Origin of the sequence: Sphingopyxis sp. TUF1, from assembly GCF_036687315.1 — a bacterium.
GTDB lineage: Bacteria > Pseudomonadota > Alphaproteobacteria > Sphingomonadales > Sphingomonadaceae > Sphingopyxis > Sphingopyxis kveilinensis.
In genome coordinates, this window is record NZ_CP144683.1 from 3,181,347 (window position 1) to 3,239,017 (window position 57,671).

General features: G+C 65.4%; 49 protein-coding genes (2 of these 49 cut by a window edge). 25 read left to right on the forward strand and 24 right to left on the reverse strand.

What is annotated here, in order from left to right:
- Both gyrA and VSX77_RS14965 read right to left on the reverse strand, forming a co-directional pair.
- A protein-coding gene (gene gyrA / locus VSX77_RS14960; RefSeq protein WP_422397234.1) for a DNA gyrase subunit A crosses the window boundary here: on the reverse strand, positions 1-315 show its beginning. The gene continues 2,418 nt to the left of window position 1, outside the view; the window shows 315 of its 2,733 coding nt (coding positions 1-315); it begins with the start codon at positions 313-315; its stop codon lies beyond the left edge, outside the window.
- An 82-nt stretch (positions 316-397) separates the two neighbouring features.
- Complete coding sequence (locus VSX77_RS14965) at positions 398-1,105, reverse strand: SDR family NAD(P)-dependent oxidoreductase (RefSeq protein ID WP_338425401.1); 708 nt, start codon at positions 1,103-1,105, stop codon at positions 398-400.
- Positions 1,106-1,215: 110 nt separating this feature from the next.
- Between VSX77_RS14965 and VSX77_RS14970 the strand changes: the two genes are divergently transcribed.
- Genes VSX77_RS14970 through VSX77_RS14980 form a run of 3 tightly spaced genes read left to right on the forward strand, consistent with a single transcriptional unit; the run spans position 1,216 to position 4,764 of the window.
- Positions 1,216-2,427, forward strand: coding sequence for a hypothetical protein (locus VSX77_RS14970; protein ID WP_338425402.1), 1,212 nt, complete (start codon positions 1,216-1,218; stop codon positions 2,425-2,427).
- A 58-nt stretch (positions 2,428-2,485) separates the two neighbouring features.
- A complete protein-coding gene (locus VSX77_RS14975) occupies positions 2,486-3,397 on the forward strand; it encodes a hypothetical protein (protein WP_338425403.1) in 912 nt (303 codons plus the stop codon).
- A complete protein-coding gene (locus tag VSX77_RS14980) occupies positions 3,394-4,764 on the forward strand; it encodes a sensor histidine kinase (RefSeq protein ID WP_338425404.1) in 1,371 nt (456 codons plus the stop codon). Before VSX77_RS14975 ends, VSX77_RS14980 begins: the two co-directional genes overlap by 4 nt.
- Before the next feature lie 154 nt (positions 4,765-4,918).
- On the opposite strand, the gene VSX77_RS14985 is transcribed toward VSX77_RS14980, so the two are convergent.
- The 4 genes from VSX77_RS14985 to tpiA form a co-directional block, all read right to left on the reverse strand.
- Positions 4,919-5,602, reverse strand: a complete 684-nt coding sequence (locus VSX77_RS14985) for a Crp/Fnr family transcriptional regulator (RefSeq protein ID WP_338425405.1) — start codon at positions 5,600-5,602, stop codon at positions 4,919-4,921.
- A 21-nt stretch (positions 5,603-5,623) separates the two neighbouring features.
- Positions 5,624-7,255, reverse strand: a complete 1,632-nt coding sequence (locus tag VSX77_RS14990; protein WP_338425407.1) for a CTP synthase — start codon at positions 7,253-7,255, stop codon at positions 5,624-5,626.
- Between the two features lie 109 nt (positions 7,256-7,364).
- Positions 7,365-7,829 (reverse strand): preprotein translocase subunit SecG, encoded by a 465-nt coding sequence (gene secG, locus VSX77_RS14995; protein WP_338425408.1) that lies wholly within the window; start codon positions 7,827-7,829, stop codon positions 7,365-7,367.
- A 165-nt stretch (positions 7,830-7,994) separates the two neighbouring features.
- Positions 7,995-8,741, reverse strand: coding sequence for a triose-phosphate isomerase (gene tpiA, locus VSX77_RS15000; protein ID WP_338425409.1), 747 nt, complete (start codon positions 8,739-8,741; stop codon positions 7,995-7,997).
- Positions 8,742-8,922: 181 nt separating this feature from the next.
- On the opposite strand from tpiA, the gene VSX77_RS15005 reads away from it, so the two are divergent.
- The 7 genes from VSX77_RS15005 (at position 8,923) to VSX77_RS15035 (ending at position 20,851) form a co-directional block, all read left to right on the forward strand.
- On the forward strand, positions 8,923-10,869 hold the full coding sequence (locus VSX77_RS15005; protein WP_338425410.1) for a SurA N-terminal domain-containing protein: 1,947 nt from the start codon (positions 8,923-8,925) through the stop codon (positions 10,867-10,869).
- 2 nt (positions 10,870-10,871) lie between these two features.
- Complete coding sequence (gene trpE / locus VSX77_RS15010) at positions 10,872-12,389, forward strand: anthranilate synthase component I (RefSeq protein WP_338425411.1); 1,518 nt, start codon at positions 10,872-10,874, stop codon at positions 12,387-12,389.
- A 550-nt stretch (positions 12,390-12,939) separates the two neighbouring features.
- A complete protein-coding gene (locus tag VSX77_RS15015; RefSeq protein WP_338425412.1) occupies positions 12,940-14,190 on the forward strand; it encodes a lipoprotein-releasing ABC transporter permease subunit in 1,251 nt (416 codons plus the stop codon).
- Entirely contained in the window at positions 14,183-14,872 is a 690-nt protein-coding gene (locus VSX77_RS15020) for an ABC transporter ATP-binding protein (protein WP_338425413.1), read from the forward strand. The genes VSX77_RS15015 and VSX77_RS15020 overlap by 8 nt, the downstream gene beginning before the upstream one ends.
- 109 nt (positions 14,873-14,981) lie before the next feature.
- Positions 14,982-15,458, forward strand: coding sequence for a glutathione peroxidase (locus VSX77_RS15025; RefSeq protein WP_338425414.1), 477 nt, complete (start codon positions 14,982-14,984; stop codon positions 15,456-15,458).
- A 221-nt stretch (positions 15,459-15,679) separates the two neighbouring features.
- Entirely contained in the window at positions 15,680-19,168 is a 3,489-nt protein-coding gene (gene dnaE, locus VSX77_RS15030; RefSeq protein ID WP_338425415.1) for a DNA polymerase III subunit alpha, read from the forward strand.
- A gap of 78 nt (positions 19,169-19,246) precedes the next feature.
- Complete coding sequence (locus tag VSX77_RS15035) at positions 19,247-20,851, forward strand: long-chain fatty acid--CoA ligase (RefSeq protein WP_338425416.1); 1,605 nt, start codon at positions 19,247-19,249, stop codon at positions 20,849-20,851.
- On the opposite strand, the gene VSX77_RS15040 is transcribed toward VSX77_RS15035, so the two are convergent.
- The 4 genes from VSX77_RS15040 to VSX77_RS15055 all read right to left on the reverse strand — a co-directional run bounded on the left by VSX77_RS15040 (position 20,848) and on the right by VSX77_RS15055 (position 25,190).
- Positions 20,848-21,936: a PA0069 family radical SAM protein gene (locus tag VSX77_RS15040; protein WP_422397235.1), complete on the reverse strand. Its 1,089-nt coding sequence runs from the start codon at positions 21,934-21,936 to the stop codon at positions 20,848-20,850. The two genes, VSX77_RS15035 and VSX77_RS15040, sit on opposite strands and share 4 nt — an antisense overlap.
- Before the next feature lie 145 nt (positions 21,937-22,081).
- Positions 22,082-22,606 carry a molybdenum cofactor biosynthesis protein B gene (gene moaB / locus VSX77_RS15045; protein WP_338425417.1) on the reverse strand — a complete coding sequence of 175 codons (525 nt, stop codon included), beginning with the start codon at positions 22,604-22,606 and terminating at the stop codon, positions 22,082-22,084.
- On the reverse strand, positions 22,596-24,353 hold the full coding sequence (locus tag VSX77_RS15050) for a lytic transglycosylase domain-containing protein (protein WP_338425418.1): 1,758 nt from the start codon (positions 24,351-24,353) through the stop codon (positions 22,596-22,598). The genes moaB and VSX77_RS15050 overlap by 11 nt, the downstream gene beginning before the upstream one ends.
- Positions 24,354-24,365: 12 nt before the next feature.
- Complete coding sequence (locus tag VSX77_RS15055) at positions 24,366-25,190, reverse strand: uracil-DNA glycosylase family protein (RefSeq protein WP_338425419.1); 825 nt, start codon at positions 25,188-25,190, stop codon at positions 24,366-24,368.
- Positions 25,191-25,272: 82 nt separating this feature from the next.
- Between VSX77_RS15055 and VSX77_RS15060 the strand changes: the two genes are divergently transcribed.
- The 8 genes from VSX77_RS15060 to VSX77_RS15095 all read left to right on the forward strand — a co-directional run bounded on the left by VSX77_RS15060 (position 25,273) and on the right by VSX77_RS15095 (position 35,130).
- Complete coding sequence (locus VSX77_RS15060; protein ID WP_338425420.1) at positions 25,273-26,928, forward strand: electron transfer flavoprotein-ubiquinone oxidoreductase; 1,656 nt, start codon at positions 25,273-25,275, stop codon at positions 26,926-26,928.
- A 13-nt stretch (positions 26,929-26,941) separates the two neighbouring features.
- A complete protein-coding gene (locus VSX77_RS15065; protein ID WP_338425421.1) occupies positions 26,942-28,576 on the forward strand; it encodes a hypothetical protein in 1,635 nt (544 codons plus the stop codon).
- Positions 28,576-29,415: a 4-(cytidine 5'-diphospho)-2-C-methyl-D-erythritol kinase gene (locus VSX77_RS15070; RefSeq protein WP_338427288.1), complete on the forward strand. Its 840-nt coding sequence runs from the start codon at positions 28,576-28,578 to the stop codon at positions 29,413-29,415. The genes VSX77_RS15065 and VSX77_RS15070 overlap by 1 nt, the downstream gene beginning before the upstream one ends.
- The gene (locus tag VSX77_RS15075; RefSeq protein WP_338425422.1) at positions 29,412-30,143 is read left to right on the forward strand and encodes an N-formylglutamate amidohydrolase; all 732 of its coding nucleotides are present in this window, start codon (positions 29,412-29,414) and stop codon (positions 30,141-30,143) included. Before VSX77_RS15070 ends, VSX77_RS15075 begins: the two co-directional genes overlap by 4 nt.
- Before the next feature lie 59 nt (positions 30,144-30,202).
- Positions 30,203-32,062 carry a dihydroxy-acid dehydratase gene (ilvD, locus tag VSX77_RS15080; protein WP_338425423.1) on the forward strand — a complete coding sequence of 620 codons (1,860 nt, stop codon included), beginning with the start codon at positions 30,203-30,205 and terminating at the stop codon, positions 32,060-32,062.
- Positions 32,059-32,424 carry a hypothetical protein gene (locus VSX77_RS15085; protein ID WP_338425424.1) on the forward strand — a complete coding sequence of 122 codons (366 nt, stop codon included), beginning with the start codon at positions 32,059-32,061 and terminating at the stop codon, positions 32,422-32,424. The genes ilvD and VSX77_RS15085 overlap by 4 nt, the downstream gene beginning before the upstream one ends.
- Positions 32,425-32,535: 111 nt before the next feature.
- Positions 32,536-33,924 (forward strand): NAD(P)H-hydrate dehydratase, encoded by a 1,389-nt coding sequence (locus VSX77_RS15090; protein WP_338425425.1) that lies wholly within the window; start codon positions 32,536-32,538, stop codon positions 33,922-33,924.
- Positions 33,925-33,930: 6 nt separating this feature from the next.
- A complete protein-coding gene (locus tag VSX77_RS15095) occupies positions 33,931-35,130 on the forward strand; it encodes a class I SAM-dependent RNA methyltransferase (protein WP_338425426.1) in 1,200 nt (399 codons plus the stop codon).
- Here VSX77_RS15095 and VSX77_RS15100 read toward each other — a convergent pair whose 3' ends face one another.
- The 4 genes from VSX77_RS15100 to VSX77_RS15115 form a co-directional block, all read right to left on the reverse strand.
- On the reverse strand, positions 35,131-35,565 hold the full coding sequence (locus VSX77_RS15100) for an MAPEG family protein (protein ID WP_338425427.1): 435 nt from the start codon (positions 35,563-35,565) through the stop codon (positions 35,131-35,133).
- A gap of 10 nt (positions 35,566-35,575) precedes the next feature.
- Positions 35,576-36,007: an MAPEG family protein gene (locus VSX77_RS15105; RefSeq protein WP_338425428.1), complete on the reverse strand. Its 432-nt coding sequence runs from the start codon at positions 36,005-36,007 to the stop codon at positions 35,576-35,578.
- A 112-nt stretch (positions 36,008-36,119) separates the two neighbouring features.
- Positions 36,120-37,445 carry an MFS transporter gene (locus VSX77_RS15110; RefSeq protein ID WP_338425429.1) on the reverse strand — a complete coding sequence of 442 codons (1,326 nt, stop codon included), beginning with the start codon at positions 37,443-37,445 and terminating at the stop codon, positions 36,120-36,122.
- Between the two features lie 88 nt (positions 37,446-37,533).
- Positions 37,534-38,727, reverse strand: coding sequence for a type III PLP-dependent enzyme (locus VSX77_RS15115; protein WP_338425430.1), 1,194 nt, complete (start codon positions 38,725-38,727; stop codon positions 37,534-37,536).
- A 242-nt stretch (positions 38,728-38,969) separates the two neighbouring features.
- Here VSX77_RS15115 and VSX77_RS15120 point away from each other — a divergent pair, with 242 nt between their 5' ends.
- On the forward strand, positions 38,970-40,622 hold the full coding sequence (locus VSX77_RS15120) for an FAD-dependent oxidoreductase (RefSeq protein ID WP_338425431.1): 1,653 nt from the start codon (positions 38,970-38,972) through the stop codon (positions 40,620-40,622).
- A 139-nt stretch (positions 40,623-40,761) separates the two neighbouring features.
- Here the strand turns inward: VSX77_RS15120 and VSX77_RS15125 are convergent, their stop codons facing one another.
- The 4 genes from VSX77_RS15125 to VSX77_RS15140 form a co-directional block, all read right to left on the reverse strand.
- A complete protein-coding gene (locus VSX77_RS15125; RefSeq protein ID WP_338425432.1) occupies positions 40,762-41,934 on the reverse strand; it encodes a carboxynorspermidine decarboxylase in 1,173 nt (390 codons plus the stop codon).
- 18 nt (positions 41,935-41,952) lie between these two features.
- Positions 41,953-42,303, reverse strand: a complete 351-nt coding sequence (locus VSX77_RS15130; RefSeq protein WP_338425433.1) for a DMT family protein — start codon at positions 42,301-42,303, stop codon at positions 41,953-41,955.
- Entirely contained in the window at positions 42,300-43,394 is a 1,095-nt protein-coding gene (locus VSX77_RS15135) for an alpha/beta fold hydrolase (protein WP_338425434.1), read from the reverse strand. Before VSX77_RS15135 ends, VSX77_RS15130 begins: the two co-directional genes overlap by 4 nt.
- Positions 43,395-43,527: 133 nt before the next feature.
- Complete coding sequence (locus VSX77_RS15140; RefSeq protein ID WP_338425435.1) at positions 43,528-44,736, reverse strand: saccharopine dehydrogenase family protein; 1,209 nt, start codon at positions 44,734-44,736, stop codon at positions 43,528-43,530.
- 64 nt (positions 44,737-44,800) lie between these two features.
- On the opposite strand from VSX77_RS15140, the gene VSX77_RS15145 reads away from it, so the two are divergent.
- Both VSX77_RS15145 and VSX77_RS15150 read left to right on the forward strand, forming a co-directional pair.
- Positions 44,801-45,790 carry a threonine ammonia-lyase gene (locus tag VSX77_RS15145; protein WP_338425436.1) on the forward strand — a complete coding sequence of 330 codons (990 nt, stop codon included), beginning with the start codon at positions 44,801-44,803 and terminating at the stop codon, positions 45,788-45,790.
- A gap of 46 nt (positions 45,791-45,836) precedes the next feature.
- Positions 45,837-46,271 carry a hypothetical protein gene (locus VSX77_RS15150; RefSeq protein WP_338425437.1) on the forward strand — a complete coding sequence of 145 codons (435 nt, stop codon included), beginning with the start codon at positions 45,837-45,839 and terminating at the stop codon, positions 46,269-46,271.
- 100 nt (positions 46,272-46,371) lie between these two features.
- On the opposite strand, the gene VSX77_RS15155 is transcribed toward VSX77_RS15150, so the two are convergent.
- The 4 genes from VSX77_RS15155 to murI form a co-directional block, all read right to left on the reverse strand.
- Positions 46,372-47,031 (reverse strand): cytochrome b, encoded by a 660-nt coding sequence (locus VSX77_RS15155; RefSeq protein ID WP_338425438.1) that lies wholly within the window; start codon positions 47,029-47,031, stop codon positions 46,372-46,374.
- 86 nt (positions 47,032-47,117) lie between these two features.
- Entirely contained in the window at positions 47,118-47,807 is a 690-nt protein-coding gene (locus VSX77_RS15160; protein ID WP_338425439.1) for a nitroreductase, read from the reverse strand.
- The gene (gene hemA, locus VSX77_RS15165; protein ID WP_338425440.1) at positions 47,804-49,024 is read right to left on the reverse strand and encodes a 5-aminolevulinate synthase; all 1,221 of its coding nucleotides are present in this window, start codon (positions 49,022-49,024) and stop codon (positions 47,804-47,806) included. The genes VSX77_RS15160 and hemA overlap by 4 nt, the downstream gene beginning before the upstream one ends.
- Before the next feature lie 136 nt (positions 49,025-49,160).
- Positions 49,161-49,967 (reverse strand): glutamate racemase, encoded by an 807-nt coding sequence (gene murI / locus VSX77_RS15170; protein WP_338425441.1) that lies wholly within the window; start codon positions 49,965-49,967, stop codon positions 49,161-49,163.
- A gap of 222 nt (positions 49,968-50,189) precedes the next feature.
- On the opposite strand from murI, the gene plsY reads away from it, so the two are divergent.
- From plsY to topA, 4 genes are all read left to right on the forward strand, one after another.
- Positions 50,190-50,792, forward strand: a complete 603-nt coding sequence (gene plsY / locus VSX77_RS15175; protein WP_338425442.1) for a glycerol-3-phosphate 1-O-acyltransferase PlsY — start codon at positions 50,190-50,192, stop codon at positions 50,790-50,792.
- Positions 50,789-51,871 carry a DNA-processing protein DprA gene (dprA, locus tag VSX77_RS15180; protein ID WP_338425443.1) on the forward strand — a complete coding sequence of 361 codons (1,083 nt, stop codon included), beginning with the start codon at positions 50,789-50,791 and terminating at the stop codon, positions 51,869-51,871. The genes plsY and dprA overlap by 4 nt, the downstream gene beginning before the upstream one ends.
- A gap of 115 nt (positions 51,872-51,986) precedes the next feature.
- Positions 51,987-53,525, forward strand: a complete 1,539-nt coding sequence (locus VSX77_RS15185) for a vWA domain-containing protein (protein WP_338425444.1) — start codon at positions 51,987-51,989, stop codon at positions 53,523-53,525.
- A gap of 84 nt (positions 53,526-53,609) precedes the next feature.
- Positions 53,610-56,162, forward strand: coding sequence for a type I DNA topoisomerase (gene topA, locus VSX77_RS15190; RefSeq protein ID WP_338425445.1), 2,553 nt, complete (start codon positions 53,610-53,612; stop codon positions 56,160-56,162).
- 475 nt (positions 56,163-56,637) lie between these two features.
- Here topA and era read toward each other — a convergent pair whose 3' ends face one another.
- Both era and rnc read right to left on the reverse strand, forming a co-directional pair.
- On the reverse strand, positions 56,638-57,531 hold the full coding sequence (gene era, locus VSX77_RS15195; protein WP_338425446.1) for a GTPase Era: 894 nt from the start codon (positions 57,529-57,531) through the stop codon (positions 56,638-56,640).
- Positions 57,528-57,671, reverse strand: the final stretch of a protein-coding gene (rnc, locus tag VSX77_RS15200; protein WP_338425448.1) for a ribonuclease III. 537 nt of this gene lie beyond the right edge of the window; 144 of the gene's 681 nt are visible here — the last part of the coding sequence; its start codon lies beyond the right edge, outside the window; the stop codon is at positions 57,528-57,530. Before rnc ends, era begins: the two co-directional genes overlap by 4 nt.

A 57,671-nucleotide genomic window follows, 5' to 3' on the forward strand; every position in this document is an offset into this window, starting at 1 on the left:
CAGCGACCAGTCCTGCGTCATGCGCGCGAGCGCGTCGTAGATCGCGCTGTCGCCGTGCGGGTGATAATTACCCATGACGTCGCCGACGATCTTCGCCGATTTCTTGTACGGGCGGCCGGGGACGAAGCCGCCTTCCTGCGCCGCATAAAGGATGCGGCGGTGGACGGGCTTCAGGCCGTCGCGCACGTCGGGCAGCGCGCGGCTGACGATCACGCTCATCGCATAATCGAGGTACGACGTCTTCATTTCGTCGACGATATTGATCGGCGAAACGCCGTCCTCGGACGGCTGCACAGGCGTATTTTCTTCGGTCAAGACCCGGCCTTTTTTCTGCTTATCGGGAGATGGGTTTGGCCTAGCCCATGGCGCGACGAATTGCCAGTGATTCGGGCGATTTTCAGGGAATGATTTCGCTGCCGTCCCATGCGAAAATTCGCCCCGATTGGGCGGGTGTCAGCGCATCGATCGTGCGCAGCAGGTTGGCCGCCGCGTCGGGCGGCGTCACGAGCGCCGCGGGCGGCACCGCGCGCTGGAACGGCCGCGACATCACCGTGTCGACCGTGCCGGGGTGCAAGGCGACGACCACCGCGTCCGGATTGCGCCGCGCCTCGGCGATCGCGAAGCTGCGGACGAGCTGGTTGAGCGCGGCTTTCGACGCGCGATAGCTGAACCAGCCGCCGCTGCGGTTGTCGCCGATGCTGCCGACCCGCGCCGACAGGGCGGCAAATATGGTGCGTCCATGGCGGGGCAGCAGCGGCAGGAAATGGCGCGCGACCAGCGCCGGGCCGATCGTGTTGACCTCAAAATTGCGCGCCATCCATGCGGGATCGATGTCGGACAGGCTGCGTTCGGGCCGATGGCCGTCGGCGTGGAGAAGGCCTGTCGCGACGATGACGAGGCGGGGCGGTGCGCCGCTCGCCGCGACCATTGCCGCCGCCGCGGCGACGGAATCCGCGTCGGTGATGTCGACCGTCAGCGGCGCGGGCGCCGATCGGGCAAGGCGGTGGATGGCGTCATGGCGTCCATCGGCCGCAAGCGCGTCGGCCAAAGCCGCGCCGATGCCGCCCGCTGCGCCGATCACCACCGCCGATCCCCGGTCCGTCATGGGGGCCACGCCTATCATGCGCAGCCGGGCCGGAACAAGCGATGCTTGCCAAAGCCGCGGGCCGCCATAATAGGTTGAACCGTGCATTTCTTGCTGCCCCTTGCCCGCCTATGGCCCTGATCGCGCTCGTCGGCGCCAGCGAGACCCTGTCCGACGGCGGCTTACGCGCGCTCGTCACCGTCGCGGGCGAAACGCTGATCGAGCGGCAGGCGGCGCGCCTTGCCGACGTTGGGGTCACGCACATCGCCGTCGCGGTCGCCGCGGTGCCGGCCGACCTGCTCGCCGTGTGCGACCGGATTCGTAGCCGGGGATTGAAAGTGACGCCGGTGCGCGCGGCGAGCGACCTTGTGCCGCTGGTCGAGGCCGATGATCAGATCCTGCTGGTCGCCGATGGCCTGCGCGCCGGGGGAACGCATTATGCCGCGATCGCGAAGCCGGGCTCGCCAGCGATCCTCGTGACCGGCGACACCGTGCTGACGCAGGGGTTCGAGCGGATCGACGCGACGCGGCGCTGGGGCGGGCTGGCTTCGGTTTCGCAGCCGATGGTCGCCGAGCTCGCCGCGATGCCCGGCGAATGGGACATGATGCTCACCTTGCTGCGGCTTGCCGTGCAGGCGGGCGCACGGCGGCTCTATTGCGAGCCGGCGCTGTTCGAACAGGGCGAGATTGCGATCGTTGCCGATCGCCCGACCGCGGTGCTGATCGAGCAATCGAGTCTGCAGAGGGTCGAGTATGGCGGCATGGGGCTGGGGCGCTCGGCGATCATGATGCCGCTGGTGCGGCTCGCCGGACCGCTGCTCGTCAAATCGCCGAATACGGCGCGTTTCCTGCCGCATGTCACCGCGTTGCTGTGGCTGGGGGTCGCTTTGCTGGCTGCCAGCGGATTGGCGGCGGCGGGCACGCTTGCCGCGATCTTGGGCGGGCTCGGGCTCGCGGCGATGCGTTTCCTGGCGGCGTTTCGCGCCGAAAGTGCGGCGCAGGATCGCGCGCGCGCGGTCATCCGCGGTTTTGCGCTCGTCCTGCTTGCCGGTTTCCCGTGGCTGCTGGCGCTCGGTGCGGGCCGCGCGATACCGTCTTTTGCAGAGGCCGCGCTAGCGCCGTGCCTCGCTGCGGCGATCCTGCTTGCACGAGCCCTGTACGAAGATCTGGGCGCTCGGCGGCGGTTCCACTGGCTCCTTCCCGACGCCGATCAGGCATGGATCATGCTGGCGCCCGCATTGCTGATCGGGGTCGCGCCGCTGATGTTCGCGATCCTGCCACTGCTCGCACTGTTCCAGAATCTGCTCTGGCTCCGCCTCGCGCGGCGGCCTGAGGCCCAGTAAAACAACGTCCTTCAAGGTTTAAGGCCTATTAACGCCAAGCTGCTATTGGCGGGTGCGCATGAGTGAACCGCTCTCCTTTCCTGGCGTCGAACCGCCGTCACCGACGCTGTCCGCGCGCCTGGGCGAACTGGCGGACTATTTTGCCGCGCCCGCCGCGGGGCGGCTGACCGAGGAACAGCGCGCGCTTTCGCTGGGAATCGCGCGGCGGCTGGTCGCAGAGGTGGCGGAACTGATCGATCCAGCGGTCGATTTCGGCGGACTGTGGACCGAATGGCTGCGCAGCGGAGTGCCGGGCGCCGCGCGGCTTGCCGGCATCTGCTTCGGGCGGGCTGAGGAGCATCGCTGGCGGGCGCTGTCAGCCGAGCGAGCAATTCCGGTCCCGCTGGCCCCCGAGTCCGATGAAGAAGATGCGGCGACCGAGGTGGCCGGCCCGATGACGGCGCGCGACCGCGCCTATCTGGCATTGCGCATCGCCGACCGGCGGCGTTTCGACGCCTATGGGCAGCCGAAGCTGGCGGTCGCCGACCTCGACAGCGAGATTTTCCGCGCGCTCCTCCACGATGTCGCGGGCTGGCAGCTGGCCGCGGTCAGTATCGATACCGGCCGCGCGGCGGATCTGGGCGATGCTGTGCGCAAGGCTGTCGAGCGGCAGTCCGAGGCGCCAGGGATGACCGCGGCGGCGATAGCCTATCATGACGCCGTGGAGGACGCGCTGCCGGACGCCGCGCGCGCAGCCATTGCCGCGCATGACTGGCCGGCGCTGATTGCGCTGGCCGCGGCGGCGCAGCGACGAGGCTATGCCGATACGGCGCTGGCGCTCGTCACCGCCGAGACCGCTGCGCTGCCGTCGCTGCTTGCCCCGCTGAGGCTCGACCGCGATGCGCTCGCGCCGCTCGAGGCGTCGCTGGCGATGCTGCCGGCGCGGGCGGTGAGCGATAGTCACGGCTTTGCTGGGGAGGCAGGGCGATGAACGATCGCGTCATCCGCGGCCGTGTCGATCAGTCGGGCGCGCTGGTGAGCGCAGATGCGCCGCTGCTGCGGCTGCAACAGCGCGCCGGGGCAGGGCTCGGCAAGCCGATCGCGCTGCCGCACCTCGCGCGGCTCGTCGCGCTGTCGCAGCGATTGCTTCGCGACATCAGCCGGCCGCTTTATGCCGCCGACGACCATAGCGACATCCACGCGCTGGTGCGGATCACGCCCGATGCCGAGGGCGCGAGCATCGAGATCAGCGACTGGCGCGCGCGCGCGGTGACGCCGCCGCACATTCCGCCGGTCGCCGACGAGACGACCCTCATCGACGGATGGTCGTGGGAATGCGATCCGCAGTTGCGCCTCGTCGCGCTCCGCGCAGCGGGGAACGGCCCCGGGGTGCCGGCGGGATGGGAAGGGCGGTCGTTGTCCGAGCTTTTCGAACTGCAACCCGACGCTGACGGACGTTTTCCGGTGCTGCGCGCGCTTGCACAGCAATCGCGTTTCGATGGCCAGACGGTTAGCGCGGCCGGCGCAACGATGATCCTTTCGGGCGAGGCGCTGTTCGATGCGGCGGGCCGCTTCACGGGGTTTCGTGGTTTTGCTGCCATCACCGACGCGGCGCCCGTCGCCGTGCCCAAGGCTGCGGCCGCGCTGGCCGATCCCGCTTTCGGATCGCTGCCACTGTCCGATCCGAAGTTCGGGCGCCGGATCGACGGGGCGCTGCGCGGGCCGCTCAGCCGCATCATCGCCACGGCGGAGACGATCTCCGGCCAGCTCGACGGGCCGATTCGCGCCGATTACGCGCGCTACGCCGGCGATATTGCCCATGCGGGGCGGCACCTGCTGGGATTGGTCGACGATCTTGCCGATCTTCAGAATATCGAACGGCCCGGGTTCAAGGCGGCGCGCGACGACATTGATCTCGGCGATCTGGCCCGCCGTGCGGTCGGGTTGCTCGGCATGAAGGCCGAGGAAAAGGGGATTCGCATATCGGCGCCGAGCACCGACGACCGGATGCCCGCCACCGGCGAGTTCCGCCGCGTGCTTCAGGTGCTGCTCAACCTGCTCGGCAATGCGATCCGCTATTCGCCTGATGATTCGCAGATATGGATCCGCGTCGATCGCGAGGGCGACCGCGCGATGGTCACCGTCGCCGATCAGGGGCAGGGGATCGACGCCGGGCAACAGGCGAAGGTGTTTGAAAAATTCGAGCGGCTGGGGCGCACCGACAGCGGCGGATCGGGGCTCGGCCTTTATATCGCCCGGCGCCTTGCGCGCGCGATGGACGGCGACCTGACGGTGGACAGCGCGCCGGGGCAGGGGGCACGCTTCAAGCTGAGCCTGCCGGCGCGGGACGAGGGGTAGGGCGCGAGCGGGTGCCCCAACCCGTCACCCCGGCGAAGGCCGGGACCTCGCGGGTGCGTCAATCCGATAGGGTGAGATCCCGGCCTTCGCCGGGATGACGATGGAATGTGAGTCCGTGGCAAGTGGATGCGGAGGGCACATCCCGAAAACCCCGTCATCCCTCGCTTTCGCTGATGTCCTCGAGCATGTCGGGCTCCAGCACGCGCACGCGGCCCTGTTCGAGCGCGATGATACCCGATTCCTCCCAGCTTTTGAGCTGGCGGTTGATATGTTCGCGGCTCATTCCGGCGAAATTGCCAAGTTCGGTCTGGCTGAGTTCGACGCGCTGCGACGCACCGACATCCTTGCGGATCAGGCGCTTCAGATAGCGCGCAAGCCGCGGGCCGGAGGCGTAGGCGCGGTCGCTTTCGATCGTCTGGTCGGCGGTGCGCAGCCGGCGCGCGAGCTGCTGCATCAGCGACCACGCAAATTCAGGGTGGCTGGCGACAAAATCCTTGAGCGCATTGCGGCCGAGCTGGAGCGCGCTGCCGGCGCTGGTCGCGGTCACCGACGCGGTGCGCTCACCGCCGTCGAGCAGCGCGATTTCGCCCAGCACCGCGCCCGGTTCGGCATAGGCGAGGACGATTTCACGCCCGCCCAAGGTCAGCATCGACACGCGCGCTGTGCCTTCGGTCAGAATCAGCATCATGTCGCCGGGATCGCCCTGAACGAGCAATTCCTTGCCCTTGGCGAAATTGAGCTGGACCGCGCGGCTGGCGATCTCGGCCCAATCTTCGACCGATAGGCCGGAAAAGATGCTATCGGGGCCCTGAAGCTCGGCAAGTCTTGCGTGATCCATGGTCCCAATCCCCTTTATCGGTCAGACCAGCCGGCTCTGTTTCACCGCCGCTTCGATGAAACCCGCGAACAAGGGATGCGGGTCAAAGGGCTTGGATTTGAGCTCCGGGTGGAATTGCACCCCGATAAACCACGGATGGTCCGGGCGCTCAACGATTTCCGGCAACATGCCGTCGGGCGACATGCCCGAAAAGACCAGCCCGCCCTTTTCGAGCCTGTCGCGATAGGCGCCGTTGACTTCATAGCGGTGGCGGTGGCGTTCGCTGATCGCGTTGGCGCCATAGACGCTGGCGACATGGCTGTTCGGCGAAAGCCTGGCTTCATAAGCGCCGAGGCGCATCGTGCCGCCAAGATCGGTGTTGGCGCCGCGTTTTTGCAACCCTTCGGCGCTCATCCATTCGGTGATCAGGCCCACGACGGGTTCGTCGGTCGGGCCGAACTCGGTGCTCGATGCCTTGGCAATGCCGCTCGTGTTCCGCGCCGCCTCGATGCACGCCATTTGCATACCGAGGCAGATGCCGAAAAAGGGCACGCCGCGTTCGCGCGCGAAGCGCACGCTCGAAATCTTGCCTTCGGACCCGCGTTCGCCGAAGCCGCCGGGGACGAGGATGCCGTGCAGCGGCTCAAGGTTGGCCGCCAGATCCTCGTCGCGTTCGAACATCTCGGCGTCGAGCCAGCGGATATTGACCTTGACGCGGTGCGCCATGCCGCCGTGGACGAGCGCCTCGTTGAGCGACTTGTAAGCATCGGGCAACGAGACATATTTGCCCACAACGCCGATCGTTACTTCGCCTTCGGGATGCTGCTTGCGGTCCATGATGTCGTACCAGGCCGTGAGGTCCGGCGCGGGCGCGTCGTGGATTCCAAAGGCGTGAAGTACCTCCGCATCGAGTCCTTCGCCATGATATTGGACCGGCACCGAATAAATGCTGTCGGCATCGAGCGCTGGAATCACTGCTTCTTTCCGCACGTTGCAGAATTGCGCGATTTTGGCGCGCTCACCGTCGGGCAGCGGCTTTTCGCAGCGGCAGAGCAATATGTCGGGCTGAACGCCCAGCGAGGCGAGTTCGCGCACGCTGTGCTGCGTCGGCTTGGTCTTCAGCTCGCCCGCGGCGGCGATATAGGGGACCAGCGTGACGTGGACCGAGATGGCATTTTCACGCCCCACCTCGTTCTTGAGCTGGCGGATCGCTTCGATGAAGGGCAGCGATTCGATGTCGCCGACGGTGCCGCCGATTTCGCACAGCACGAAATCGAGATCGTCGGTTTCGGCGCGGGCAAATTCCTTGATCGCATCGGTGACGTGGGGGACGACCTGTACCGTTGCGCCCAGATAATCGCCGCGGCGTTCCTTGGCGATGATGCCCTGATAGATGCGGCCCGAGGTGACATTGTCGCTCTGGCGCGCGGCGACGCCAGTAAAGCGTTCATAATGGCCGAGGTCGAGGTCGGTTTCCGCCCCGTCGTCGGTCACATAGACTTCGCCGTGCTGATAGGGCGACATCGTGCCCGGATCGACGTTCAGATAGGGATCGAATTTCCGGATGCGGACACGATAGCCACGCGCTTGCAGGAGGGCGGCAAGGCTTGCCGCCATCAAACCCTTACCAAGCGAGGAGACCACGCCGCCGGTGATAAAAATGAACCGCGCCATGGGAGGAAAGACTTACTCAAAGGGAGGGGGACGGCGCAAGCCGTCGAATCGCGAACCGCGGAAAATATTTCCGCGGGGTGCGGGTGGATACGGAGGCCCGAGCCGCCGTTTATTTGGTCGCGGGCGGCGCCTGCGTGCCCTCGGCGGGGGCCAGAGCGGCTTTCTCGCTCGCCGCAGCGGCCGCGGCAGCGGCCAGCGGATCGTCGGTGAGCGGCGCGGATGCGGGGCCGGTGGCGACGCCTTCCGCGGGCTGTGCCGGCGCCGTGATCGACGAGCTCGGGGCCGCGCCGCTCGTCTGCGCCGATTTCGACAGCGAGGTGTCGATCGTCGAACCGCTACGGCCAACCGAGGCCATCGCCGCAAGCAGGATCGAGAGACCCACGAACAGGCAGGCGAGTACCGTCGTTGCACGGGTCATGAAATCCGCCGCGCCACGCGCGGACAGCAGACCCGCAGGGCTGCCGCCGACGCCCAGGCCGCCGCCTTCCGACTTTTGCATCAAAATGACGCCGATCATCGCGGCAGCAACAAGCGCCTGGACGACGAGCAGGAAGGTGAAAAGGCTGGACATCATATTTTCCCGAACTTGCGCGGCCTCAAACCGACCGCGCCCGCGGCGCACATAGAGACGAAGCGGCGGGGGTTCAAGCCATACGTCGCGTCGCCCCCGCGAAGGCGGGGGCCGTAATCGGAGTAGCGCAAGGTTGCCAGCGGCCCCCGCCTTCGCGGGGGCGACGGATCAGAGCGCCGCCGCCGCTTCGACGATCGGCACGAACTTTGCCGCCGTCAGGCTGGCGCCGCCGACCAGCGCACCGTCGACATCACCGGCGTCCAGCAATTCGGCGGCGTTATCGCCATTGACCGAGCCGCCATAAAGGATGCGGATCGTCTGTGCCGCATCGCCGAACCGTTCCGCCAGCGCGCCGCGGATCGCGCCATGCATCGCTGCGACATCGGCGATGGTTGGCACCAGTCCGGTGCCGATCGCCCAGATCGGCTCATAAGCGACGGCAAGCCGCTGCGGATCGAAGCTGTCGGGTACCGACCCTGCAATCTGCGCCAGCACATAATCGATCGCGCCGCCCGATTCGCGGACCTCGCGCGGTTCGCCGACGCACAGGATGACCGCCAGCCCCGCGGCGAGCCCCGCTTCGGCCTTGGCGCGGATATCGGCGTCGCTTTCGCCAAAGCCTTCACGCCGCTCGCTGTGTCCCACGATGACGAGCGATGCCCCCGCATCGGCGAGCATCGGCGCGGCGACCGATCCGGTATAGGCGCCCGACGCGGCGCTATGGCAATCCTGCCCGCCGACCACCTTGCCCGGCGTCGCCGCGGCCATCGCACCGATCAGCGTGAAGGGCGGGCAGAGCGCAACATCGACGCCGGGGTGTGCCTCGGCGGCGGCAAAGATCGCCCGCGCTTCGCCGAGCGCATCGCGCAGCCCGTTCATCTTCCAGTTGCCGACCACATATTTGCGCCGCGTCATCGCCCCGCTTCTCCCGCTTATCCGAATGATGATCTGCCCCTAGCGGGGAAGCGCGCGGCAAGGCAAGCGGTGCGGCGCGGCACCAGAAAGCCCCTTTCGCGCCTTGATGCCGCGGCATCGCGCCTCTAAAGCAGCGCGCAACCGCGCCTCGCTGCGCCCTGCCGGAAAGACCGCCCGTTTCATGATTACTGCCATTCGCGCCATGTTTTCCTCGACGATCGGCAAGTTCCTTGCGCTCGCCTTCGTTGTCCTTGTCGGTGTTGCCTTTGCGCTGGGCGACGTCACCGGAAACTCGACTTTTGGCGGGATCGGCGGCGCCAATGTGGCCAAGGTCGGCGGCGAAGATATCGGCGCCGGTGAGCTGCGCGACCGCGTGCGGCAGGCCTATGATCAGGCGCGGCGTGACCAGCCCGGGCTGACGATGGCCGCGTTCGTCGAAGGCGGCGGGCTCGATCAGGTGCTCGGGCAGATGATCGACGGGCTGGCGTTCGACCAATATGCGAGCGAGCTCGGCTTCGGCGTCAGCAAGCGGTTGATCGACGGGCGGATTGCCGATCTGCCGGCCTTTGCCGGCGTGTCGGGACGGTTCGACCAGACGGTTTTCGAGAACTTCCTGCGCCAGAACGGGATCAGCGAAGCGCAGCTGCGCCGCGACCTGCGCCAGCAAATCCTGCTCGAGCAGCTTGCCGTGCCGATCGCGCAGATGCCGCGCCTCGCGACCGGCATGGCGCAGCCCTATGCCGCGCTGCTGCTCGAACGGCGGCGCGGGCAGGCAACGTTCATTCCGTCGAGCCCCTTCGCGCCGAAAGCCGATCCCGGCGATGCCGTTCTGCGCCGGTTTCTGACGGAGAATGCCGCGAAATTCGCCATCCCCGAACGCCGCGTGATCCAATATGCGATGTTCGAACGCAGCTCGGTGCCCGTGCCCGCAGTGACAGATGCCGAAATCGCCAAGGTCTATAAGGACAATGCCGCGCAATATGCCGCGAGCGAAACGCGGCGCTTTGCGCAGGTGATCCTGCCCGATCAGGCGGCGGCGAACAGCCTGGCCGCGAAAGTGCGCGGCGGGGCTTCGATCGCGAGTGCCGCCGCCGATGCCGGCCTGTCGGCATCGACGACGGGCGACCTGACCCAGACCGCCTATGCCGCAACGACGAGCGCGACCGCGGCAAAGGCCGCCTTTGCTGCGAAGCGCGGCGATGTGGTCGGGCCGTTGCAGACCGGTCTCGGCTGGACGGTGGCGCGCGTGGAGGATGTGACGGTACGTCCGGCGCGCAGCCTGGCCGATGCGAGCGCCGAAATCCGCGCCGAGCTTGCCAAGAACAAGGCGAACGAGGCGATCGTCGATTATTACAACGCGATCCAGGATGCGGTGAACGGCGGCGCGTCGGTCGAGGAAGTCGCGGCGGACCGCAAGCTTCAGCTGATTGAAACGCCGGCGATTTTACCTAGCGGCCGCGCGCCGGCACAACCGGCCTTTGCCCCCGCGCCCGAACTCGCGCCGCTCGTTGCCCAGGCCTTCCAGGTCGGCGGCGAGGGCGAGGGGCACATCGCGACGATCGTCGAGAACGAAAAATTTGCGGTGTTTGCCGTGAAGTCGATCGTCGCCGCAGCGCCGCCGCCCTTTGCGCAGATTCGCGGCGATCTCCTCAGCGAATGGCGCTTTGCCGAGGGGCAGAAGGTGGCGCGCGACAAGGCGCGCGCGATCGTCAAGGCGGTCGAAGGCGGCAAGAGCCTGAACGAAGCCGTCGCAGCCGCGGGGCCGAACATCGGCAGCGTACAGGCGATCGGCGGTCGCCGCGGTGAGCTGGGTCAGAGCGGCCAGCCGGTACCGCCCGAACTCGCGCTGCTCTTTTCGATGGCCGAGGGCAGCGTGAAAACGCTGGAAATCCCCGGCAATCGCGGCTGGATGGTGATTGCGCTGAATGAGGTGGAACGTCCCGATCCCAAGGCTATTGAACCCGCGCGCGTCGCTGCAATCGCACAGCCGCTTGCCCCCGCGTTCGGCAACGAACTGATCGACCAGCTTGCCGCCGAGGCAAAGCGGCGCGTCGGGGTGACGATCAACAAGGAGCTTGTCGATCAGCTGCGCGCCGAACTGACCGGCGCCGCGCCGGTCGCCGAATAAGCGTGAGCCTGGAGGGCAGGGCCGCGGCGCTCGAAGCGCTGGCAGGGGGGCGCGGCGCGGTCGTCTGGCAGCGGCTGATCGCCGACATCGAAACGCCCGTATCGGCGGCGCTCAAGCTCATCGAACCGGGCCGCGGCGACTGGGTGCTCGAATCGGTCGAAAGCGGCGAGACGCGCGGACGCTACAGCCTGATCGGGCTCGACCCCGACCTGATGTTCGAGGTGCGCGGCGATGCCGCGCGGATCAACCGCGACTGGCGCTGCGACCGCGAGGCGTTCGCGCCCGTCGATGCTCCTGCATTGCAGGCGCTGCGCGATCTCGTTGCCGAATGCCGGTTCGATGTGCCCGACGGGCTGCCGAAGGCGCTCGCAACGCTCGTCGGCTTCTTCGCCTATGAAACCATCGGCCTGGTCGAGCGCATCGCCCGCGCGCCGGGCGCCGGACTCGGCCTGCCCGACATGATCTTCGTGCGCCCGACGACGATCCTCGTCTTCGACCGCTTGGCCGACGAACTGTTTCTGATCGCGCCGATCTGGCCCGATGCGCATGGCGCGATCGACCGGATGATCGAGACCGCGCACGAACGGCTCGAAAGCATTGCGGCGCGCCTGTCGAGCGTGAGCGTCCACGCCGAGCGCGCGTCGACTGCATTGCTGCCCGAAAACATCGCCGCGATCCCCGCGACGTCGCCCGAACGCTTTTCCGCGATGGTCGCGGCGGCGAAGGATTATATTGCTGCGGGCGACATTTTTCAGGTCGTGCTGTCCCAGCGCTTTTCGACGCCGTTCGACCTGCCGCCCTTCGATCTTTACCGCGCGCTTCGCCGCGTCAATCCGTCGCCCTTCCTCTATTTTCTCGACCTGCCGGGCTTTGCCCTGATCGGGTCGTCGCCCGAGATACTGGTGCGCGTGCGCGACGGCGAAATCACGATCCGTCCGATCGCCGGCACGCGGCCGCGCGGGCGCACGAGCGCCGAAGACGCCGAAAATCGCGAATCGCTGCTCGCTGATCCTAAGGAACGCGCCGAGCACCTGATGCTGCTCGATCTTGGCCGCAACGACGTCGGTCGCGCGGCGGTGGGGGGCAGCGTGACGGTTACCGACAGCTATACGGTCGAATTTTACAGTCATGTGATGCACATCGTGTCGAACGTCATCGGCCGTATCGCGCCGGACAAGGACGCCATCGACGCGCTGTTCGCTGGTTTTCCCGCGGGCACCGTGAGCGGCGCGCCCAAGGTGCGCGCGTGCCAGATCATCGCCGAACTCGAAGCCGATGCACGCGGCCCTTACGCAGGCGGCGTCGGCTATTTCGCGCCCGACGGCAATATGGACAGCTGCATCGTGCTGCGCACCGCAATCGTCAAGGATGGCGTGATGCACGTCCAGGCGGGCGCGGGGATCGTCGCCGACAGCGATCCGGCGTATGAACAGCGCGAGTGCGAGGCCAAGGCCGGCGCGCTGTTCGCCGCGGCGCGCGAGGCGGTGCGGATCGCAGGGTCAGCGGGTTATGGGCAGTAGGTTTCGCTGCCCCCGGCTTGGATAGCCAAGTGGATTTGGCTTGCTGCCGTAAATACCCCTCGCCGTCCTCTCAACCCGTTCGCATCGAGCGAAGTCGAGATGCCCCGCAGACCGGGCTTGAGGCCGATGGGTGTCTCGACTTCGCTCGACACGAACGGAAAGAGAGAATTGCTCTGAAATCAACCCCAACTCAGCCATCGGCACCCGCTGGAATCACAACGCCCGGGCCTTGTTCCCAAGACCCGGGCGCCTGTGACGAACACTCGCCATCCCCCTTGTTGCAGGCCTGGCGAAAGGCCTGCACTCCCTGGAGCCGGGCCTTTGGCCGCGTTGATCCAGAAGCCAGAGGGGTAGGTGGAAGCGGGCGCTTTGTCACCCTCTGGCGGGCCGACCGGCGCGCTTTTGGCGGGCCCTGTGGCCGATCGGCAACATATGTTGCGAACCGATCGCAACATGGCGCGATGCCGGCGGCCATTGCCAGCGCCCCGCGACCTGCCTAAAGCAGCGCCATGCGTGACCCTTTTCCTGCGCCGCAAAGGCCGCGTTTTCCATGATCCTTCGCCCTTATGAGCGCACCATATTCAAGCGCTATATGCTGCCGCAGCGCGGCGAAGGCTTTATCTTCGTCGCGGCAGCGTTCAGTTTTATCGCCGTCACTCTGGGGGTCGCGGCGCTCGTCGTCGTGATGAGCGTGATGAACGGTGTGCGCAGCGATCTGTTCGACAAGATCGTTGGACTCAACGGCCACGCGGTCGTGCAGGGCTTTGGCGGGCGGCTCGACGATTGGCGCGACGTGCTGAAGCAGGCGAAGGCGACGCCCGGGGTTACGTCGGCTACGCCATTGATCGAGCAACCATTGCTCACGACCTTCGGCGGGCGCGTCGAAGCGGTACTGGTGCGCGGTATGACCGTTCCCGACATCCGCAGCAACGCGGTGCTGGGCGGCAAGGTTTTGCAGGGAAGCCTGAACAGCCTGACGGCGGGCTCGGGCAATGTCGCGATCGGCAGTGAACTGGCGCGCAACCTCGGCGCCACCGCGGGTTCGAACATAACGATCATCAATCCGCAGGGCCGCTCGACGCCCTTTGGTACGGTTCCGCGCGAGATCAGCTACCGTGTTTCGGCGGTGTTCGAGATCGGTGTGTATGATTTCGACAAGGCATATGTCGTCATGCCGATGGAGGATGCGCAATTGCTGCTGCTCAGCGGCGACCAGATCGGCATGATCGAAATCAAGACCGAAGACCCCGACCGCGTCGGCGAGATATTGCAGCCGCTCGCCGAAAAACTGGCGGCGCAGGCGGTCGTGTCCGACTGGCGATCGATGAACGCCAGCCTGTTCGAAGCGCTGTCGATCGAGCGCGTGGCGATGTTCGTCATCCTGTCGCTCATCATCCTGGTCGCGTCGTTCAACATCATTTCGTCACTGATCATGCTCGTGCGCGCGAAGACGCGCGACATGGCGATATTGCGCACAATGGGCGCGCCGCGCGATTCGGTGATGCGGATCTTCATGGCGATCGGCCTGTCGATCGGCGTTGCGGGAACGATCGTCGGCATGATCGTCGGCTTCGGGCTCCTCTATTTCCGGCAGGGCGTGCTGCGCGGGGTCGAGTTTCTGACCGGCCAGCCGTTGTGGGATCCCTCGATCCGCTTCCTTACCGAATTGCCCTCGAAGCCCGATCCGGTCGAGATCGTCGGGGTCGCGGTAATGGTGATCGTCTTCAGCTTCCTTGCGACGCTCTATCCGGCCTACAAGGCGGCGAATACGGACCCCGTACAGGTGCTGCGTTATGAGTGAGCAGACGACCGGCCCGGCGCTCGAACTGATCGACCTCAGGCGCAGCTTCCGCCAGGGCGACGTCACCATCGACGTGCTGCGCGGCGTCGATGCGTCGCTGCGCCGCGGCGAGATCGTTGCGCTGCTCGGCCCGTCGGGATCGGGCAAGTCGACGATGCTGCAGGCGGTCGGTCTGCTCGAAGGCGGTTTCGACGGCACGATCCGCATTGATGGCGAAGATGTGACGCGGTTCGAGCAGGGCGAGCGCACGAAGACGCGGCGCGAAAAGATCGGTTTCGTCTATCAGTTCCACCATTTGCTGCCCGATTTCAACGCGATCGAGAATGTCGTGCTGCCGCAGCTGATCCGCGGTGCGCGGCAGGCGGAAGCCGAGGAACGCGCCGCCGATCTGCTCGCTCGGCTGGGGTTGGGCGAGCGGCTGCATCACAAACCGAGCAAGCTTTCGGGCGGCGAGCAACAGCGTGTTGCGGTGGCGCGCGCGCTGGCGAACCGGCCGCTGCTGGTGCTTGCCGACGAGCCGACAGGCAATCTCGACGAGACGACCGCCGACCGTGTGTTCGACCAGTTCGTTTCGCTGGTGCGCGATCATGGATCGGCGGCGCTGGTCGCGACGCATAACGAACGGCTGGCGGCCCGGATGGATCGCGTGCTGCGCTTGCACGAGGGGCGGATCGAGGGTTAGCTGTCACTTTTCCGTTCGTGTCGAGCGAAGTCGAGACACGTGAAGGCAGTGCGCGACGTATCTCGACTTCGCTCGATACGAACGGAACTTGGAGATGGGAGCCAATACCATGAGCCTATACGATTTTTCGGCGAAATTGCCGGGCGGCGGCGCGCAATCGCTCGCGGATTATCGCGGCAAGGTGCTGCTGATAGTCAACACCGCGTCGAAATGCGGCTTTACCCCGCAATATGAGGGGCTGGAGGCGCTGTATCGCGATTACAAGGATCGCGGGTTCGAAATCCTCGCCTTTCCGTGCAACCAGTTCGGCGCACAGGAACCGGGGGACGCCGAGGAGATCAAAAACTTCTGCTCGCTGACCTATGACGTCAGCTTTCCCCTGATGGCGAAAATCGACGTCAACGGCGATGATGCCGATCCGATCTTCAAGCATTTGAAGACGGAAAAGGGTGGGCTGCTGGGCAGCGGGATCAAGTGGAACTTCACGAAGTTTCTGGTCGATCGCGACGGCAAGGTCGTCTCGCGTCACGCGCCGACGACGAAGCCGGAGCAGCTGCGCAAAGAGATTGAGGAATTGCTGGGGTAGGCAGTAAACCCCTCCCCTTCAGGGGAGGGACAGCGAGACTTGGCCCGGCGCCAGCCGGGACTTTAGTCGAGCGAGGTGGGGGCTAGTGGCTTTGCGCAAGGCCGCTGGCCCCCACCCGCTGCGACTAAGGCAGCAAGCTGCCAAGTCTCGCTGCCCTCACCTGAAGGGGAGGGCGTATTCGGGCCTTCCCCGAATCGTCACATATGCCTAGCGTCCCCGCCATGGCCTTCAGCCCCTTTGTCCCTCTGCGCGTCTTTTCCAGCTACACGATGCTCGAAGGGGCGATCGAGCCCAAGGCGATTGCAAAAGCCGCGCGCGACCGCGGCTTTCCGGCGATCGCCGTCGCCGATCGCAACGGCCTCTACGGCGTCATGGCCTTTGGCGAGGCGTGCAAGGCCGCGGGGGTGCAACCGATCGTCGGCGCGCTGCTCAGCGTCGCGCGGCCGGGGCAGCGGCTGGCGAATGGTGCGCCGCTGATCGACTGGCTCGCGCTCTATGCGCAGGATGAAAAGGGCTACGACAATCTTTGCGCGCTCGTGTCGGCGGCGCATCTTGGGCGGCCGGTCGAGCAGGAGCCGCATGTCACGCTCGCCGATCTTGCCGGACGGACGGACGGGCTGATCTGCCTGAGCGGCGGCGGCGAAGGCGCGCTCGCGCGCTTGCTCGCGGGCGAGCAGAAAAGCGCTGCCGAGGATTATGTCGAGCAACTGGAGGCCTTTTTCGGCGGACGGCTCTATATCGAGCTGTCGCGGCGCGGCGATGCCACCGAAACCGCCGCCGAAAATGCGTTGATCGAAATGGCGTATGCGCGCGCGCTGCCGATCGTTGCCACCAATCCGGCGAATTTCGTCGAGCCGCAGTTCCACCCCGCGCATGATGCGATGCTGTGCATCGCGCAGTCGGCCTATGTCGAGAGCGAGGATCGCCGGTCGAGCAATCCCGAGGCGTGGCTGAAGCCGGCCGAGGCTATGGAAGACGCCTTCTCCGACTTGCCCGAAGCGATCCGCAACACGCTGGTCATCGCGCAGCGCTGCGCCTTCATGGCGCCGAAGCGCAAGCCGATCCTGCCAAGCCTTGCCGGCGACCGCGAGGGCGAGGCGGCGCAATTGAAGGCCGACGCCCATGCGGGGCTCGAAGCGAGGCTGGCGCTCTATTCCGACCTGACCGACGGGGAACGACAGGCCTATGTCGAGCGGCTCGATTTCGAGGTCGACGTCATCACCCAGATGGGCTTTCCGGGCTATTTTCTGATCGTTGCCGACTTCATCAAATGGGCGAAGGCACAGGATATTCCGGTGGGGCCGGGACGCGGCTCGGGCGCAGGCAGCGTCGTCGCCTGGGCGCTGACGATCACCGACCTTGATCCCTTGAAATTGGGCCTGCTGTTCGAACGCTTCCTCAACCCCGAGCGCGTGTCGATGCCCGACTTCGACATCGACTTTTGCGAAACGCGGCGCGGCGAAGTGATCCGTTATGTGCAGGAAAAATACGGCCGCGATACCGTCGCGCAGATCATCACCTTCGGGAAGTTGAAGGCGCGCGCGGTGCTCAAGGATACCGGCCGCGTGCTGCAGATGAGCTATGGCCAAGTCGACCGGCTGGCAAAGCTCGTGCCCAACCATCCGACCGATCCGTGGACGCTCGAACGCGCGCTCAACGGCGTTTCGGAACTGATGACCGAATATAAGCAGGACGACGGGGTGCGGCGGCTGTTCGACATGGCGCGCCAGCTCGAAGGCCTGCCGCGGCACAGCTCGACCCACGCGGCGGGCGTGGTGATCGGCGACCGGCCGCTCGACCAGCTCGTCCCGCTCTATCGCGACCCGCGCTCGGACATGCCGGTGACGCAATTCGACATGAAATATGTCGAGACCGCGGGGCTGGTGAAATTCGACTTCCTCGGCCTAAAGACGCTGTCGGTGCTCAAGGAAGCGCGGCGGCTGCTTGCCCTCCGGGGGATCGACGTCGATCTCGATACACTCGCGTGGGACGATCCGGCGGTTTACGAACTGCTCCAGCGCGGCGAGACGGTCGGGGTGTTTCAGCTGGAATCCGAAGGAATGCGGCGCACGCTGTCGGCGGTGAAACCGACCAATTTTGGCGACATCATCGCGCTCGTCGCGCTCTATCGACCGGGTCCGATGGACAATATTCCGTTGTTCGGTGCGCGCAAGAACGGGCGCGAGCCGATCGCCTATCCGCACCCGCTGCTTGAAGGCATCCTCGCCGAAACATACGGGATTTTCGTCTATCAGGAACAGGTGATGCAGGCCGCGCAGATATTGGCGGGCTACAGCCTTGGCGGTGCGGACCTGCTGCGCCGCGCGATGGGCAAGAAGATCCAGGCCGAGATGGACGCGCAGCGCGAGACCTTCGTCAAGGGTTGCGGCGAGCATAACCAGATCGATGCGAAGACCGCGAACGAGCTGTTCGACTTGATCGACAAGTTCGCGGGCTATGGTTTTAACAAGAGCCACGCCGCCGCCTATGCGCTGCTCTCCTATCAGACCGCTTGGCTGAAGGCGCATCATCCGCACGAGTTTTTTGCCGCGTCGATGTCGTTCGACAGTCACCAGACCGACAAACTGTCGGTGTTTATCGACGATATGCGCCGTCTTGACGTTGCCGTCGCGCCGCCGTCGATCAATGAAAGCGAGGCGGATTTTTCGGTCGGCCGTACCGACGAAGGGCTCGCGGTGCGCTATGCCCTGGGGGCGCTCAAAGGCGTCGGCGAAAAGGCGATGGAGGCGCTGGTCGCCGAGCGGCAGGCGAAGGGCGATTTCGCATCGCTCGACGATTTCGCGAACCGTATCGACCCCAAGCTGCTCAACCGGCGGCAAATCGAGGCGCTTGCCGGGGCGGGGGCGTTCGATTGCGTCGAACCCGAGCGGCCGCGCGCCTTTGCGGGAGCCGAGGCCCTGCTCGCCTGCGCGAACTCGTCGGCGCACGAACGCTCGACCGGGCAGGGCGGTCTGTTTGGCGGCGATATTGCAATTGCCCCATCCTTGCAGCTCCCCGCCGCCGAGCCGTGGACCCTCGCCGAGCGGATGACGCGCGAGAAGGACGCCTTCGGCTTTTATTTCTCGGCGCACCCCGTCGAGCAATATGAAGCGATCCTATCGGCGCGCGGAGCGCGGTCCTATGGCGACATTTGCGAAAATGTCGAAATGACGCCGGGCACGCGCATCCCGATGATGATGGCTGCAATGGTCGAAAGTGCGCGTGCGCGTGTCTCGCAGCGCGGCAACCGCTTCCTCAACCTGACGCTGTCGGATCGCAGCGGGCAGTTTCAGTCGAGCTGTTTCGACGAGGCTGCGGGCAAGGTGCTCGAGGCGCTGGCAAACGAGGGCGGCTGTGCGCTGTTATCAGTCGAGCTTGATTTGCTTGAAGGTGAAGAAACGCCGCGCGTCACGGTGCGCGGCGCGCAGCCGCTCGCCGAGATCGCCGCGACCGCCTCGCTCCAACTCTTTTGCCGCGTCCAGGCGCCCGAAGCGATTGCAGAAATGGCGCGGCTGCTCGAAAGACGCGACGATGCGCGCGGGCGGGTGATCGTCGCGACGCGCGATCCGCTGACGGACGAGGATTTGCGGATCGAGCTGGGGCGGGGATTTGCGCTGACTCCCGACACGGTCGCGCGACTCGATATGGTGACGGGCGTCGCCGATGCCGCCCTGTCGCTCGTCGCGCCGCGCGAGTTCCGCGTGCGCTGACGCGCTTTGACCCTTGCGCAGCGGCGCTATCGCACCCTATCGCTGCTTGGCAACGACAAGAAACGAGGATGCCGCACCATGGGAATGCAGGGCCAGCCGCTGCTCATCACCAGCCTGATCGATCACGCCGCGCGCGAACATGGGGCGCGCGAGATCGTATCGCGATGGGCCGACGGCAGCGTGACGCGATCGAACTGGGGTGAAGTCGGCACCGACGCCCGCCGCTTTGCCGCCGCGATGGTCAAGCTGGGGATTAAGAAGGGCGATCGTATTGCGACGCTGGCGATGAACCACGGCCACCATCTGGTGAGCTGGTACGGAACCGCCGGAATGGGCGGCGTGCTGCATACGGTGAACCCGCGGCTGTTCGACGAGCAGCTCGTCTATATCATCAACCATGCCGAGGATCGCGTGCTGTTCGTTGACGCGATGTTCCTTCCGATCGTCGAGCGGCTGCGCGATCAGCTGACCAGTGTCGAGCATTTCGTCCTCTTCGACGCGCCCGCACAGGGTGATTATAAATCCTATCGCGACCTGATCGACGCCGAAGACGGCCGCTTTCAGTGGGTCGAACTCGACGAGCGCGATCCGGTGGGGCTTTGCTACACCAGCGGGACGACGGGTAATCCCAAGGGTGTGCTGTACGAGCATCGCTCGAACGTCATCCATGCAATCACCGAAATCCAACCCGACGCCTTTGACCTTTCGAGCCGCAGCGTGATCCTGCCGATCGTCCCGATGTTCCATGCAAACAGCTGGGGCATCCCCTTTGCCGCTGCGACGGTGGGAGCGAAGCTGGTGTTTTCCGCGACGAACGACGCGCAGGTCCTGTGCGACCTGATGCACGCCGAGGGGGTTACGCACAGCGCCGGGGTGCCGACCGTCTGGCTCGCGATGTTCGCGCATATGGATGCGACGGGCATGGATTACGGCGCGCTCCATCATGTCATCATCGGTGGGTCGGCCGCGCCGCGTGCGATGATCGAGCGCTTCATGAAGGCGGGCGTATATGTCGGTCATGCCTGGGGGATGACCGAAACCAGCCCGATCGGGACGATGGGCAAGCGGCCGTGGAACTGGGACGCGCTGAGTTTCGATGAGCGGGTCGACATCATCTGCCGCCAGGGCTGCCCGCCGTTCGGGGTCGAACTGCGCATCGTCGATGACGAAGATCGCGAGCTGCCGCGCGACGGCCAGACGAGCGGACGGTTGCAGATCCGCGGGCCGTGGATCATCCAGCGCTATTTCAAGGCCGATGCCGACGCCGCCGATGCGGACGGTTGGTTCGATACCGGCGACGTGTCGGTGATCCATCCCGACGGTGTGATGCAGATCACCGATCGCGCGAAGGACGTCATCAAGTCGGGCGGCGAATGGATCAGCTCGATCGAGCTGGAAAATGCCGCGGTCGGGGCACCCGGCGTGCAGGAAGCCGCCGCAGTCGGCGTCTATCACCCTAAATGGGACGAGCGGCCGATCTTGCTGATCGTGAAAAAACCCGGCGCAGATGTGAGCGAGGCGGCGATCATCGACTATCTGAAGGACAAGGTCGCCAAATGGTGGCTGCCCGATGAGGTCGTGTTCGTCGACGAATTGCCGCACACCGCCACGGGCAAGATCTTGAAGCGCCAGATCCGCGATGACTATAAGGACTATACGCTGCGGTCGCTCACGGCGGCCTAGAACAGCTCCATCTGCCCGTCGCGCTCGGGCGGCCTAAACAGGTCCGAGCGGAGCGGCGGAAAGCTTCGGTCCATGCCATGCGCGCGGGCGGCGCGTTTGACGCGCTGGCGGATGAGCTGCGGCCAAACGCCTTGTCCCTTCATTCGCGTAAAGAAATTGGGGTCGTTGTCGCGTCCGCCGCGAATGTCCTGAACCATATGCATCACCTTGGCCGCGCGGTCGGGATAGTGTGCGTCGAGCCAGGCGCGGAAAAGCGGAGCCACCTCATAGGGCAGCCGCATCAATATGTAGGAGGCGCGGATTGCGCCCACATCCGCCGCCGCGGTCATGATCGCCTCGATCTCGTGGTCGGTGATCGCCGGGATGATCGGCGAGATATTGACCTGCGTCGGCACACCCGCGTCGATCAATGCACGGATCGCGGCGAGGCGCCGCCGCGGATGTGGCGCGCGCGGTTCGAGCGTGCGGGCGACCTTCGGATCAAGCGTGGTCACCGAAATCGCGACGCCGATCAGATTGTCGCGCGCCATCGCCGCGAGCAGATCGATGTCGCGCAGCAGCCGGTCTGACTTGGTGGTGATGAGCAGCGGATGGCGCGTTTCGGCGAGCACTTCGACGATCGACCGCGTGATCCCCCATTCGCGCTCGATCGGCTGATAGCCATCGGTGTTCGTGCCGATCGCAATCGGAGCAACTTTGTAATTGGGCTTTGCCAGTTCGTTGCGCAGCAGAGCCGCGGCGTCGGGCTTTGCGAACAACCGGCTTTCGAAATCGAGGCCGGGCGATAAGTCATGAAAGGCGTGTGTCGGACGCGCGAAGCAATAAATGCAGCCATGTTCACAGCCGCGATAGGGGTTGATCGAGCGGTCGAAACTGATGTCGGGCGACTTGTTGCGCGAAATGATCGTTTTGGGATGCTCGACCGTCACCGTTGTGCGCAAGGGTAGAGGTGCACCGTCGATGTCCTCGGCCAGATCGAGCCAGTCGCCATCGGCCTCGCGATCGAGTGAGCCCGTGCGCGTGGGGCGTGCGTTGGTCGGTGCGCCGCGACCGGAGATCGGGGGTAGGGGCTTGGCGGGTTCCACCGAGCGAGTTTATCGGCTCAGCAGGAACAAATAAAGAACAAATATCGTCGCCCCCGCGAAGGCGGGGGCCCCTGGCCGCCTTTTCCTACGCCGCTGCGTAAACCGACAACGGCCCCCGCCTGCGCGGGGGCGACGGCCCTATCGGCTATTCCATCAACCGCGGCATCAGATCGACGAAGTTGCAGGGCTTGTGCCGACTGTCGAGCTGGCTCGCCAAAATGCCTTCCCATGCGTCGGTAACTGCGCCGGTCGAACCGGGAAGCGCAAAGATATAGGTGCCGCGTGCGACGACGGCGCAGGCCCGCGATTGGATCGTCGAGGTGCCGATCGTCTGGTAGCTGAGCCAGCGGAACAGCTCGCCAAAGCCCGGAATATCCTTGCCGTCGAGACGATGCAGCGCCTCCGGCGTCACGTCGCGGCCCGTAAGGCCTGTCCCGCCGGTGGTTATGACGACATCGACCTCCGGGTCGTCGATCCAGTTATGAAGGCGCGAAACAATGAGGTCGGTCTCGTCCTTAATAATCGCGCGCGCGGCGAGGATATGTCCCGCGCCGGTGAGCAGTTCCTCGAGCTTGTCGCCCGAGCGGTCTTCGGCCGCGCTGCGGCTGTCCGAAATCGTCAGGAGAGCGATGCGGACCGGCGTAAAGGCAAGACTTTCGTCAATCGGCATTGGCCAGTCCGCCGCTCCATGTCAGGCGCGCGCGGTCCTTGCCGTCCGGAAAACGCGGCCATTTGCCTTGTGCGAGCGCAATGCGGCTGTCGGAGGGTTTGCCTTGCTGCGCTTCGTACATCCAATAGTTGCGCAGGACGATCCCGACATAACCGCGCGTTTCCCAATAGGGGATCGATTCGATGTAGAGCAGCGGGTCACCATTGTCGCGGATCTCGGTCTGCCAGCGCGCGATCGGCGCCGGGCCGGCGTTATAGGCGGCGATCACCTTGGGCAGCAGGCCGCCCGTCGCAGGCTCGCGGCTCAGATATTGCAGGTAACGCTGGCCGAGATCCATGTTGACCGAAGGTGTCTTGAGATCGCCGAGCGCGGCGACCGCGCCTTCCCAACGCACGACGTCGCGCGCGGTGCCGGGGCGCACCTGCATCAGGCCCGTCGCGCCCGCGCTGCTGACCACCGCGCGCTGGAACCGCGATTCCTGGAGCGTATGGGCGAAAACGAGCGCGGGATCGACCCGCCAGCCGCCATTGGGTTCCCATTTCGGTTGCGGATAGCGTGCCGCAATCGCGGGCTTGCGGCCATTCGGGGTATTGTGCGCCAGATAGAGCTGCGTTTCGGGCAGGCTTAGCGCGCCGGCCATCGCGATGAGCTCGTTATGATGGTCGGGATTGCCGATGCGCGCCTGGTGGCGCAGCGCTTCGCCCGCGTATTTTTCTTCGCCGATCTCCGACAGTGCCATCGCGATACGGACATTGGGCAGGCCCTGAAGCGTCCGCCAGGCACTGCGATCGGGTCGCAGCGTCTCGCGCTGGCTCGTTGTTTCGACGCCGAGCGTTTCGGCGGCGAGCAGGCCGTAGAGCGTTTCTTCATTGGCCGCCGCCGAGCGAAGGCGCGGCTGAACGGCGGCGGGCTGACCCGCCGCAACCGCCGCACGGGCGGCCCAATAATAAGCGGCCGCGCGAAGTTCGCTGTCGGGCGCCTCTTTCGCCACACGATCGAAGGCGGCGAGCGCAGTACGATAGTCGTGCAGCCGCCACGCGGCGAGCCCCTGAACCCACGCGCCCTGTGTGGCCCAGGGGCCGCCGTCGGCGGTGCAGGCCAGCGAAAGCCGGAGCGCGTTCGCGTCGTCATTCTCGATATAATAGGACCAGGCGACCTTCTGCCGCCACTCGGCGCGCGCGGCGGGGGTTAGCTGATCGGCCACCGCGTTGAGCAGGGCTTCGGCGCCGGCGGGATCGTCATTCTTGATCCGTTCGGGGATCGTGCGCGCGAGGCCCGCTGCGACCGGGTCGCTGCTCACCGCATCGGCGCCGAGACGGCGCGGCGCGCTGCCGGCCCAGGCAAGACGCATTTCGGACGGCAGCGCCGGAATGTCGGCCGCGCCGCGCTTTGCTGCAAGGCGGCCGAGCTGGGTCGCCTGCGGAAGGAACGGCGACCGTGCAAGGATCGGCATGATGTCGGCGATTTCCGCACGTGGGCTGTTTGCCGCGACGAGCAATTCCGCGCGCAGGAAATCGGTGATCGGGTCGCCATCGGCGCCGTCCAGCAGCGCCTTGGCGTCGCTCCAGCGCTCGCTCCGGATCGCGGTCAGCGCCTGTGTGTAGAGCTGCTTCTGCTTTGCTGACAAAATGCCGGGCACCGTCTGCGGTGCCGCCGCAAAACCGGTATCGCGGGCATCGGCCGCGATCGCAGGAACAGTGGCAAGCGCCAGCGCACCCGTGGCGCACGATAGAAAGGCTTTGGTCATAATCGGCATCTGTCAACGTCCCCGGTTGAACAGTTTCAGGCTGTCCCATGCCGCTGCCTTTTGCGCTGGCCGCGCGAGCAATATTGCGGGATGGGTTACGGCTATCGTCTCCACCTTGCCGCCATTTTGGTTAACATCGAGTAACTTTCCGCGCGCGTCGGGGAGCGCAAGGCCCGTCGCCATGCGCGTTATGTCGCCGCCGACCAGCAGCAGACGTTGCGGTGCGGCGAGGCGCAGATGGTGCCAGAGCAACCGTTCGAGACCGGCGCTGTCATCTGCATCGATGCGCCCCCCCGGTGGGCGCGTTACGGCAAGGCTGGCGAGATAGCATTGGCTGCGCGTGAGGCCGATCGCCTGCAGCATCGCGTCGAGCAACCTGCCTGCCGGTCCTGCGAACAATTGCGCTTCGCGCTGGTCGTCGATTTCGGGCCAGGCGGTGAGCAGCATCAGCGGTGCGGCGGCTTCCCCGACGGGGAGCACGCGGCGCGCGTCCCACTGGCTTCCCGGCACATCGTCGTTCGTCGCCAGCCATTGCTGGAATCCATTCCACTCGTCGGGAAGGACAACCGGTCCCTTTGGTTCGGCGGGCTGCTCGCTACGCTGGCGCTGAAGCGCGGCGGGCAGAGGTTGCGCTTCGGGCGCGGGGTCGACGGCACGCTTTGTCCGCGGTGCCGCAGCGTCATTCGCCGGCGGCACGGCAAGCCATCCCGCGGGCTGTTCGCCGACAAGCGCCTCGACGCCCGCCAGCGACCACCAGTCGCAATAGCTTTCCGCCAGCAATGCAGAGGTTTGCCCGCCCATGAAATTGTTGAAACAGGAGGTTGACGGGCGCGTCAATTGGCGGGCATCGCATTTCGTGACAGAATGAGCGCCGGACACGATGAATGATCGGCGCGGGGACGGCAGAAAGGTGATTGCGGTGAGCGAACGGGAATCGATGCCCTATGACGTGGTCATCGTCGGCGCAGGTCCGGCGGGACTTTCAGCGGCGATCCGCCTCAAACAACTGGCGAATGAAGCCGGCAGCGAACTGTCGGTCTGCATCCTTGAAAAAGGGTCCGAGGTTGGCGCGCACATCCTGTCGGGGGCGGTGATCGACCCCAAGTCGCTCGACGAACTGTTACCCGAATGGCGGACCATGGGCTGTCCGCTGGCCGAGGTTCCGGTCAATGACAACCAGCACTGGGTCTTGACCAAGACCAAGAAGATCGGGGTGCCACACTTCATCACCCCCGGCTTCATGCACAACAAGGGCACCTATACGGGCAGCCTCGGTAATCTTTGCCGCTGGCTGGCTGAGCAGGCCGAAGGGCTGGGTGTCGAAATCTTCCCGGGCTTTCCAGCCGCCGAAATCCTCTACAACGAAGATGGATCGGTCAAAGGCGTCGCGACGGGCGACATGGGTGTCGCGCGCGACGGTAGCCACAAGGCCGACTATGCGCCCGGGCTCGAACTCCACGCCAAATATACCTTCTTTGCAGAGGGCGTGCGCGGTCACCTCACCAAGATACTGAAGCCGCAATTCGCGCTCGACGCCGATTGCGAGCCGCAGGTCTATGGCCTTGGCGTCAAGGAGCTATGGGACATCGATCCTGAAAACCACGCGCCGGGCCGGGTGATCCACACGCAGGGCTGGCCGCTCGACGAAAACGCCAATGGCGGCGGTTTTCTTTATCATCAGGCGAACGGTCAGGTGGCGCTGGGTTTCGTGACCTGGCTCAACTATCGCAATCCGCACATCTCCCCATTCCAGGAGATGCAAAAGTGGAAAACGCATCCCGAGATCGCGAAGATTTTGAAGGGCGGCAAGCGTGTTTCCTATGGCGCGCGCGCAATCAGCGACGGTGGCTATCAGTCGGTGCCGAAGCTGGCCTTCCCCGGCGGCGCATTGATCGGCGATAGCGCCGGGTTCCTCAACGTGCCGCGGATCAAGGGCACGCACACGTCGATGAAGTCGGGCATGATGGCGGCCGAGGCGGCGTTCGCGGCGGTGGCAGCGGGGCGGGGGAGCGATACGCTTGATGCCTATCAGGCCGCCTACGATAACAGCTGGGTCAAGAAGGAACTCAGCGTCGTGCGCAACGTCCTGCCGCTCGTCGAGAAATATGGCGATCTGGCGGGCACGATCTTGGCGGGTATCACCATGTGGGCCGAAACGCTCAAGATCAAAATGCCCTTCACGATGAAGCATCATCCGGACAACGAAAGCCTGTACCGCGCGGACATGATGCCGAAACCCGACTATCCGAAACCCGACGGCGTGCTGACCTTCGACCGCCTTTCCTCGGTGTTCGTGTCGAACACCAATCATGAGGAGGATCAGCCGGTTCACCTGCAGCTCAAGGACCCGTCGATCCCGGTCGAATATAATCTGCCGCTCTATGATGAGCCCGCGCAGCGTTATTGCCCGGCGGGCGTCTATGAGATCGTCGGCGAGGAAGAGGGCGATCCCAAATTCGTCATCAACGCGCAGAATTGCGTCCACTGCAAGACGTGCGACATCAAGGATCCGACCCAGAACATCAACTGGGTTACCCCCGAAGGCGGCGGAGGCCCCAATTATCCGAACATGTAAGCCCGTCAGCCTGTTGATCGCTGCTGCGGCGGCCGTGGCGGCGGCGCCCGCTGGGGCGACCGATGGCGACGGCGCCGCGCTCAACGCTCTTGTCCGTGCGCGGCTTGCCGAGGAGGATGGAACGCCCGCGGTGGCGCTGTCGGCGCTCAACGAGGTGGCGATCCTTGCGCCCGGATTGCCGGGCGTGCACGGTCGGATGCTGGAGCAGGCGATCGCTGCCGGCGATCTTGATGCCGCACGGAGCGCGGCGCAGCAACTCTGGAGCGCGGGTGATCATCGGTTCGATGCACAGCTTGTCCTGTTGGTCGATGCCATGCGCCGGTCGGACTGGAAAGCCGCACGGTCCTATCTGGCAGGCCGGACCGACAAGGTTGGTGCCGATCCTATTTCGCGCCTGATCGTGCCGACGTTCCAGGCGTGGATCGACGTCGGCGCGCGCGTCAAGCGACCCGAACGGCATCTGCTCGCCGCCGCAGGAGGGACGCGGCCCGAGCCCGCACTGATGCTGCAGGTTGTGCTGGTGCAGGCGGCGGCGCGGCGTACGGCGGAGGCGGCGGCGCTGGCCGACGACATCACACTGACCGACCGCACCAGCCAACTCGTCGGACTGCGCGCGGCGGCGACACTTGATCGGGCAGGACAAGATGGTGCCGCCCAGCGCCTTCGCGGGCGGATCGCGCTGGCGGCGGGCGAGCGGGAAGACCCCATGCTCCTGCTGCCCGAACAGCCGCTCACAACCTCTCGGGAGGGAACCGCGCAGTGGCTCGGTGTGCTCGCCGACGGGCTTGCGCGCACGCCCAATGGCAGCACAAAGCTACCGCTGTTGTTCGCGCGCGCGGCGCATTGGCTGAACGATGCGGATTGGGCCGTGCGAGCTACGCTGGTCGAGACGCTCGTTCGCGACGGTCAGAATGACGCCGCCATGGCGCTTCTCGATGGGCTGCGCGGCAAGCTGCCCGCCGTGCTGGCGATGCGACAGGCCGAGCTGATTGCCGACAGCGGCAACCTGCCGGTCGGCCTCAATCGCGCCGAGGCCGCCGTCCGCGACGAGGCGCCGCGCGCCTTGCTGGTGCGCTTCGCCGATCTGGTGCGCAGGTCGGGCAATTCCAAGGCGGCGGCCGCGGCCTATGAACGGCTCGAAGCCGCGCTGGGCGAGGGCGACAGCGCGCTGCGCAGCAGCCTGTTGCTCGCGCGCGCCGAACTGCTGCTGCAAAGCGACGGATGGGATAGCGCGGCGCCGCTGATCGAGCGCGCAGTGGCCTTGCAGCCCGACGACCCCGCCGTGCTCAATTTTGCGGGCTATTCGGCGCTCGAACGGCGCAAGGATGTCGAACAGTCGCTTTCGCGGATCGAGGCGGCGTGGGCCAAGGCCCCACAAAATGCGAGCATCACCGACTCGCTCGGCTGGGCCTATTTCCTGACGGGACGCACCGATGATGCGGTCGAGCTGCTCGAAAAGGCGCAGCGCGGCGAACCCGACAATGCGGTGATCGTCGAGCATCTGGGCGACGCCTATTGGCAGGCGGGGCAAAAGTTCCAGGCGCGATACAATTGGCGCGCAGCGGCGCTGCTCGCGGATGCCGAGATGGCGACGCGGATCGAGGCGAAGCTGCGCGACGGTCTGACGCCGGCGACGGTCGCGCCATGATGCACGAGACCGGCTGGGCCAAGATCAACCTCGCGCTCCACGTCCGCGCGCGGCGTGCCGACGGCTATCATGACATCGAAACGCTGTTTGCTTTTGTCGATGACGGCGATGCGATCCACGCCACGGTGTCCGAGGCCGATGCACTCGTCATCGACGGCGAGTTTGCCGAGGGCCTGAGCGCGGGCGGCGACAATCTGGTAATGCGCGTGCTGGCTCTGCTGCGTGCGCGTTATGGCGCTGACCGGGTGCCGCCGCTCACGGTGACGCTGAGCAAGCGGCTCCCCGTTGCGGCGGGGATTGGCGGCGGATCGGCGGATGCCGCGGCGATGGCGCGGCTGATCCGCACCCATTTCCTGCCCGAACTGGGCGACGCAACGCTCGCGCGGATCGTCAGCCCGCTCGGCGCCGATATTGCGGCGTGCGTGGCGAGCACGACCTGTCTCGGTATTGGCACCGGCGAGGAGTTGAGCCCGGTCGCCGGCTTACGGATTGAAGGCACGCCGGTGCTGCTCGTCAATCCGCGTCAGCCGGTCGCGACGGGGCCGGTCTTTGCCGCATGGGATGGCATCGATCGCGGACCGCTGTACATCGGTGCTGACCACCGGGCGCAGCTGATTGGCGCCCGCAACGATTTGCAGCGCCCGGCGATCGCGGGATGCCCTGCGATCGCCGACGTGCTTCTCGAACTCGGTGCGCTGCGACCGTGGCTCGCGCGCATGTCGGGATCGGGAGCGACCTGTTTTGCGCTTTTCGATTCGGCGGCCGAGCGCGACGCGGCTGCAGCGGCGCTTCGTGAACGGCATCTGGATTGGTGGCTGATGGCGGGAGTTCTGCGATGAGCGAAGCATGGGTCCAACTGGGCGAGCCGCGCGCGGGCGGAATCCTGCTGATCGGCGACCATGCCTCGGCGCATGTGCCACCTGACGTCGATCTCGGCATCGACTCTGCGCTGCTCGCCAACCACATCGCGATCGACATCGGCGTCGCGGAGGTCGCGGCGTTGCTCGTCGAAAACGGCGCAGTCGGTGCGGCCATCCTCGGCGGCGTATCGCGGCTGGTCGTCGACCTTAACCGCGAGGAGGACGCGCCGGGCGTGTTGCCGATCGCAAGCGACGGCCATGCCGTGCCGGGCAATGCGCTGGACGATGCGGCGCGCGAGGCGCGGCTGGCGCGGTTCTTCCGGCCCTATCACGACCATATTGCGGCGACGATTGCGGCGCATCGGCCCGCGATGATCCTGTCGCTGCACAGCTTCACCCCGGCGCTTGCGGCGCATCCCGATCAGGCGCGCCCTTGGCATGTCGGCGTGCTCTATAATGAGGACGACCGCCTCGTCCCCGCCGCGATCGCCGCGCTGGAAGCCGAGGACATCATCGTCGGCGACCAGCAACCCTATTCGGGCAAGGCGCTCAACGCGACGATGAACCGTCATGCCGAAGCGAACAACATTCCCTATATCGGAATCGAGATGCGGCAGGATCTGGTCGGCGACGCGGCGGGGCAGGCGCTGTTCGCCGAGCGACTGGCGCGCATGTGCCGGAAAGTGGCGTTGAACATCGGGGCTTAGGCGTGTAGAGGCGCATTTCGCCGCTAATTTGCGAAACAAAATTATCAGGATTGAGTTAAATGCCTTCTTATCGTTCGCGCACCACGACCCACGGCCGCAACATGGCCGGCGCCCGCGGCCTGTGGCGCGCAACGGGAATGAAGGACAGCGATTTCGGCAAGCCGATCATTGCGGTGGTCAACAGCTTCACCCAGTTCGTCCCCGGGCACGTCCATTTGAAGGATCTGGGCCAGATGGTTGCGCGCGAGATCGAGGCGGTGGGCGGCGTTGCCAAGGAATTCAACACCATCGCAGTCGATGACGGCATCGCGATGGGGCACGACGGAATGCTCTATAGCCTGCCCAGCCGCGACCTGATCGCGGACTCGGTCGAATATATGGTCAATGCGCACTGCGCCGACGCGATGGTGTGCATCTCCAACTGCGACAAGATCACGCCAGGGATGCTGATGGCGGCGCTGCGCATCAACATTCCGGTGGTGTTCGTGTCGGGCGGGCCGATGGAGGCGGGCAAGGTCGTGCTGAAAGGCAAGGAGGTCGCGCTCGATCTGGTCGATGCGATGGTTGCCGCGGCCGACGAGAAATATAGCGACGAAGAGGTGCTCGCGATCGAGCAGGCGGCGTGCCCAACCTGCGGCAGCTGTTCGGGGATGTTCACCGCCAATTCGATGAACTGCCTGACCGAAGCATTGGGGCTGTCGCTGCCGGGCAATGGCTCGACGCTCGCGACGCACGCCGACCGCAAGGAGCTGTTTCTGCGCGCGGGGCGGATCGTTGTCGAGATGTGTCGCCGCCATTATGAGGAAGGCGACGACAGCGTCCTGCCGCGCAATATCGCGACATTCGAGGCGTTCGAAAATGCGATGAGCCTCGACATTGCGATGGGCGGATCGACCAACACGGTGCTGCATCTGCTCGCAGCCGCCTTTGAAGCCGGGGTCGATTTCACCATGACCGACATCGACCGGCTGTCGCGCCGCGTACCGTGCCTGTCGAAAGTCGCCCCGGCGAAAAGCGACGTCCATATGGAGGATGTTCACCGCGCCGGCGGCATCATGGCGATCCTCGGCGAACTCGATCGCGCCGGACTGCTCCACGCGCACCTGCCGACGGTACACAGCGCGACGATGGGCGACGCGCTCAACAAATGGGACATTTCGCGGACGAACGATCCCGAGGTGCAGAAATTCTTCATGGCCGCGCCGGGCGGCGTGCCGACGCAGACGGCGTTCAGCCAGGACCGGCGCTGGGACAGCCTCGATCTCGATCGCGAGGCCGGCGTGATCCGCTCGGCCGACCATGCGTTCAGCAAGGACGGCGGGCTGGCGGTGCTGAGCGGCAATATCGCGCTCGACGGCTGTATTGTGAAGACCGCGGGTGTCGATGAAAGCATCCTGAAATTCAGCGGCCCGGCCAAGGTGTTCGAGAGCCAGGACGCCGCGGTTGCGGGCATATTGACTGGGCAGGTCGAGGCGGGCGACGTCGTCGTCATCCGCTACGAAGGACCGAAGGGCGGGCCGGGGATGCAGGAAATGCTCTATCCGACGAGCTATCTGAAATCGAAAGGACTGGGCGCCGCCTGCGCGCTGATCACCGACGGGCGCTTTTCGGGCGGCACGTCGGGCCTGTCGATCGGCCATGTCTCGCCCGAGGCGGCCGAGGGCGGAACGATCGGACTGGTCGAAAATGGCGACCTCATCAACATCGACATTCCTTCGCGTACGATCACGCTCGCGGTGGCCGAGAGCGTGCTCGCCGAACGCCGCGCCGCGATGGAGGCGAAGGGCGAGGCCGCCTGGCAACCCGCAAAGCCGCGGCCGCGCAAGGTTTCGGTAGCACTTCAGGCCTATGCCGCGATGACGACGAGCGCGGCGCGCGGCGCGGTGCGCGACCTGTCGCAGTTGAAGGGCAAAGGATGATTCGCAAACGCGGCGCGGTGCTGGTTCCATTGATGTTGCTGACCGCTTGCGGCGGCTCGCCGGGCGACGAGGCGGCTGACGCGGGCAAGGAGCGGATCGAATGCGCGCTCGAAGGCGCGAATGCCTTTGCGCGCAACTGCACCGTCGAGGAAATGAGCGGCGCGGATGGCGCCGTTCTGGTCGTTGGGCGCAGCGACGTCGGATACCGGCGCTTGCAGATCACGACCGACGGCCGCGGCGTCATCTCGGCCGACGGTGCCGAGCCCGCGACAGTGACGATCATTGGCGACAAGCTGATCGAAGTCGCGATCGGCGGCGACCGGTACCGCCTTCCGGCGAACACCGGCGGCGCGACTGAATAGCCGTCGTCCCCGCGAAGGCGGGGACCGCAGTCGGCCTTGCGCTGCGCCTCCAGCGGCCCCCGCCTTCGCGGGGGCGACGGTATTCCGATACCGAACCGTATAACGGCCTGCTTGGTTCTCACCGGCGTCGAAACGCGCTACGTCAGCATCATGTCCGTTCCCGCCGACGCCCCCATCCTGACCGCCGACGCAATGCGCGCCGCCGAGACCGAATGCGTCGCGTCCGGCACGCCGCTCAGCGACCTGATGGAGCGCGCGGGCGCAGCGGTGGCCGATACCGCGTGGCGCATGGCTGCGGGTGCGCCGATCCTGATCCTGTGCGGTCCCGGCAACAACGGCGGCGACGGCTATGTCGCGGCGCGCCGGCTGGCGGAGCGCGGCGCAGCGGTGCGCGTTGCGGCGCTGGCCGATCCGACGACCGACCTTGCGCGGGCTGCGCGGGGCGCGTGGACCGGACGAGTCGAAACGATCGACGCGGCGTTGGTGTCTGCACCGCTGATCGTCGATGCACTGTTCGGCGTCGGCCTGACGCGGCCGATTGCCGACGATCTGGCGACCGCGCTGCAACGCCTGAACGGCCGCGTTCTCGCCGTCGACGTGCCGAGCGGAGTCGACAGCGATGGTGCGGCGAGCTGGACGCCTCCGCTAACGGCCGATGTCACGTTGGCGCTCGGCGCGCTGAAACCAGCGCATGTGCTGCTTCCGACGGCACCGTCATGCGGGCGCGTGCAGCTAGCGCCGATCGGGATTGCGGCCGACCGGATGATGCGCACACTTCCCCGGAGCCGTTCACAAAGGCCCGCCGCGACCGCGCACAAGTTCAGCCGCGGCATGGTGCTCGTCTTTGCCGGGCCGATGCGCGGCGCCGCCGGGCTGGCCGCTGCCGCCGCGCTACGCGCCGGGGCCGGCTATGTCGTGCTCGACGGCAGCGAATCGGCGCCGCTATCGGCCATCATCGTCGAAGGGGACGAGAAATTCGGCGAGCGGCTGGACGACCCGCGCGTCGGCGCGGTCGTGATCGGACCGGGCTTTCCGGCGGGCGAGGAATTACTGTTCGACGTCGAAGCGGCGCTCGATTCGGGCAAGCCGCTGGTGCTGGACGCCGCTGCGATCGACGCTGCTCTGCCTCGATTGTCCGAAACACCGCGGGGGGCGATCCTGACTCCGCACGAAGGTGAATTCGCGCGCGCCTTTCCGCAAACTTGCGGCAGCAAGATCGAACGCGCCAAAGCCGCCGCCGCGCGGACGCAGGCGGTTGTCGTCTACAAGGGTGCCGACACAATCATCGCCGCGCCCGACGGCCGCGTTGTAGCAGCGTGGCCCGGAAGCCCGTGGCTCGCGACGGCGGGGACGGGCGATGTGCTCGCGGGTGCGTGCGGCGCGATGCTGGCGCGCGGTGGCGACGCCTTTGACGCCGCGGTTGCCGCAGTGGGCTGGCATATCGCGCAGGCGGCGCGTATAGGCCCCGGCCTTGTCGCCGACGATCTGGTCAGGAATTGAGCCCTTATGTCTGATGCCGCGCTGATCGAGCGCATTGCCGCGCGCGGCGATGGTGTGACGGGCGACGGCCGACACGTGGCGGGCGGGGTGCCGGGCGACCGTGTGCGCGATGACGGCATCATCATTCCCGGCCCGAACCGTGCCGATCCGCCGTGTCGCCATTTCGGCAAATGCGGTGGCTGCCAATTGCAGCATGTCGCCGAACCGGCACTCGCCGATTTCGTCCGCGACCGCGTTGTCGGCGGGCTAGAGGGGCAGGCGGTGCCCTGTGGCGAAGTTCTGCCCGCGCTGCTCTCGCCGCCACAGAGCCGCCGCCGCGCGGCGCTGACCGCGCTTCGGACCGGCAAGCAGGTGGCAATCGGGTTCAATGCAGCGCAGAGCAACCAGATCGTCGACATGCGGATTTGCCCGCTGCTCGCCCCCGCGCTGTTTGCGCTCGTGGCGCCGGTGCGCGACTTGCTGGTGATGATCGCGCAGCCGCGACGACCGGTGAAGGTCAAGCTGCAACTGCTCGACCAGGGCGTCGAACTGATATTGGAGGGCGTGAAGGCCGAGGGGCTGGATGCCGCCATGGCGCTGCAGGATTTCGCGGGCGCCAACAATCTCGCGCGCTTCGCCATCGATCAGGGCGACGGGCTGGAGATTCTGTGGCAGCCCGATCCGCCGACGATGCGCTTTGGCGACATTGCGGTGGAAGTACCGCCCTTCGCCTTTCTGCAGCCGACGGCGGCGGGGCAGGCGGCACTCGTCGATTCCGTCGTCCGGGCCATCGGCGATGCGCCCGCGGTGGCCGATCTGTTCGCAGGGGTCGGCACCTTTGCGCTATCGGTGCAGGCAGGGCGCAAAGTCTATGCTGCCGAGGGCGCGCGCGACGCCATCGCGGCGCTGGCGGGCGCCGCCAACCGCGCCCGCGCGCTCGTTGCGACCGAGCATCGCGACCTGTTCCGCCGCCCACTGGTGCCCGCCGAGCTCAATCGTTTCGCCGCGATCATCCTCGACCCGCCGCGTGCAGGCGCCGAGGAGCAGGTGAAGCAGCTGGCAGCGTCAACGGCGCCCGTGATAGCCTATGTAAGCTGCAATCCAGCAAGCTTCGCGCGCGATGCAAAAATGCTCGTCGAGGGTGGTTACGCGCTCGATTGGGTACAGCCCGTCGGCCAGTTCCGTTGGTCGACCCATGTGGAACTGGCCGCGCGGTTCAGCCGCTGATCAGTTTAGCACAAAGGCCATGAAGGCGTGGATGCAGAGCGCGAGCAGCGCGATGCTCGCGAGCACGAATACCAGGAAGCGCCACATCACGCGGTTCACCGTTACCTGGATCAGGCTGTGGACGATGCGCAGCGCAACATAAGCCCAGGCGATCTGCGCGTTCAGCCCGCCCCCCATGCCGCCGACCGCCAGCGCGATTGAGACCGCGTAGAATAGCGTCGGCTGCTCCATCAGATGATTATAGTTATGCGCCTTCCACTGCACCGGCGGCGGCAGGATATTTTCCAGATTCTGCCCCGTCCCGCCGACGAGATTGGCGGTATCGATCTTGGCGCGGCGCATGGCGGGCAGCCGCGTTGCATACATCCACACCCACATGACCATTGACCACAGCGCGAGCGCGGCGACCGGGCCCAAAATTGCGTTCGTATCCATATTATTCCCTTCAACCCAAAGTGGCGATGACGGCGAGAATCGACAGCGCGAAAAGGCAGAATGTCGCGAGCGAGAAAATGGCAAAGCGCACCGGGATACGGTTGACCGTCGATTGCCACAGGCTGTGGACGATGCGCAGCACGACATAAGCCCAGGCGAGACCGCGCGTCAGGTCGGTGTCGCCACCCGATAGATGCAGGAAGACGAGCACTGCGTAAAAGATCGTCGGCTGTTCGCACAAATGCGTGTAATTATGCGATTTCCAGTTGGTTTCAGGCGGCAGGACGTTTTCCAGATCGGCGCCGCGTCCACCCGGCGGTGCCGTTTTGATGTCGACGCCGGCCTTGGCCATCGCCGAGAAACGCGTCGCGGCGACCCAGCCAAGCATGATGATCGTCCAGAGGGCCAGCACGGCCCCGGGTGCAAGCAGATTATCGGACATGGTTTCCCCCTCCATCTAGATTGTGCGGCGATGCTAAGCAGCGCGCTGCATTATGCAATTCAATCCTTCGTCCGCGGCAATTCGGGGCGGGTGGACGGGGCTTTGCCGCAGTTCAGGCGGTTGCAGTTGCGGGCCCACCGCCGTCCGCGCCGTTGGAATAAGCCGCCGAGATCTGACGATAGGATTTGGATCGGAACGCCGCGAGCGTCGCGACCACGCCGAGCAACCCCGCGATCGAAAAGACGATCGCGATGCCGCGTTCGGGGCCGCGCCCATACCAGTCGCCGATCATTGCCGCCCCGGCGCCATCGGTCATCAGCGGCACGAAGACGAACTGGGTAAGCGGTGCGATCAGGAAGGCGGTGAGCGGCGATGCCGCCTGTTCGACAGACTGCGCAAAGCCGAACACGCGCCCCTGCCGATCGAAGGGCACGACCTTTTGCAGCGTCGTTTGTTCGGCGGCCTCCGCATAGGGGCCAAGGAACATCCAGAGAAAGCAGCCGGCAGCCAGCAGCAGGATCGACGATTGAATTGTGAAGAACACTGCGACCGTCCACGCCGCAAGATTCACCATCAGCAACGTACGAACCGGGTTGGCGCCCAGCCCCGTCCGCGCGATCACCATCCCGCTGAGGATGAAAGCGCACGAAATAATGGCCCACAGCAGCCCCCATTCCTGGACCTTCATCAATGACAGGCCATAGGCGTCCATCAGCGCCATGAAAACGCCGCCGAGCAGGTTGTTGAACGCGGAGAACAGGATCAGCGCGAACAGGCCGGGGATGGCAAGCACGACGCGAAGCGTCCCGGCGAGATCGATGCGCCGCGGGGCGTCCTGATCGCCAGCTTGGCGCGGTTCGTCGACGCCGACGAAAAACAGATCGATTGCGGCTGCCAGTGACAGGATGATTGCAAAACCGAGCGTCGCGACCATCCCGCCCCATGCGACGAGAAACCCGCTGATCGCCGAGGTCGTGAGAAAGCCGATACCGCTGACCATGCCGACTAGCCCGTTTGCCTTGTCGCGCCGATCCTCCGGCACCAGCAGCGTCACGAGTGTGGGCAGCGCGATCATGCGGATGTTGCCGACGATCACTCCCAGCATCGTGAGCAGGATGAAGAGCCAGAAGGCGACGCTCGTGATCTTAGCAGCGCGAATATCCGGATCGAGCGCATAGCCACCGAGCACGACCGCATAGAGTGCAACCGACGCCAGGCTGGAAACCAGCATCATCGTCCGTTTGCCATGATGATCGACGAGACTGCCGAACCAGATGCCGAGCATCGCCGTCAGGACCAGGTAGATGCCCGCGATCATCCCCGTTGCGAACACCGACTGGGTTTCGAGGAAGGTCCAGAAGGTCAGCGCAAACCACACCGTAAAATTGGTGATGTTCGCGACCAGGTTGTTGGCGAGGAGATGGTGGAAGGGGGACATAAGCGGCGCAATCTAGCGCCTTGAACTAAAAGCGAAAGGGCCGATCGCTTTGCGGCGCCGGCCCTTTCTTTTTCCCGTTCGAATGCGATCAAAACAGCTTGGTCACCGTTGCGCTGCGGCGCTCCTGTTCGACTTCGCCGGTATAGAGGCTGGTCATCGGTTCGTCGCTGACGACATGCGTCTCGTCGGCGCCGAAGCCGTTGAACTTCGTCCGCATCGCGCAGCCATAGGCGCCGAGCATCCCGATCTCGATGAAATCGCCGGCCTTGATGTCGGCGGGCAGAAAGAAGGGGCCCGCCATATGGTCGAGGTCGTCGCACGTCGGGCCATAGAAGCTGAACGGCAGCAGTTCAGCGCCGCTTTCCGCATCGCGTTGCAGCGAAACGGGGAAGCGCCAGCCGACATGCGCGGCGTCGAACAGGGCGCCGTAAGCACCGTCGTTGATATACAGCTCCTCGCCGCGGCGCTTTTCGACGCGGACGATCAGCGAGCTGTACTCGGCCGACAGCGCACGGCCGGGTTCGCACCAAAGCTCCGCCGAATAGCTGATCGGCAGGCTTTCGAAGCTGCGATGGATCGTGTCGAAATAGGCATCGAGCGGCGGCGGCTCCATACCCGGATAGGAAGACGGAAAGCCGCCCCCGACATCGATGATGTCGACCGTGACCGACGCTGCAACGATCGCCGCGCGGACGCGTTCCATTGCCTGCGCATAGGCGTGCGGGGTCATCGCCTGGCTGCCGACGTGGAAGCAGATGCCGAGCGCGTCTGCCGCCTGTCGCGTCGCCATCAGCAGTTCGGCGACATCCTCCGGCTCGGCGCCGAACTTGGCGGCGAGGCTGAGTTTCGAATGGTCCGACGAAACACGAAGGCGAACGAGCAGGTTCAGATCCTGCGCACCTTCGGTCGCGCGGACGATCTTTTCCAGCTCGTCGAGCGTGTCGAGCGAGAAGGTGCGCACGCCATGCTTCCAATAGGCTTCGGAAATCGCTTCCTCGGCCTTCACCGGATGCATGAAGCACAGCGTGGCTTCGGGAAGCGTGCGCGCAACAAGCCGCACCTCGGCGATCGAGGCGACGTCGTAATGCGTCACACCCGAATCCCACAGCACGCGCAGCAGGTCAGGCGACGGATTCGCCTTGACCGCATACATGGTGGTGCCGGGAAATCGCTCGATGAAGAAACGCGCTGCGCGCCGCGCGGCATGCGGGCGGACAAGCGTAACAGGTTCGACCGGCGAAAGTGCCTGAATCAGCCCGTGGGCGCTATGATGCTGGTGCAACTCAAGGGACCCCCAAAAATAACGTTAAACATCCAAGGCTGCCTTGCGGTTATTGGAAGTCCCCCTGGGGCAGCGGAGGGCGATATATTGAGGGGGGTCCCCCCTGTAAAGACCCTTTGGCGCAATTTTGTAACCATGGGTCAACCGTCGGAGACGAAGTGGGGCAACCGTGCGTCGGTGCGAGACAGACGTCGGCGGCGGCGTTAGAAGATATCGCCAAAGATCCTGAAAGGACGCGCCCCATGGTCTCCCGCGCCGACGTCAATCACACTTTCTCCGATACCGAGCTCGACGAGCTTTGCGCGTTCGGCACCATCGAGTCGCACACGGCGGGCGATCTGCTGGTTGCCGAGGGGACGATGGCGCCCGACTGCATTGTCACGCTGTCGGGCCACACCGACATCTTTGCATCGACCGACGATGGGCCAAAGCGCGTCGGCTGGATGGAGCGCGGGCAGTTTGCGGGCGATTTGTCGGTGCTGACCGGCCAGCGTCACCTGTCGCGCCTCGAAATGGGTGCCGATGGCGAGATATTGCGGATCGCTCACGCCGATTTTCAGCGGCTGATCGCGGGCAATTCGCATTATTCGGACATTTTCGTGCGCGTGCTGTCGGCGCGGCGTGAATTCGGTAACCAGCGCGGCTTTGCGGCAACGATCGTGATCGGCGCGGCGCTGGACCGCAGCGTCTATGCGCTGCGCGACCTGCTCGCGAAGCATGGCGTCGCGCATCGCTGGTTCGATCCGGCGGACGGACCCGTTTCTGCGCATCTGCTCGCCGAGCGGGGCATCACCGAAGATCAGCTTCCCGTCGTGATTCTCGGCGCGTCGGATATGCTTGTCCAGCCGACCCCCGAACAGCTGGCCGCGGCGCTGGGGCTCGACCTGCTCCCCGACGGCGCGACCGCCGATGTCCTCGTTGTCGGCAGCGGTCCCGGCGGGCTCGCCGCGGCGGTTTATGCCGCATCCGAAGGTCTCACGGTCATCGCGCTCGACGCCCATGCGCCCGGCGGACAGGCCGGCACATCGTCGAAGATCGAGAATTATCTGGGCTTTCCGACCGGTATTTCAGGCAACGAACTCGCCCGCCGAGCGACGGTGCAGGCACAGAAATTCGGCGCACGGATCGCCGCCCCGGTACGCGCGGCATCGATCGCGCGCGACGGAGAGGCTTATTGCCTCCACCTTGCCGACGGCCGCAGACTGCGCAGTCGCGCGGTCGTCGTCGCGTCGGGCGCGCAATATCAGCGGCTGCCGATCGAGGGGATCGAGGCCTATGAAGGGCGCGGCATCTATTATGGCGCGACGCCGATGGAGGCGCAGCTGTGCGGCAATGCCGAGGTCACTATCGTCGGATCGGGCAATTCGGCGGGGCAGGGGGCGATCTATCTCGCGAGCACAGCGAAGAAGGTTCATGTCATTTTCCGCCGCAAGAACCTGCGCGAAACCATGTCCGAATATCTGGTCAAGCGGCTGGAAGAGCATCCGAATATCGAGATCATCCCGTCGACCGACGTTGTCGCGTTGCACGGCGAGGACCGGCTTGCCGGGCTGACCTATCGCTGCCGCGAAACCGGCGAGGAAGGGCATTGCGATTGCGGCTTCCTGTTTCTCTTCCTCGGTGCAAATCCGAACACTGGCTGGCTACCCACGGAAATGGTGTGCGACGAGCGCGGCTTTGTTAAAACCGGCGCCGAGATCGCGCCGATGGAGCTGGTGAAGGCCGGCTGGTCGCTTGACCGGATGCCGAGCCGCTATGAAACAAGCTGGCCGCGCATCTATGCGATCGGCGACGTGCGCAAGGGATCGGTGAAACGCGTGGCTTCATCGGTGGGCGAAGGATCGGTGGTGGTGAGCGACATCCATCAGGCGCTGGCGGAGATCAGGTCGCAATAATCCTCCCTGTCGCGTAGCGATGGGGAGGTGGCAGCCCGCAGGGCTGACGGATGGGCCATAGCGTCAGCGTTGCGACCCCTCTACCACTTGTTGTGCGAGCCGTCCCCCCCCCCATGGCTTCGCCACAGGGAAGATCGGCTCAACTTAACCGCGTCTTGAAATCCGCATACCCAAACTCGCGGATCAGCTTCAGATCGTCACTTTCGCTGTCCCACAGCCAGATCGACGGTAGCGGCACGCCATTGAACGTGTTGGTCTTCACCATCGAATAATGCGCCTGATCGAGGAAGGCGAAGCGCTGGCCGACGCGCGCGCCACCGGGCAGGCGATAGTCGCCGATGACGTCGCCCGCGAGGCATGACGGGCCGCCGAGCCGGGTCATCGCGCCGTCGCTGCCTTCGCCGAGCATCGCGGGGCGGTAAGGCGCCTCGATCACGTCGGGCATGTGGCAGGTCGCGGAGATGTCGGTAATGCCGATGTTCATGCCGTTGCTGAACAGGTCGAGCACTTCGCCAACAAGGATGCCTGCGTCGAGCGCGATCGCTTCGCCGGGTTCGATCATCACGTCGCAATCGGTCGCGGCGCGCACTTGTTTCAGAAAGGCGATCAGGTCGTCGACCTGATAATCGGCGCGCGTCACATGATGGCCGCCGCCGAAATTGATCCATTTGAGCTGCCCGAAAAACGGCCGAAGCATCGGATGGACGGCTTCCCACGTGCGCGCGAGCGGCGGAAGATCCTGTTCGCACAGGCTATGCATATGGATGCCGTCGACGCCCTCCATATGTTCGGGGAGCAATTGCGTGATCGGAAAGCCCAGGCGGCTGCACGGCGCAGCGGGGTCGTATTTCGCGACCTCACCCTCGCTATGCATCGGGTTGATGCGCAGGCCGACGTCGAAGCTTTCGCCCTTTGCGCGGAGATCATCAAGTAGCGGACGGAAGCGCGCGATCTGACCGGGCGAGTTGAAGATCAGGTGATCGGATAGCGCCGCGATTTCGGGCAGGTCGGCTTCCTTGTAGCCCGCGCAATAGGTCGCGACTTCGCCCCCATATTCGGCGCGGCCGAGCTTGGCCTCGTAAAGCCCCGACGCGCAGACGCCGTCGAGATATTCGGCCACCGTGGGGCCGAGCGACCACATCGAAAAGGCCTTGAGCGCCGCAAGCACCCGCGCCCCCGACGCGTCACCGATGTGGCGCAGCAGCGCCAGATTGGCGCGAACCTTCGCCGCATCGACGACGAAGGCGGGCGAGGGGACGCGGCTCAGGTCGAAGCGGGCAAAGGCTCCGGGGTCGCCGGCACGGGTTTCCATGTCGCAATTGGCTTTCTGTCAGGCCGCAATCGGGCCTTTGAAAATGAAAAACGCCCCCGCCGCAATCAGTCCGAAGCCGACGAGATGGTTCACGGTCAGCCTCTCACCGAGCCAGAAGACCGCGAACCCGGCGAATATGACCAGCGTGATGACTTCCTGCAAGGTCTTGAGTTCGGCGGCGCTGTAGACGCCATAGCCGATGCGGTTCGCCGGAACCGCAAGGCAATATTCGAAAAAGGCGATACCCCACGCGATCAGCACTGCGAGCCACAGCGGCCGCGACATGTCGCCGAGATGCCCGTACCAGGCGAACGTCATGAAGATGTTCGAGAGGATGAGAAGTCCGATCGGCGCGAGATAGGCGGTCATTTCGTCGCTTTCGTTCCCGTCAAAGGCAGCACGTCACGAAGCAGTGCGGCGAAAAAATGCCCCGGCTCCTCGACCATCGGCATATGCGCCGAATGTTCGAACCACACGAGCTTTTTGGAGGGTGCACGCAGTTTGGCCAGCCAATCGGCGGCCGGGACAGAGGGCACCGTATAATCATGACGCCCAAGCAGAAAAACGATCGGTACCTGCATTTTTGTGACATCCGAATAGCTGACATCGGCAAGGCGCGGCCAGAGCGTCGTTACGGAAAAGGCGCTGCCTTTCCCCCACGCCTGCCGGTCGGCTTCGCTATATTCGGGTGACAGGCGGGCGGTTTGAAAATAATATTTCAGGTCGGGCTTGTTATACATCAACGACCCATAGGGCATCGCATATTTGCGCCAACCGTCCGCCTGTTCGATAGTGAACGGACCCGATTCCGGATAGGGTGCGAGCGCGTCGATCGCCTTCACGGCTTCGTCGTTGCCCGCAGCCAGCGCCTTGGCGCGCGTCCACGCCATGCCGACCTTTTCGCCATCGCGGAAATCGATCTGCTGCCCGACGCCGACATAGGCGTGGAGCAGGTCGGGGCGCTTTACCGCGACCGACAGGCCGACGATCGAACCCCAGCTATGTCCCATCAGCACGACCTTGCGCTTGCCATACCGTTTGGTCAGCAATTCGATCAGTTCGATGGCGTCGTCGCGGTAGCGTTCCGGCGTCATCGTCGGGGCGAGCGTTTCGGGATCGTTCAGCGGGTAGGAGCGCCCCGCGCCGCGCTGGTCGTACTGGACGACGGTGAAGACATCCTCCCACGGCCGCTGGAACGCCCAGGCGAAGGGCATCTCGACCGCGCCGGGGCCGCCGTGGACAAAGATGAGGATCGGATTGTCGCGGTCCGATCCGCGGACGTTCACGACCTGCCGCGCGCCGCCGAGCGTGACCTCGAACGTTTCCTGCACGCCGTTCGGCGTAACGATCCTGCCAATGTCGGCGACGATTGCGCGCGCCGGAGCGTAGGCGTCGTCGTTCTGGGCGGCGGCGGGTGTGGCGAGGGACAGCGCCGCTAGAACTGGGAGGGAGAATTTCATGCTGCGTCCTTCGCTTGCTGACCAATAAAAACCGTTCGCCCTGAGCTTGTCGAAGGGTCGCTCTTCTTTGGCTAAAGGGAAGAACGGTGCTTCGACAAGCTCAGCACGAACGGAATAGAAGTTGGCGCGAGACCTAAAAGTCGAGCGGCCCACCCAGTTCCTTCATCTGCCACGGCAGACCATGCTTCATCAACATGTCCATGAAGGGATCGGGGTCCATCTGTTCCATGTTGAACACGCCCGCGCCGCTCCACGTACCCGTCACCATCATCGCCGCCCCGATCATCGCGGGCACGCCGGTGGTATAGCTGACCGCCTGGTTGCCCGTTTCGGCAAAGGCGTCCTCATGGTCGCAGATATTGTAGAGGTAGAGCGTCTTATCCTTGCCGTCCTTGCCAAGGCCGGTCGCGATGACGCCGATGTTGGTCTTGCCCTTCGTCGTCTCACCGAGGCTCGACGGTTCGGGGAGCACGGCTTTCAGGAATTGCAGCGGGATGATCTCCTTGCCCTCGTACATCACCGGGTCGATCCGCGTCATGCCGACATTCTGCAGCACGGTGAGGTGCTGGATATAGGCGTCGCCAAAGGTCATCCAGAAGCGGATGCGCTTGATCTCGGGCAGATGCGTTTTCAGGCTTTCGATCTCCTCATGATACATGAGGTACATATTTTTCGGGCCCACGGCTTCGAAGTCGAACTGCTGCTTCACCGACATCGGCGGGGTTTCGACCCAGGCACCATTTTCCCAGTGACGCGCGACCGCGGTCACTTCGCGGATGTTGATTTCGGGGTTGAAGTTGGTCGCGAAATGCTGGCCGTGATCGCCGCCGTTGCAGTCGAGAATGTCGAGCGTGTCGATCCGGTCGAAATGATGCTTCCTGAGCCAGGTGGTGAAGACGCTCGTCACCCCGGGGTCGAAACCCGAGCCGAGCAGCGCCATCAGTCCTGCGTCCTTGAAGCGGTCGTGATACGCCCACTGCCAATGATATTCGAACTTCGCCTCATCGCGCGGTTCGTAGTTGGCCGTGTCCATATAATGCGCGCCAGTCGACAAGCACGCCTCCATGATCGTCAGATCCTGATAGGGGAGCGCGAGGTTCACGACATGCGTTGCGCCAATCTGGCGGATCAGTGCGGCGGTCGCTTCGATATGGTCGGCATCGACTTCGGCGGTTTTGATCGTCACGCCGGTGCGCTCTTTGACCGACTCGGCGATCGCGTCGCATTTGAACTTGCGGCGGCTGGCCAGCGTGATGTCGGGAAAGATGTCGGGGTTCATCGCCATCTTGTGCACCGCGACCGAACCGACGCCGCCTGCGCCGATCACCAGAACCTTGCTCATCGAAAATCTCCTGTCGCGGACTTTGCCGCCTTGTCTTGTATGCCCGGCCCTATAGGACGAAGCCATGACACAGCAAAGCCCCGAAGCCCTGATCGATCCGAACCGTGCGCCTACGCTGGCGGGAGTCGAACGCGCGGCAGCCAAAGTCGCTGCCTTGCTTCCGCAGACGCCGCTGCTGCCGCTCGAGGTCGATGGCCGCACCATCTGGTGCAAGGCCGAATCGCTTCAGCCGATTGGCTCGTTCAAAATCCGCGGTGGCTGGCACCGGCTGACCGACCTCACCGCCGAGCAGGCCGCAGCGGGCGTCGTCGGCGTATCGAGCGGCAACCATGCGCAGGGCGTCGCCTGGGCGGCGAAGCGGCTGGGCATTCGCGCCACGATCGTCATGCCAAGTAACGCGCCGGCGATGAAGCTTGCGGCGACGCGAAGCCTCGGCGCCGAGGTTGTACTCTATGATCGCGTCACCGAATCGCGCGATACGGTTGCCGCAAAGCTGCTCTCCGAGCGCGGCGGCACGCTCGTCCATGCCTATGGCGATCCGTGGATCATCGAAGGGCAGGGGAGCGCGGGGATCGAGGCGGCGGCGCAGCTGCGCGCGCGCGGCATCGATGGCCCCGACCGGATCGTCACCTGTTGCGGCGGCGGGGGCCTGTCGGCGGGCCTCGCGCTCGCCTGCCCCGAGGCCGAGCTGATCGCGGTCGAGCCCGAAGGCTGGGACGATGTGACGCGCAGCCTCGCCGCCGGCGAAATCCTGAGCGTCGAGGATCTGGCTTTCCCCACCGAATGCGACGCGCTCCAGACGCCCGAGACGCGGCCAATCAATTTTGCGGTATTGCAGGCGCGCGGCGTGCGCGGGGTCGTCGTGACGCGCAGCGAAGTGCGCGATGCGGTGCGACTGGCGTTCGAGAAGCTGCATCTTGTCATCGAACCCGGCGGCGCGGCGGCGCTTGCGGCGGTACTGGCGGGCAAGGTGACGCCGACCGACGCGACGCTCGTCACCCTGTCGGGCGGCAATGTCGATCCACTGAAATTCGCCGAAATCATCAGTGAATAGGAAACTTCGCGCTCACCGGGCGTTGGCGTGGCAAAGGAGAGATACGATGCACAAGAGTCTGACCATCGCGGCGGCGGCCGCAGCGATGCTGCTTGCTGGCTGCGAAAAGGCCGAGGCACCGGCGCCTGCCGAAACGACTACGACCGAAACGGTGCCGGTCGAAACGGTGCCCGCAGAGGAAGCCGATGCCGCGGCATCCCACCGCTTTGCAAGCTGGGCAGGCAAGTGGACCGGGGTCGAGGGCATGTATGTCACGATTACCCCCGCCGAGCCCGGCAAGTATAAGCTTGAAATGCAGTCCGACCTCGACACTAAGGGGACTTATGAAGGCGCGGACAGCGAACATGGGATCCAGTTCACGCGCGGCGGTGAAGCACTCAGCCTGCATCGCGCCAGCGGCGACGAAACCGGGCTCAAATATCTCGCGGGCAAGACCGAATGCCTGATGGTCAAGCCCGGCGAGGGTTATTGTCGGGATTAAGTCCGACGACAATGTCGTGGCGCGTGGCGGTTAAGCAACGAGTTGATTTTCTGCCGCTCCGCCGGTCTTTATCGGCGTCGCGGCGAAGCGACTGAAACGCTTACTCTGACTCGCGAACGTCCTGTTCCCCGGAAACCATCAGCTTGCTGTCGGGGTAGACGGCGGACCCCGCAACAAAGGCCGCGCCGATCAAAGCCAGCGCGATCATGGTGACCCCCACGGCCTTGCCGCGCGCGGACGGGATCATGCGCTGAAGGTCGGGTTTGCCGAGCAGCCATTGGTGGCGGAGCGCGCCCGCGACGTGCAGGACGAACAGCCCGATCGCCAACCACGCCGTCGCCTCGTGGATCGCTTCGGCAGGCTCGTGCCAGCTGCGGCCAACGGGAAGATGCGGCCAAGGCACAAGCCCGAACAGCGATGTCGGCGACGGCACCTTCGCCGTCGAAACGAGCAGCCAGCCAGTAATCGGGCCAAGGATCATCACCACATAGAAAAGGCCGTGAACGACAGCTGCGAGCGCACGCGCCCACGCGGGGCCGTCGGACGCGGGCGGGCGCTGCATGGCGAAGCGCGCGGCAAGACGGACGAGGCTGAGCAACAGGATCGTGATGCCGATCGACTTGTGGAGCTGGAACCGCTGAAACAGCTCCGGACTGTTATCGCCCTCGAGCGCCCAGCCGAGCGCGATCTGAAAGGCGAGGAGCAGGGCGATCAGCCAGTGTAGTGTGATCGCGGTATAGCTATAGCGTTGAACAGCCATAAGACATCCTCGTACCGAAAGGGCGGGCGCCCTTGCGAAGATTAGCGGCCGCCAGGATTGCCCCCAGCGTCAACGAGGGTCGTCGATCAATCGTCGAACCCTATGAAACGCACCGCCTCTTCAATGCTCTTGCGCTTCGAAACCACGGCGTTGGCCGGAAAATCGGCGTCGGGCCAGCCCATCGCGACGCAGATCATGATGACCTGATCGTCGGGGATGCGCGCATGTTCGCGCACCACGGGGCTTTGCATGATCCCTTGGCTGTTGATCACGCAGCCGAGCCCGCGCGACCAGGCGGCGTTGACCAGCGCGTTGGTCACGGCCCCGCAATCGAAGGGCGCGATGTCGCTGCCCAGCAGCACGCGGTCGTAGGTGACGACGATGCTGACCGGCGCGTCGAACTGGCGGAAACCGCGCAGCACCCAATCCTGCCGCGCATCCTTGTCGTCGCGTTCGATGCCCATCGCGCCGAAGAGCTGCTTGGCGATCTCGACCTGTCGGCCGCGATGTTCGTCGGGCACCTTGTCGAACCGGCGAAACTCGCGGCTGTCGGGCGTGCCCGCAAGGATGCCTTCGGTGTTGCCTCGGCGTATCGCGTCGAGCGGCGTGCCGGTCACGACCGAGAAATTCCAGCACTGATTGTTGAACGACGATGGCGCGCGCATCGCCACCGCGATGATTTCAGCGATTAGCTCTTTCGGAACAGGCTTGTCGAGAAAGCCGCGGATCGAGCGGCGTCCGACGACGACCTCGTCAAATCCGGGCGCGTCCGTCACGCCGCCTTCTGAAGCTGAAGTTCGAGCCGGTCCCATATTTCGACGAGCGCGCTGGTCAGATCGCGCATCATCGCTTCGTTATGCGCGGGGCCGGGGGTGAAGCGCAGGCGTTCGGTGCCGCGCGGCACGGTCGGGAAATTGATCGGCTGCACATAGACGCCATATTCGGCGAGCAATATGTCGCTGATCTTCTTCGCGCGCACCGGATCGCCGACCATCAGCGGGACGATGTGCGTCGTCGAATCCATCACCGGCAGTCCAGCGTCGCGGAAACATTGTTTGAGATAGGCGGCGGCCGCCTGCTGCGCCTCGCGCTCGACACTCGAGGATTTGAGGTGCCGCACGCTCGCCAGCACGCCGGCGACGAGCACCGGCGACAGGCTGGTCGTGAAGATGAAACCGGGCGCATAACTGCGGATCACATCGACGATATTCTTGTCGGCGGCGATATAGCCGCCCATCACGCCGAACGCCTTGCCCAGCGTACCTTCGATGATGGTCACGCGGTGCGCGGCCTCGTCGCGGTCGGTGATGCCGCCGCCGCGCGGGCCGTACATGCCGACGGCGTGCACTTCGTCGCAATAGGTGAGTGCGTTATATTTTTCGGCCAGGTCGCAGATCGCGTGGATCGGGGCGACGTCGCCGTCCATCGAATAGACGCTCTCGAACGCGATCAGCTTGGCCGCTTCGGGATTGTCGGCGGCCATCAATTCTTCGAGATGGGCCAGGTCGTTGTGGCGCCACACACGCTTTTCGCAGCCCGAATTGCGGATTCCCGCGATCATCGATGCGTGGTTCAATTCGTCTGAATAGATGATGCAATTGGGTAGCAGCTTGCCGAGCGTGCCGAGCGTCGCTTCATTCGAGATATAGCCCGATGTGAAGAGCAGCGCGCCCTCCTTGCCGTGCAGGTCGGCGAGCTCAGCCTCGAGGTCGATGTGATAATGGGTGTTGCCGCCGATGTTGCGTGTGCCGCCCGATCCCGCGCCGACATCGTGCAGCGCCGCTTCCATCGCCTCGACGACCTTGGGGTGCTGGCCCATCGCCAGATAGTCGTTCGAGCACCACACGGTGATCGGCTTCGGCCCATTGTGCCCGGCAAAGCAGCGCGCGTTGGGAAAGGCGCCTTTGTTGCGCAAAATGTCGATGAAGACGCGGTAGCGCCCTTCTTCGTGAAGCCGGTCGATCGCGCGAGCGAAAATGTCGTTGTAATTCACGTTTCAGCCCCGCAGTCAGGTGCCAGTCAAGCTCTGGACGCCGCTCCCCCGGCGGCTGTTAACATGCGGGCCAATAACGCCGGAAAGCGCCAAAGGCCAGTGCGAACGATTCGCAGTTTTGGGACAAATTGTCCAATCAGATCGTCTCGATCGATCCGATGCCATAGGGTGCGAGCGCGGCAAGCGGCGGCGGCGGCCGCTCGTCGCTGCGCGTAAAGACCGCGATCCCGGGCGCCGCGACGTCGGGCCAGCGCTGCCCCTCGGTCAGGTGCGCGATGCGCCGTGCGATGCCCTCCGCGCCGTCGATCAGCGCGACGCCGGGGCCGAAACCCGCCTGCAATTCGTCCCGCAGCAATGGAAAATGGGTACAGGCCAGCACCACGACGTCGATCGCCTCGCCCCCCGGCTGATCGCGCAGGCCCGCAACGGCGCGCGCGATCACATCCGGGTCGATCGCTTCGCCGCGCAGCTTGGCCTCGGCGCCGGTGACGAGGCCGGGGCTGCCGTGACGTAGCACCGTCTTTCCGCCAGCGAAACGCGCGCTCAGATCGTCGACATAGGGCTGACGCACCGTCGCTTCGGTACCGAGCACGCCGATGACGCCGCTCTTGGTCATTTCGGCGGCGGGCTTGATCGCGGGCACGGTGCCGACGATCGGCAGGTCGAGCGCGGCGCGGACATGACCCAGCGCGATGGTCGAGGCAGTGTTGCACGCGATGACCGCAAGACGCGGCTGGTACCGCTCCACCAGCCGCCCGAGCAGTGCGGGGACGCGCGCGGCCAGTTCCTCATCGCTTTTCTTGCCATAAGGCAGGCCGGCATAGTCGGCGGCATAGACGATCGGCGCGGTCGGCAGCAACGCACGCGTCGGGCCGAGCACGGTCAGTCCGCCAAGGCCGCTGTCGAAGAAGAGGATGGGCGCGTCGGGGGCGGGTCCGTGCATCGCACGGCGTTAGCAGGAGCATGGGCGCGGCTCAACACCGTCCCCCCCCGCGCAGGCGGGGGCTGCCGTCGGCCTATTCCTGCGTCGTTGCGTAAACCGCCGTCGGCCCCCGCCTGCGCGGGGGCCGACGATTTTGTCCATTTCGGCAATGGCTCGGCCCGAATCCGTTGATTGCTTTCCCCAACCCCGCCAAAAGGGAAGGCGAACGAAACGGGGAGCGTGATGACCATCTATTTGTTGATCGCCGGGGGCTATCTGCTCGGCTCCATCCCATTCGGCGTCCTGCTCACGCGCGCGTTTGGCGCGGGCGATCTTCGGCAGATCGGGTCGGGCAATATCGGCGCGACCAACGTGCTGCGCACCGGGCGCAAAGGGCTCGCGGCGGCAACCCTGCTGCTCGACGGCGCGAAGGGGGCGGCCGCGGTGCTGCTCGCGCGCCACTTCGTGCCCGAGCTCGGCGACCATGCCGCGATGATCGCGGGCGCCGCGGCGATGATCGGCCATTGCTACCCCGTCTGGCTCCGGTTCCGGGGCGGCAAGGGCGTCGCGACCTTGCTCGGCCTCGCGCTCGCGCTCGCTTGGCCCATCGGTCTGGTCTTTGCGGCGGTGTGGCTCGGCACGGTGCTGCTGCTCCGCATCTCCTCACTTGGCGGGATGCTCGGCGCGGTATCGGCGCCGGTCGCGGCTTTTGCGCTTGGCTATCCCATCTATGCCCTGGGGCTCGCCGGGCTGGCGGTGATCGTGCTGTGGCGGCACCGCGAGAATATCGCCCGCCTGCGCGCAGGGACCGAGCCGCGCGTCGGCGCCAAGAAAGAGCGCGCATGACGCACTCCGAACGGCTGGCGCGGCTGCGGCTGATCCGCACCCCGCACGTCGGCCCGGTCAGCTGGCACCAGCTGATGCAGCGCTTCGGATCTGGTGTAGCCGCACTCGAAGCGCTACCCGACCTAGTGCTGCGCGGTGGCGCGGGGAAAGCGCGGATCGCGCCGACAGAAATCGCCGAACGCGAGATTGCGCGCGCCGCGGCGCTCGGCGCGCGCCATATCTTCAGCGACGAAGATGATTATTCGCCCCTGCTGCGCGAGGTTGAGGGAGCGCCACCCGTTGTCGTCGTGCGGGGCGATACCGCCATGCTGCGCCGCCCGTGCATCGCGATCGTCGGCGCGCGCAATGCGTCGGCCATTGCCTGCCGTTTCGCGCGCCAGCTCGCCGCCGACCTGGCGGGGCAGGGGGTGACCGTCGTCAGCGGCCTCGCGCGCGGGGTCGATACCGCGGCGCATATCGGCGCGCTCGGCGGATCGACGGCGGGCGTCATCGCGAGCGGGATCGACATCGCCTTTCCACCCGAAAATGCCGCGCTTCAGGAAAAGATCGCGAGCGACCAGCTGCTGATTGCCGAACAGCCGCCGGGCACCGAACCGTTCGCGCGCCATTTCCCCTCGCGCAACCGCATCATCGCCGGGCTCGCGCACGGCACGGTGGTGATCGAAGCGGCGCCGAAATCGGGCTCGCTCATCACCGCGCGCCGCGCGGGCGACTATGGCCGCGAAGTGATGGCGGTGCCCGGTTCGCCGCTCGATCCGCGCGCGCAGGGCTGCAACCAGCTGATCCGCGAAGGCGCGACACTGATCCAGACGATCGACGATGTGATCGAGGCCATCGGCCCGATCGACCGCCGCATGGTCCGCGAGCCGGTCCAGGCGTTCGTCGCGCCGCCGGTGGCCGAACCCGCCGACCGCGAGCGGCGCGCGCTGATTGATCTCCTCGGCCCGACGCCGGTGGCCGTCGATGAGCTGGTACGCCAGTCGGGGCAGGATGCTGCCTCCGTCCAGCTCGTGCTGCTCGAACTCGAACTCGCCGGGCGGGTCGAGCGTCATGCGGGAGCAAAAATCTCGCTATTGTGAGGCCCCGCACAGCGCGGCGCGCCGACCCGACTATCCATTCATCGCGGTTCAGCCACGGTTCAGCGGCCGAATCGCAGGCTGATGATATGGTGTTACATGGATGGGGAGGTCGATGATGCGAAGCCGTTTCCTGACAAGCGCTACCTTGGTCGCGGTGCTGGCGAGCGCACCCGCACCCGTCCCGCTCGCACTCGCGCAGCAAGCGCCCGAGCGCGGGCAAGGATATTGCCGCAACGCCGCCCCGTTGCCGCGGCTTGCGCCCGAGACGGCGGCGCAACAGCAGTCTGACCCGGGTTATAAGACCGAGGGGCGTGACGGACGCGGCCGCGCCGCGATGACGATGGCGGAGCCTCCGCCGCCCGCTCCGATGGCCCCGCCGCCGCTATCCTATGACAGCGCGGGAACAGTGTCGGAGGTCATGGTGACTGGATCGTGGGCTACAGCCGATGCCGCTCCGCCTGCCGCGACGTCACCGACCGAGGCGCGCATCCGGCCTCCGGTTCCGCCGCGCCCCTATCCGCAGCCGCAACCGCAATCGGGCATCCTGACTGCGGGTGAGCATGACGACCTGCTCAACCCCGAACTTTATGCCGCCTATGTGAACCGCAATGGCAATCTGGGGCAGGAGGTGCGCGACCTGCCACGCGTCGACACGACGCGCGTCGTGACGGTGAAGGTCGCGGACCGCAACGGCCAGCCGATCCCCTTCGCCGACGTGACCGTGACGTGCAGCGACGGCAACAGCATCACGATGGCGACGCACGCCGACGGGAGCGCCGCCTTCTTCCCCGGCCTCGACCGGTTGAGCGAACGGATCAGCGTGTCGGCGCGCCAAGCCGGACGCACCATCGCCGAGGCGCGACCCGTGCTCGTTTCCAGCGCGCCGGGCGGCCAGCTGGTCGGGCTGACCGCAAACCGCGCCGCGACGAAGGCAACCAAGCTCGACCTGATGCTCGTCGTCGATACGACGGGCAGCATGGGCGACGAGATCCGCTATCTTCAGGCCGAAATGCGCTCGATCATCGGTGCGATCGCGGCGAAGCACCGCGATCTCGACATCCGCGTCGGCTTTGTATTCTACCGCGACCTCGGCGACGATTATGTGACGCGCACCATCGCGTTCGACCGCGACATCGGCCGCGTTCAGGGCGCGCTCGCGCGGCAGGACGCGAATGGCGGCGGCGACTATCCCGAGGCGATGGACCAGGCGCTGATCCGCGCCGTGGGGCAAGACTGGCGCGCGGACGCGGTAAAATCGCTGCTTCTGGTCGCCGACGCGCCGCCGCACGATGAGCAGTTCGGGCGGACGTGGCTCGCGGCGGAGGCCGCGCGGACCAAGCGCATCCACATCACGCCCGTGGCCGCGTCGGGCGTCGCCGACAAGGCCGAATATGCGATGCGCGCCATGGCCGCCGCAACCCAGTCGCGCTATTTGTTCCTGACCGACGACAGCGGCGTCGGCAATCCGCACGCGCCGCCGGCGATCGACTGCTATCTCGTCACAAGCCTCGACGCGCTCGTGCGCCGCGTGATCGACGGCCAGATCAGCGGCCGCCGCATCGAGCCCGAAGATCAGGAAATCATCCGCAGTGTTGGCCAATATGACGCCGGAAAATGCATCCTTCCCACCGATTTCAAATGGCAGGACGGCTAAGGAAAAATCCGGCTTGACGAAATAAAGCTATCCCCGCCACCCTCGCGCGTACATGTGAGAGCCGGTGACGGGGATAGTTTTTTAATGCAATTGGTAATTGTGGAATCGCCGGCCAAGGCGAAAACGATCGAGAAATATCTCGGTCGCGATTTCAAGGTTCTGGCCTCCTATGGTCACGTCCGCGATCTGCCGCCCAAGGACGGGTCGGTCGATCCCGACGACGGCTTTGCGATGCAGTGGCAGCTTTACCCCGACAAAGCGAAGCGGCTGAAGGAAATTTCGGACGCGGCGAAAGGCGCCGAACGCCTGATCCTCGCGACCGACCCTGACCGCGAGGGCGAAGCGATCAGCTGGCATGTGCAGGAATTGCTGCGCAGCAAGAAGGCGCTGCCTGCGGCGGTCGACCGCGTGACGTTCAACGCGATCACCAAGCAGGCGGTGACCGATGCGATGGCGCACCCGCGCGAGCTCGACACCGATTTGATCGACGCGTATCGCGCCCGCCGCGCGCTCGACTATCTCGTCGGCTTCACGCTGTCGCCGGTGCTGTGGCGCAAGCTGCCGGGTGCCAAATCGGCGGGGCGCGTCCAGTCGGTCGCGCTGCGGCTGGTGGTCGAGCGTGAGCGCGAGATCGAGGCCTTTGTTGCGCAGCAATATTGGTCGGTGACCGGGCTGTTCGAGATGGGCGGCACGCCGTTCAAGGCACGGCTGTCACGCTGGAAAGGCGACAAGATCGAGCGGCTGACGATCGGCACCGAAGCCGACGCGCGCGCCGCCGAGGCCGACGTAAAGGCGGGCCATTTCACCGTCGATACGGTCGAAACCAAGCCGCTGACCCGCAACCCGCCCCCGCCCTTCACTACCTCGACCCTCCAACAGGAAGCCGCGCGCAAGCTCGGCTTTTCGGCGAGCCACACGATGCGCATCGCGCAGGCGCTCTACGAGGATGGCGCGATCACCTACATGCGGACCGACGGCGTCCAGATGGACCACAGCGCGATCAGCGCCGCCCGCAAAGCCATCGCGACGCGCTACGACGGCGGCTATGTCCCCGATCAGCCGCGGCAATATCAGACCAAGGCGAAAAATGCGCAGGAAGCGCATGAAGCGATCCGTCCCACCGATTTTTCGAAAGACAAGGCGGGCAGCGGCGACCACGCGCGGCTCTACGACCTGATTTGGAAGCGCGCGCTGGCGAGCCAGATGGCCTCGGCACGACTCGAACGCACCAGCGTCGACCTGTCCGACGGCACCGGCAAGACGGTGCTACGCGCGACCGGGCAGGTGGTGAAATTCCCTGGCTTCCTTGCGCTCTATGACGAAGGCCGCGACGATAGTGCGGACGACGACGATGCGCGCCTGTTGCCCGCGATGGCAAAGGGCGATGCCCCTGCCAAGACTGGGGTCGAGGTCGAAAGCCACGAGACGCAGCCACCGCCGCGCTATTCGGAAGCGAGCCTCGTCAAGAAGATGGAGGAGCTCGGCATCGGACGCCCGTCGACCTATGCCTCGATCCTGCAGGTGCTGAAGGACCGCGCCTATGTGACGGTCGAGAAGAACCGCTTCATTCCCGAAGAGAGCGGGCGATTGCTCACGGCGTTCCTCGAGCGCTTTTTCGAACGCTATGTCGGCTATGATTTCACCGCGGGGCTCGAGGAAGAGCTTGACGATGTGTCGGGCGGCCGCGCGCAGTGGCAGGCGGTGCTCGAACGCTTCTGGCGGGATTTCAAGCCGCGCACCGGCGAGGTGATGGAGCAGAAGCCGTCGGAGATTACCGCGGCGCTCAACGAATTCCTCGGTCCCTATCTCTTCCCCGACAAGGGCGACGGCAGCGATCCCAGGCTCTGCCCCAATTGCGGCACCGGGCGCCTCGCGCTGCGTGGCGGCAAATTCGGGCCGTTCATCGCGTGCAGCAACTACCCCGACTGCAAATTCACGCGCAAATTCGCGCAGCCGGGCGGCGGCGATGCGGGCGATACCGGCCCCGAAACGATGGGAACCGACCCCGACAGCGGGCTGGAAGTGACGAAGCGCAGCGGGCGCTTCGGCCCCTATATCCAGCTGGGCGACGGCAAGGAGGCGAAGCGCTCGTCGATCCCCAAGGATATTCCGATGGAGGATTTCGACCTCGACTATGCTCTCCGGCTTTTGAGCCTGCCGCGCGAAGTCGGGGTGCATCCCGAAAGCGGCAAGCCGATCATGGCCGGGCTGGGACGCTATGGCCCCTATCTGCTTCACGACGGCAAATATGCCAAGCTGACGGGGACCGCCGAAATCTTCGACATCGGCATGAACGCCGCGGTCGTTCGCATCGCCGAAGCCGCTGCGGGCGGCGGGCGCGGGCGGGCCAAGGCCGAACCGCTCAACACCTTCGGCCCGCACCCGACGAGCGGGGGCGAGATGAAGCTGATGGAGGGGCGCTTCGGTCCCTATGTCACCGACGGTACGACCAACGCGACCTTGCCCAAGACCGCCGACCCGGCGACGCTGACGCTCGAAGAGGCCATCGCACTGATCGACGCGCGCGCGGCGAAGGGTCCCGCGAAGGGCAAGAAAAAGGTGGCGCCGAAAAAGAAGGCGCCTGCGAAGAAGGCAGCCGCGAAGAAGGCTTCGGCAACGAAGAAGGCGGAGGCGTAAGCGGCAGTCTCAATCCCTCGGGCCAAAAGGGTGTCAGCTACAGAAAACGACCGGTTGCGGTCATAGCGTAAATCTAAAAACCTTGTCATTCCCGCGAAAGCGGGAACCCAGAGCGGGCTTCAGCTGACCCCTCGCTGGGTTCCCGCTTTCGCGGGAATGACAAAAGGAGGACGTCCGCTTCCGACCCCAAAGCAGACGCTCAAGAAAACGCTGTCCTACATGCGCGGGCTGTGCCAGCCTACATCCGGCTCTTTCAATATGTGGACAAAAGCGATGCCTGCTTGCCTTGTGGGTTTGCAGGAACCGGCCGCGGCTATCCGACGGAAGCCGCAGATCGGCGGCCGCACTGGGCTGACTTTTCCTGACCTTTGGAATGGCGGTGCGGTTGCCGCGCAATTTGGGAGCCGCGCAAGGCTGACCTTTACTGACTTTTGGAAGCGTTGCGCGCCTCAGCAGGTCGAGCGCAACGTCGGCCTCAATCCACCCAATCGAGCCCCATGTCGCGATAAACGGTGCGATCTTCGTCCCAATTCGCCTTGACCTTGACGTGCAGGAACAGGTGAACCTTGCGCCCCAATAGCTCGGACAGTTCCGCGCGCGCCTTGCTCCCGATGTCCTTGACCCGCTCGCCCTTGTGGCCGAGGATGATCGCGCGCTGATTGTCGCGGGCGACGAGGATCTGCTGGTGGATTTCGGCGCTGCCGTCGGCGCGCGTCGTGAATTTCTCGGTCTCGACGGTCGACTGGTACGGCAGCTCCTCATGGAGCTGGCGGTAGAGCTGCTCACGCGTGATTTCGGCGGCAAGCATCCGTTCGGGGGCGTCGCTCACCTCGTCTTCGGGGAAATGCCACGGCCCCTCGGGCATCAGCTTCGCCAGATGCGCCTTGAGTTCGGGGACGCCATCGCCGGTGCTTGCCGAAATGAAGAAGGTTTCGTCAAAGACCACGCACTCGTTAAGCTGCGTCGCGATCGTCAGCAGCTTGTCCTTCCGGGTCAGGTCGACCTTGTTCAGCACGAGAAATTTCTTCTCTGGGCGGTTCGCGACGCCTTCCAGGACGCGCTCGACGCGGCCCGTCAGCTTGGCGGCGGCATCGACCATGACGAGGATCGCCTCGGCCTGTTCCAGGCTGTTCCACGCCGCGGCGACCATCGCGCGGTCGAGCCGGCGCGTCGGCGCGAAGATACCCGGCGTGTCGATCAGCACGATCTGCGCCTCGCCCTCCATCGCGATGCCCATCAGTCTTGTGCGCGTCGTCTGCGCTTTGGGGCTGACGATTGCGACCTTCTGGCCAACGAGCGCGTTGACGATCGTCGATTTGCCCGCATTGGGCGCGCCGACGACGGCGACGAAGCCGCAGCGGTGGGTCATTTTTCCTGTCCTTCGAGTTCGGCGAGCAGCGCCGCCGCCGCGGCTTTTTCGGCCGCCTGTTTCGATGCACCGTCGGCTTCGGCGCGCGCGAGCTTGCCGATGCTCACCGCGATCCGAAACCGCGGGGCGTGGTCGGGGCC

What these genes read in the sequence shown, in the direction of transcription:
- VSX77_RS14965 (WP_338425401.1), bottom strand. Translation starts at nt 1,105, where the DNA reads ATGACGGACCGGGGATCGGCGGTGGTGATCGGCGCAGCGGGCGGCATC.
- VSX77_RS14970 (WP_338425402.1), top strand. Translation starts at nt 1,216, where the DNA reads ATGGCCCTGATCGCGCTCGTCGGCGCCAGCGAGACCCTGTCCGACGGC.
- VSX77_RS14975 (WP_338425403.1), top strand. Translation starts at nt 2,486, where the DNA reads ATGAGTGAACCGCTCTCCTTTCCTGGCGTCGAACCGCCGTCACCGACG.
- VSX77_RS14980 (WP_338425404.1), top strand. Translation starts at nt 3,394, where the DNA reads ATGAACGATCGCGTCATCCGCGGCCGTGTCGATCAGTCGGGCGCGCTG.
- VSX77_RS14985 (WP_338425405.1), bottom strand. Translation starts at nt 5,602, where the DNA reads ATGGATCACGCAAGACTTGCCGAGCTTCAGGGCCCCGATAGCATCTTT.
- VSX77_RS14990 (WP_338425407.1), bottom strand. Translation starts at nt 7,255, where the DNA reads ATGGCGCGGTTCATTTTTATCACCGGCGGCGTGGTCTCCTCGCTTGGT.
- secG (WP_338425408.1), bottom strand. Translation starts at nt 7,829, where the DNA reads ATGATGTCCAGCCTTTTCACCTTCCTGCTCGTCGTCCAGGCGCTTGTT.
- tpiA (WP_338425409.1), bottom strand. Translation starts at nt 8,741, where the DNA reads ATGACGCGGCGCAAATATGTGGTCGGCAACTGGAAGATGAACGGGCTG.
- VSX77_RS15005 (WP_338425410.1), top strand. Translation starts at nt 8,923, where the DNA reads ATGATTACTGCCATTCGCGCCATGTTTTCCTCGACGATCGGCAAGTTC.
- VSX77_RS15015 (WP_338425412.1), top strand. Translation starts at nt 12,940, where the DNA reads ATGATCCTTCGCCCTTATGAGCGCACCATATTCAAGCGCTATATGCTG.
- VSX77_RS15020 (WP_338425413.1), top strand. Translation starts at nt 14,183, where the DNA reads ATGAGTGAGCAGACGACCGGCCCGGCGCTCGAACTGATCGACCTCAGG.
- VSX77_RS15025 (WP_338425414.1), top strand. Translation starts at nt 14,982, where the DNA reads ATGAGCCTATACGATTTTTCGGCGAAATTGCCGGGCGGCGGCGCGCAA.
- dnaE (WP_338425415.1), top strand. Translation starts at nt 15,680, where the DNA reads ATGGCCTTCAGCCCCTTTGTCCCTCTGCGCGTCTTTTCCAGCTACACG.
- VSX77_RS15035 (WP_338425416.1), top strand. Translation starts at nt 19,247, where the DNA reads ATGGGAATGCAGGGCCAGCCGCTGCTCATCACCAGCCTGATCGATCAC.
- moaB (WP_338425417.1), bottom strand. Translation starts at nt 22,606, where the DNA reads ATGCCGATTGACGAAAGTCTTGCCTTTACGCCGGTCCGCATCGCTCTC.
- VSX77_RS15050 (WP_338425418.1), bottom strand. Translation starts at nt 24,353, where the DNA reads ATGACCAAAGCCTTTCTATCGTGCGCCACGGGTGCGCTGGCGCTTGCC.
- VSX77_RS15070 (WP_338427288.1), top strand. Translation starts at nt 28,576, where the DNA reads ATGCACGAGACCGGCTGGGCCAAGATCAACCTCGCGCTCCACGTCCGC.
- VSX77_RS15075 (WP_338425422.1), top strand. Translation starts at nt 29,412, where the DNA reads ATGAGCGAAGCATGGGTCCAACTGGGCGAGCCGCGCGCGGGCGGAATC.
- ilvD (WP_338425423.1), top strand. Translation starts at nt 30,203, where the DNA reads ATGCCTTCTTATCGTTCGCGCACCACGACCCACGGCCGCAACATGGCC.
- VSX77_RS15085 (WP_338425424.1), top strand. Translation starts at nt 32,059, where the DNA reads ATGATTCGCAAACGCGGCGCGGTGCTGGTTCCATTGATGTTGCTGACC.
- VSX77_RS15095 (WP_338425426.1), top strand. Translation starts at nt 33,931, where the DNA reads ATGTCTGATGCCGCGCTGATCGAGCGCATTGCCGCGCGCGGCGATGGT.
- VSX77_RS15100 (WP_338425427.1), bottom strand. Translation starts at nt 35,565, where the DNA reads ATGGATACGAACGCAATTTTGGGCCCGGTCGCCGCGCTCGCGCTGTGG.
- VSX77_RS15105 (WP_338425428.1), bottom strand. Translation starts at nt 36,007, where the DNA reads ATGTCCGATAATCTGCTTGCACCCGGGGCCGTGCTGGCCCTCTGGACG.
- VSX77_RS15110 (WP_338425429.1), bottom strand. Translation starts at nt 37,445, where the DNA reads ATGTCCCCCTTCCACCATCTCCTCGCCAACAACCTGGTCGCGAACATC.
- VSX77_RS15120 (WP_338425431.1), top strand. Translation starts at nt 38,970, where the DNA reads ATGGTCTCCCGCGCCGACGTCAATCACACTTTCTCCGATACCGAGCTC.
- VSX77_RS15125 (WP_338425432.1), bottom strand. Translation starts at nt 41,934, where the DNA reads ATGGAAACCCGTGCCGGCGACCCCGGAGCCTTTGCCCGCTTCGACCTG.
- VSX77_RS15130 (WP_338425433.1), bottom strand. Translation starts at nt 42,303, where the DNA reads ATGACCGCCTATCTCGCGCCGATCGGACTTCTCATCCTCTCGAACATC.
- VSX77_RS15135 (WP_338425434.1), bottom strand. Translation starts at nt 43,394, where the DNA reads ATGAAATTCTCCCTCCCAGTTCTAGCGGCGCTGTCCCTCGCCACACCC.
- VSX77_RS15140 (WP_338425435.1), bottom strand. Translation starts at nt 44,736, where the DNA reads ATGAGCAAGGTTCTGGTGATCGGCGCAGGCGGCGTCGGTTCGGTCGCG.
- VSX77_RS15145 (WP_338425436.1), top strand. Translation starts at nt 44,801, where the DNA reads ATGACACAGCAAAGCCCCGAAGCCCTGATCGATCCGAACCGTGCGCCT.
- VSX77_RS15150 (WP_338425437.1), top strand. Translation starts at nt 45,837, where the DNA reads ATGCACAAGAGTCTGACCATCGCGGCGGCGGCCGCAGCGATGCTGCTT.
- VSX77_RS15155 (WP_338425438.1), bottom strand. Translation starts at nt 47,031, where the DNA reads ATGGCTGTTCAACGCTATAGCTATACCGCGATCACACTACACTGGCTG.
- murI (WP_338425441.1), bottom strand. Translation starts at nt 49,967, where the DNA reads ATGCACGGACCCGCCCCCGACGCGCCCATCCTCTTCTTCGACAGCGGC.
- plsY (WP_338425442.1), top strand. Translation starts at nt 50,190, where the DNA reads ATGACCATCTATTTGTTGATCGCCGGGGGCTATCTGCTCGGCTCCATC.
- dprA (WP_338425443.1), top strand. Translation starts at nt 50,789, where the DNA reads ATGACGCACTCCGAACGGCTGGCGCGGCTGCGGCTGATCCGCACCCCG.
- VSX77_RS15185 (WP_338425444.1), top strand. Translation starts at nt 51,987, where the DNA reads ATGCGAAGCCGTTTCCTGACAAGCGCTACCTTGGTCGCGGTGCTGGCG.
- topA (WP_338425445.1), top strand. Translation starts at nt 53,610, where the DNA reads ATGCAATTGGTAATTGTGGAATCGCCGGCCAAGGCGAAAACGATCGAG.
- era (WP_338425446.1), bottom strand. Translation starts at nt 57,531, where the DNA reads ATGACCCACCGCTGCGGCTTCGTCGCCGTCGTCGGCGCGCCCAATGCG.